The 57,181-nt window shown below is 72.5% G+C and carries 45 protein-coding genes (2 of these 45 cut by a window edge); 14 read left to right on the forward strand and 31 right to left on the reverse strand.

Features of this window, described 5'->3' with window-relative positions; translation table 11 throughout:
- Positions 1–437, reverse strand: partial view of an alpha/beta hydrolase gene (locus ACOWU6_RS00725; RefSeq protein WP_421074372.1) — the 5' portion only. Its footprint begins 292 nt before the window's first position; 437 of the gene's 729 nt are visible here — the first part of the coding sequence; its start codon is at positions 435–437; the stop codon falls past the left edge of the window.
- Between the two features lie 56 nt (positions 438–493).
- On the opposite strand from ACOWU6_RS00725, the gene ACOWU6_RS00730 reads away from it, so the two are divergent.
- The 5 genes from ACOWU6_RS00730 to ACOWU6_RS00750 all read left to right on the forward strand — a co-directional run bounded on the left by ACOWU6_RS00730 (position 494) and on the right by ACOWU6_RS00750 (position 11,666).
- The gene (locus ACOWU6_RS00730; RefSeq protein ID WP_421074373.1) at positions 494–2,827 is read left to right on the forward strand and encodes a glycosyl hydrolase family 95 catalytic domain-containing protein; all 2,334 of its coding nucleotides are present in this window, start codon (positions 494–496) and stop codon (positions 2,825–2,827) included.
- A gap of 221 nt (positions 2,828–3,048) precedes the next feature.
- On the forward strand, positions 3,049–5,094 hold the full coding sequence (locus ACOWU6_RS00735) for a beta-galactosidase (RefSeq protein ID WP_421074374.1): 2,046 nt from the start codon (positions 3,049–3,051) through the stop codon (positions 5,092–5,094).
- 75 nt (positions 5,095–5,169) lie between these two features.
- A complete protein-coding gene (locus tag ACOWU6_RS00740; RefSeq protein WP_421074375.1) occupies positions 5,170–6,177 on the forward strand; it encodes a LacI family DNA-binding transcriptional regulator in 1,008 nt (335 codons plus the stop codon).
- A 105-nt stretch (positions 6,178–6,282) separates the two neighbouring features.
- Positions 6,283–8,610, forward strand: a complete 2,328-nt coding sequence (gene yicI, locus ACOWU6_RS00745) for an alpha-xylosidase (RefSeq protein ID WP_421074376.1) — start codon at positions 6,283–6,285, stop codon at positions 8,608–8,610.
- Positions 8,611–8,786: 176 nt separating this feature from the next.
- Positions 8,787–11,666 carry an endo-1,4-beta-xylanase gene (locus ACOWU6_RS00750; protein WP_421074377.1) on the forward strand — a complete coding sequence of 960 codons (2,880 nt, stop codon included), beginning with the start codon at positions 8,787–8,789 and terminating at the stop codon, positions 11,664–11,666.
- Between the two features lie 422 nt (positions 11,667–12,088).
- Here the strand turns inward: ACOWU6_RS00750 and ACOWU6_RS00755 are convergent, their stop codons facing one another.
- Entirely contained in the window at positions 12,089–13,132 is a 1,044-nt protein-coding gene (locus ACOWU6_RS00755; RefSeq protein WP_324014318.1) for a LacI family DNA-binding transcriptional regulator, read from the reverse strand.
- A 188-nt stretch (positions 13,133–13,320) separates the two neighbouring features.
- On the opposite strand from ACOWU6_RS00755, the gene ACOWU6_RS00760 reads away from it, so the two are divergent.
- From ACOWU6_RS00760 to ACOWU6_RS00780, 5 genes are all read left to right on the forward strand, one after another.
- Entirely contained in the window at positions 13,321–14,598 is a 1,278-nt protein-coding gene (locus tag ACOWU6_RS00760) for an ABC transporter substrate-binding protein (protein WP_271172765.1), read from the forward strand.
- An 8-nt stretch (positions 14,599–14,606) separates the two neighbouring features.
- On the forward strand, positions 14,607–15,599 hold the full coding sequence (locus tag ACOWU6_RS00765; RefSeq protein WP_421074378.1) for a carbohydrate ABC transporter permease: 993 nt from the start codon (positions 14,607–14,609) through the stop codon (positions 15,597–15,599).
- Positions 15,596–16,489 carry a carbohydrate ABC transporter permease gene (locus ACOWU6_RS00770; protein ID WP_374727737.1) on the forward strand — a complete coding sequence of 298 codons (894 nt, stop codon included), beginning with the start codon at positions 15,596–15,598 and terminating at the stop codon, positions 16,487–16,489. Before ACOWU6_RS00765 ends, ACOWU6_RS00770 begins: the two co-directional genes overlap by 4 nt.
- A 26-nt stretch (positions 16,490–16,515) precedes the next feature.
- Positions 16,516–18,921, forward strand: coding sequence for a glycoside hydrolase family 3 N-terminal domain-containing protein (locus ACOWU6_RS00775; protein WP_421074379.1), 2,406 nt, complete (start codon positions 16,516–16,518; stop codon positions 18,919–18,921).
- 160 nt (positions 18,922–19,081) lie between these two features.
- Positions 19,082–20,245 (forward strand): ROK family protein, encoded by a 1,164-nt coding sequence (locus ACOWU6_RS00780; RefSeq protein WP_421074380.1) that lies wholly within the window; start codon positions 19,082–19,084, stop codon positions 20,243–20,245.
- Positions 20,246–20,310: 65 nt separating this feature from the next.
- On the opposite strand, the gene ACOWU6_RS00785 is transcribed toward ACOWU6_RS00780, so the two are convergent.
- The 12 genes from ACOWU6_RS00785 to ACOWU6_RS00840 all read right to left on the reverse strand — a co-directional run bounded on the left by ACOWU6_RS00785 (position 20,311) and on the right by ACOWU6_RS00840 (position 33,551).
- Positions 20,311–21,756 (reverse strand): aldehyde dehydrogenase (NADP(+)), encoded by a 1,446-nt coding sequence (locus ACOWU6_RS00785; protein WP_421074381.1) that lies wholly within the window; start codon positions 21,754–21,756, stop codon positions 20,311–20,313.
- On the reverse strand, positions 21,753–22,841 hold the full coding sequence (locus tag ACOWU6_RS00790; RefSeq protein WP_421074382.1) for a mandelate racemase/muconate lactonizing enzyme family protein: 1,089 nt from the start codon (positions 22,839–22,841) through the stop codon (positions 21,753–21,755). The genes ACOWU6_RS00785 and ACOWU6_RS00790 overlap by 4 nt, the downstream gene beginning before the upstream one ends.
- A complete protein-coding gene (locus tag ACOWU6_RS00795) occupies positions 22,838–23,749 on the reverse strand; it encodes a 5-dehydro-4-deoxyglucarate dehydratase (protein ID WP_421074383.1) in 912 nt (303 codons plus the stop codon). Before ACOWU6_RS00795 ends, ACOWU6_RS00790 begins: the two co-directional genes overlap by 4 nt.
- Positions 23,742–24,683, reverse strand: coding sequence for an NAD-dependent epimerase/dehydratase family protein (locus ACOWU6_RS00800; protein ID WP_282978600.1), 942 nt, complete (start codon positions 24,681–24,683; stop codon positions 23,742–23,744). Before ACOWU6_RS00800 ends, ACOWU6_RS00795 begins: the two co-directional genes overlap by 8 nt.
- Positions 24,680–26,017 (reverse strand): Gfo/Idh/MocA family protein, encoded by a 1,338-nt coding sequence (locus ACOWU6_RS00805; protein ID WP_421074384.1) that lies wholly within the window; start codon positions 26,015–26,017, stop codon positions 24,680–24,682. The genes ACOWU6_RS00800 and ACOWU6_RS00805 overlap by 4 nt, the downstream gene beginning before the upstream one ends.
- Before the next feature lie 71 nt (positions 26,018–26,088).
- Positions 26,089–27,081 carry a LacI family DNA-binding transcriptional regulator gene (locus ACOWU6_RS00810; RefSeq protein WP_421074385.1) on the reverse strand — a complete coding sequence of 331 codons (993 nt, stop codon included), beginning with the start codon at positions 27,079–27,081 and terminating at the stop codon, positions 26,089–26,091.
- 36 nt (positions 27,082–27,117) lie between these two features.
- Entirely contained in the window at positions 27,118–27,867 is a 750-nt protein-coding gene (locus ACOWU6_RS00815) for a class I SAM-dependent methyltransferase (RefSeq protein WP_421074386.1), read from the reverse strand.
- A gap of 40 nt (positions 27,868–27,907) precedes the next feature.
- Entirely contained in the window at positions 27,908–28,969 is a 1,062-nt protein-coding gene (locus ACOWU6_RS00820) for a M24 family metallopeptidase (RefSeq protein WP_421074387.1), read from the reverse strand.
- Between the two features lie 213 nt (positions 28,970–29,182).
- On the reverse strand, positions 29,183–30,490 hold the full coding sequence (locus ACOWU6_RS00825; protein WP_421074388.1) for an O-acetylhomoserine aminocarboxypropyltransferase/cysteine synthase family protein: 1,308 nt from the start codon (positions 30,488–30,490) through the stop codon (positions 29,183–29,185).
- Between the two features lie 79 nt (positions 30,491–30,569).
- The gene (locus ACOWU6_RS00830; protein WP_421074389.1) at positions 30,570–31,511 is read right to left on the reverse strand and encodes a quinone oxidoreductase family protein; all 942 of its coding nucleotides are present in this window, start codon (positions 31,509–31,511) and stop codon (positions 30,570–30,572) included.
- A 62-nt stretch (positions 31,512–31,573) separates the two neighbouring features.
- Entirely contained in the window at positions 31,574–32,848 is a 1,275-nt protein-coding gene (locus ACOWU6_RS00835) for an alpha-hydroxy acid oxidase (RefSeq protein WP_282978589.1), read from the reverse strand.
- Entirely contained in the window at positions 32,817–33,551 is a 735-nt protein-coding gene (locus ACOWU6_RS00840; RefSeq protein ID WP_421074390.1) for a FadR/GntR family transcriptional regulator, read from the reverse strand. Before ACOWU6_RS00840 ends, ACOWU6_RS00835 begins: the two co-directional genes overlap by 32 nt.
- A 69-nt stretch (positions 33,552–33,620) precedes the next feature.
- Here ACOWU6_RS00840 and ACOWU6_RS00845 point away from each other — a divergent pair, with 69 nt between their 5' ends.
- Both ACOWU6_RS00845 and ACOWU6_RS00850 read left to right on the forward strand, forming a co-directional pair.
- Complete coding sequence (locus ACOWU6_RS00845) at positions 33,621–34,535, forward strand: pseudouridine synthase (RefSeq protein ID WP_421074391.1); 915 nt, start codon at positions 33,621–33,623, stop codon at positions 34,533–34,535.
- 200 nt (positions 34,536–34,735) lie between these two features.
- Positions 34,736–36,184 carry a DUF222 domain-containing protein gene (locus ACOWU6_RS00850; protein ID WP_421074392.1) on the forward strand — a complete coding sequence of 483 codons (1,449 nt, stop codon included), beginning with the start codon at positions 34,736–34,738 and terminating at the stop codon, positions 36,182–36,184.
- 56 nt (positions 36,185–36,240) lie between these two features.
- Here the strand turns inward: ACOWU6_RS00850 and ACOWU6_RS00855 are convergent, their stop codons facing one another.
- The 5 genes from ACOWU6_RS00855 to rhaI form a co-directional block, all read right to left on the reverse strand.
- Entirely contained in the window at positions 36,241–37,200 is a 960-nt protein-coding gene (locus tag ACOWU6_RS00855) for a serine hydrolase domain-containing protein (RefSeq protein WP_421074393.1), read from the reverse strand.
- On the reverse strand, positions 37,197–38,609 hold the full coding sequence (locus ACOWU6_RS00860; protein ID WP_421074394.1) for a rhamnulokinase: 1,413 nt from the start codon (positions 38,607–38,609) through the stop codon (positions 37,197–37,199). Before ACOWU6_RS00860 ends, ACOWU6_RS00855 begins: the two co-directional genes overlap by 4 nt.
- An 88-nt stretch (positions 38,610–38,697) precedes the next feature.
- Positions 38,698–40,734, reverse strand: a complete 2,037-nt coding sequence (locus ACOWU6_RS00865) for a bifunctional aldolase/short-chain dehydrogenase (RefSeq protein ID WP_421074395.1) — start codon at positions 40,732–40,734, stop codon at positions 38,698–38,700.
- Between the two features lie 120 nt (positions 40,735–40,854).
- Positions 40,855–41,622, reverse strand: a complete 768-nt coding sequence (locus ACOWU6_RS00870) for a DeoR/GlpR family DNA-binding transcription regulator (protein ID WP_421074396.1) — start codon at positions 41,620–41,622, stop codon at positions 40,855–40,857.
- Positions 41,623–41,655: 33 nt separating this feature from the next.
- Positions 41,656–42,834: an L-rhamnose isomerase gene (rhaI, locus tag ACOWU6_RS00875; protein ID WP_421074397.1), complete on the reverse strand. Its 1,179-nt coding sequence runs from the start codon at positions 42,832–42,834 to the stop codon at positions 41,656–41,658.
- A gap of 172 nt (positions 42,835–43,006) precedes the next feature.
- On the opposite strand from rhaI, the gene ACOWU6_RS00880 reads away from it, so the two are divergent.
- Complete coding sequence (locus ACOWU6_RS00880) at positions 43,007–43,984, forward strand: LacI family DNA-binding transcriptional regulator (RefSeq protein WP_324014339.1); 978 nt, start codon at positions 43,007–43,009, stop codon at positions 43,982–43,984.
- Positions 43,985–43,993: 9 nt separating this feature from the next.
- Here ACOWU6_RS00880 and ACOWU6_RS00885 read toward each other — a convergent pair whose 3' ends face one another.
- Both ACOWU6_RS00885 and ACOWU6_RS00890 read right to left on the reverse strand, forming a co-directional pair.
- Positions 43,994–44,344, reverse strand: coding sequence for a DoxX family protein (locus ACOWU6_RS00885; RefSeq protein ID WP_421074398.1), 351 nt, complete (start codon positions 44,342–44,344; stop codon positions 43,994–43,996).
- A gap of 6 nt (positions 44,345–44,350) precedes the next feature.
- A complete protein-coding gene (locus ACOWU6_RS00890; protein WP_421074399.1) occupies positions 44,351–44,653 on the reverse strand; it encodes an antibiotic biosynthesis monooxygenase in 303 nt (100 codons plus the stop codon).
- Between the two features lie 141 nt (positions 44,654–44,794).
- On the opposite strand from ACOWU6_RS00890, the gene sigJ reads away from it, so the two are divergent.
- Positions 44,795–45,733 carry an RNA polymerase sigma factor SigJ gene (gene sigJ, locus ACOWU6_RS00895; RefSeq protein WP_421074400.1) on the forward strand — a complete coding sequence of 313 codons (939 nt, stop codon included), beginning with the start codon at positions 44,795–44,797 and terminating at the stop codon, positions 45,731–45,733.
- A gap of 281 nt (positions 45,734–46,014) precedes the next feature.
- On the opposite strand, the gene ACOWU6_RS00900 is transcribed toward sigJ, so the two are convergent.
- The 10 genes from ACOWU6_RS00900 to ACOWU6_RS00945 all read right to left on the reverse strand — a co-directional run.
- Positions 46,015–47,046, reverse strand: coding sequence for a LacI family DNA-binding transcriptional regulator (locus tag ACOWU6_RS00900; protein WP_421074401.1), 1,032 nt, complete (start codon positions 47,044–47,046; stop codon positions 46,015–46,017).
- Between the two features lie 57 nt (positions 47,047–47,103).
- Positions 47,104–47,970, reverse strand: coding sequence for a sugar phosphate isomerase/epimerase family protein (locus tag ACOWU6_RS00905; protein ID WP_421074402.1), 867 nt, complete (start codon positions 47,968–47,970; stop codon positions 47,104–47,106).
- A complete protein-coding gene (locus tag ACOWU6_RS00910) occupies positions 47,967–49,172 on the reverse strand; it encodes a dihydrodipicolinate synthase family protein (RefSeq protein ID WP_421074403.1) in 1,206 nt (401 codons plus the stop codon). Before ACOWU6_RS00910 ends, ACOWU6_RS00905 begins: the two co-directional genes overlap by 4 nt.
- Before the next feature lie 5 nt (positions 49,173–49,177).
- The gene (locus ACOWU6_RS00915; protein WP_271172862.1) at positions 49,178–50,305 is read right to left on the reverse strand and encodes a Gfo/Idh/MocA family protein; all 1,128 of its coding nucleotides are present in this window, start codon (positions 50,303–50,305) and stop codon (positions 49,178–49,180) included.
- 164 nt (positions 50,306–50,469) lie between these two features.
- Entirely contained in the window at positions 50,470–52,536 is a 2,067-nt protein-coding gene (locus tag ACOWU6_RS00920; protein ID WP_421074404.1) for a beta-galactosidase, read from the reverse strand.
- Positions 52,537–52,563: 27 nt separating this feature from the next.
- Positions 52,564–53,205 carry a DUF624 domain-containing protein gene (locus ACOWU6_RS00925; RefSeq protein ID WP_271172735.1) on the reverse strand — a complete coding sequence of 214 codons (642 nt, stop codon included), beginning with the start codon at positions 53,203–53,205 and terminating at the stop codon, positions 52,564–52,566.
- Positions 53,206–53,207: 2 nt separating this feature from the next.
- Positions 53,208–54,107, reverse strand: coding sequence for a carbohydrate ABC transporter permease (locus ACOWU6_RS00930; RefSeq protein WP_271172734.1), 900 nt, complete (start codon positions 54,105–54,107; stop codon positions 53,208–53,210).
- Positions 54,104–55,087 carry a carbohydrate ABC transporter permease gene (locus tag ACOWU6_RS00935; RefSeq protein WP_421074405.1) on the reverse strand — a complete coding sequence of 328 codons (984 nt, stop codon included), beginning with the start codon at positions 55,085–55,087 and terminating at the stop codon, positions 54,104–54,106. Before ACOWU6_RS00935 ends, ACOWU6_RS00930 begins: the two co-directional genes overlap by 4 nt.
- A gap of 54 nt (positions 55,088–55,141) precedes the next feature.
- On the reverse strand, positions 55,142–56,446 hold the full coding sequence (locus ACOWU6_RS00940) for an ABC transporter substrate-binding protein (protein ID WP_421074406.1): 1,305 nt from the start codon (positions 56,444–56,446) through the stop codon (positions 55,142–55,144).
- A 170-nt stretch (positions 56,447–56,616) separates the two neighbouring features.
- A protein-coding gene (locus tag ACOWU6_RS00945) for an ABC transporter substrate-binding protein (protein WP_421074407.1) crosses the window boundary here: on the reverse strand, positions 56,617–57,181 show its end. It continues 713 nt past the right edge of the window; 565 of the gene's 1,278 nt are visible here — the last part of the coding sequence; its start codon lies off the right edge, out of view; the stop codon is at positions 56,617–56,619.

The following is a 57,181-nucleotide window of genomic DNA, read 5'->3' on the forward strand; positions in this document are numbered from 1 at the left end:
ACGGAGCCCCGGTGCACGAGATCGGTCATCGAGATGACCGGGTAGCAGAGGATGGCCAGGTCGGGCCGCGCGTCGATGTCGTGCGCCGCGCGCTCCGCCGCCGTGGGCGCGCTGCTGAGCGTGGCCGCGAGGTGACCGCCCGCCGAGAAGCCGAGCACGCCGATCCGCGACACATCGAAGGCCCCGTGCTCGCCGCGGCGGAGGGCGGCCAGGAGCGACCGGGTCGCGACGATGGGCTCGGGATGGCGCTGCGGCGCGACCGGGTAGCGGAAGACCACGGCGTTCAGTCCCGCGTCGTTCAGCCACGCCGCGACGGGCTCGGCCTCGTGCGGGGCGTGATGCGCGTAGCCGCCTCCCGGCAGCACGAGCATGAGCGGGCGGCTCTCGGGAGCCTCGGCGCGGGCGGGCAGGAAGACGATCTCGTCGGCGTGGGTCATGCTCGTTTCCTACCATCCGCGCGCACCGTATCGTGGTCCGCGTGTGCCCTGATGCGATGACGCCCGACCGCACGACCGACCCCGACGAGACCTCCCGACGCGCGCGCCGGCGCGGTGGCCGGCGGCTCGTCTTCGAGGGGGAGGCGCGCGAGTGGCTCGAGGCCCTTCCTCTCGGCAACGGCCGCATCGGCGCGATGTGCGGAGGCGGCGTGCGGGCCGTGCTGCACCTCAACGAGGAGAGCGTCTGGTCGGGAGCGCCGTGGCGAGACGAGCGGCAGCGTCCGCTCGCGCCGGAGGAATCGCAGCGCCTGCTCGCCGAGGCGCGGCGCGCCGTGCTCGAGGGTCGGCCGCGCGCGGCGGAGGAGCTGCTCCAGCGCCGTCAGTCGGGCTACAGCCAGGCGTTCCTGCCGGTCGGGTCGTTCGTCGTCGGCCCGCGCGCGGGGGAGGATCGGACTCCCGTCGTCCGCGCCCTCGACCTCGGCGCGGCCGTCCACGAGCTGCGCGCGGGCGACCAGACCGCGGAGACCTTCGTGTCGGCGGCCGACGACGTGCTCGTCCACGCGGTGTCCGGCGCCGCCGCGCCGATCGAGCTGTCGTTCTCGACGCCCCTGCGCGAGACGGCGCGCGAGGAGCTCGCCGACGGCTTCGCGGTCCTCCTCGCGGCGCCCCTCGACGTCGCGCCCGGACACGAGCCCGACCTCCCCGCCGCGACGTGGCCCGACGACGGCGAGCGCACGGTGAAGGTCGCCGTCGTCGTCCGCCGCCGGGAGGAGGGGGAGCGGACCGTGTTCGCTCTCGCGATCGAGACCACGTATGCGGGGCCCACGGCCGAGCTCTCGTCGCCCGATGACGCGCTCCGCCGGGCGCACGAGCGCGCCGAGGCCGCCCTCGCGAGCGGATACGAGCGCCTGCGGGCAGCGCACGTCCGCGCGCACGCCGAGCTCTTCGACCGCGTGCGGATCGACCTCGGGCGCGCTCCCGACGCGTCCACCTCCGAGCGTCTCGAGCGCGCGCGCAGCGCAGGCGACGTCGCCGCGGCGGATCCCGATCTCGTCGCGACGCTGTTCGACTACGGCCGGTACCTGCTGATCTCGTCCTCGCGGCCGGGTCGGCTCCCCGCGAACCTGCAGGGTCTGTGGAACGCCGAGATGCGTCCGCCGTGGAGCTCGAACTACACGCTCAACATCAACACCGAGATGAACTGCTGGGCCGCCGAGGTGACCGCTCTTCCGGAGACCGCACAGCCGCTCATCCGCTTCGTCGGCGCCCTCGCCGAGCGCGGCGCGCGGACGGCGGCGATCGACTACGGCGCGCCCGGCTGGGTGGCGCACCACAACAGCGACGCGTGGGCCTTCACCGCCACGGTGGGCGCGGGGCACGGCTCTCCCTGCTGGGCGTTCTGGCCGTTCGCAGGACCGTGGCTCATCCGTCATCTGTCCGAGCACGTCGCGTTCGGCTCCGCGCCGGACGGCTTCGTCGACGGCACGCTCCGCCCGCTCGCCCGCGGCGCGGCGGAGTTCCTCCTCGCCTGGCTCGTCCGCCTGCCCGACGGCTCCCTCGGGACCGCGCCCTCGACATCCCCCGAGAACACCTTCCGGGTGGGCGGCCACGAGGTCGGCGTCGGCGTCACGAGCACGATGGACCTCGCGCTCGCGCGCGAGCTGCTCGGCACCGTCGTGACGCTCGGTCCCGACGACGACCCGCTCGTGGGCGCCGCCCGCGACGCGCTCGACGCGCTGCCCGAGGTCTCGTCGCGTGCGACCGACGAGGGCGTCCTCGAATGGGACGCCGTCGTCGATGAGGTCGACCCGCAGCATCGCCACGTCAGCCATCTCTACCCGCTCTATCCCGGCGATGCGGCCGACGAGGCCTTCGAGCGCGCGGCGGCCGTGACGCTCGACCGCCGCGGGCTCGACTCGACCGGCTGGTCGCTCGCGTGGAAGACGGCGCTCTGGGCGCGCCTCGGGCGCGCGGACCGCGTCGCGGATCTCCTGCGGCTCTTCTTCCGGGACGCGCGCGGGAGCGGCTTCGGCGAGTCGGGCGGACTCTACGCGAACCTCTTCGCGGCGCACCCGCCCTTCCAGATCGACGGGAACCTCGGGTTCGCGGGCGGGTTCGCGGAGTGTCTCCTGCAGAGCCACCGCGGGCGGATCGACCTCCTGCCCGCCGTGCCGACGGCGCTCGCGTCCGGCCGGGTCGCGGGGCTCATCGCGCGGCCGGGGGTCGTCGTCGACATCGCCTGGGCGGATGGCCGTCTCGTGTCCGCGCGCCTGCGCGCGCGAGCCGGGCGGGATGGCGGGATGCGGCTGCGCTGGGGCGGCCGCGAGATCGAGGTCGAGGTGTCGTCGGCGGCCGACACGGTCGTGTCGGCCGCCGACTTCGACGCCTGAGCGCGGGAGTCGGCGCCCGAGCGGTCGGCCCGGGGTTGAAAGGGCGGAAGGGGCGCGCTAGGGTCAAGCGAAGCGCTTCGACAATGGGGTGCGAGAACGTCCGCCGCGACGAGGCCGCGTCTGCGCGCCATCGGCCGAAGGGACCCGTGCCGCAGAGGACCGGGACGCATCGCCTCGTCGCGGCGGCTCGGCCCGCCGACGACGGCGAGGAGGGATCGAGGATGACCGACGGCACGCGCAGCGCGTATGCGCCCGGCATGCTCCTGTTCGGCGGCGACTACAACCCCGAGCAGTGGCCGCGCGAGATCTGGCGGGAGGACATCGCCCTCATGCGGCGCGCGCGGGTGAACACCGTGACGCTCGGCGTGTTCTCCTGGGCGCTGCTCGAGCCGCGCGAGGGCCGGTTCGAGACCGGCTGGCTCGACGAGGTCATCTCCCTGCTCGACGAGGCCGGCATCGGGTTCTTCCTCGCCACGCCGACCGCGTCGCCGCCACCGTGGTTCACGCTCGCGCACCCTGACGCGATGCCCGTCGGGCCCGACGGGGTCGTGCTCTCGCACGGCTCCCGCGACACGTACGCGGTGAGCGCGCCCGCGTACCGCGAGGCGTCCCGGCGGATCGCGCGGATGCTCGGCGAGCGATACGGACGCCATCGCGGCCTGCGGGGATGGCACATCCACAACGAGTACGGGACGCTCGACTACGGGCCGCATGCGGCGCGCGCCTTCCGCGCCTGGCTGCGGAGGCGCTACGGCGATCTCGACGCGCTGAACGCCGCGTGGGGCACCGCGTTCTGGTCGCAGCGCTACGGGACGTGGGAGGAGATCCTCCCTCCGCGAGCCACGCAGTACCTGCACAGCCCCGCGCTCCTCATCGACTTCCGGCGGTTCTCCTCCGACGAGATGCTCGCGGCGTTCGAGGAGCAGAAGGCGGAGATCCGCGCGGCCGGCTCGTCCGCTCCCGTCACGACGAACTTCATGCTGCCCACCTGGAACCACCTCGAGCAGTGGTCGTGGTCCGCCGCGCAGGACATCGTGTCGATCGACCACTACCTGGACACGACCGGCCCGGACGGCGAGGCGCACGTGGCCTACGGCGCGGACCTCACCCGGTCATGGGCGGGCGGGCCCTGGGTGCTCATGGAGCAGAACGCGCGCGGCATCCGCGTGGGCGATCGCACGCACGCCAAGACGGCCGATCGGATGATCCGCAACTCCCTCGGCTACATCGCGCGCGGCTCGCAGAGCTCGCTCTTCTTCCAGTGGCGGCAGAGCGCGGCGGGAGCCGAGCAGTGGCACGGCGCGCTCGTGCCGCACGGGGGCGGCGACTCGCCGCTGTTCGAGCCCGTGGTCGAGCTCGGCCGGATCCTCGAGGCCATCGGCGAGGTCGCGGAGCCCCCGGCCGATGGCCTGGTCGTCCCGGCCGAGGTGGGGATCGTGTGGCACGCCGACGGCTGGTGGGCGCTCGAGACGCCGCACCTGCCCAACGACGCCCTGTCGTACTCCGACGAGGTGCGGGCGACGCACCGCGCGCTCTGGCGGAAGGGCATCGCGACGGAGTTCGTGCGGCCGGGCGGGGAGGTCTCGCACCTGCGCCTGCTCGTGGTGCCCGCGCTGTACGCCATGGCGCGGGAGACCGTCGGATGGCTCGAGGGGTTCGTGCGCGCGGGCGGGCGCCTCGTCGTCACGACGCCGTCCGGGTTCGCGGACGAGAGCCTCCGGATCGGCGCTGGCCGCTACCCTGCCCTGCTGAGCGACCTCCTGGGCGCGGGCGCGGACGAGATCGTGCCGCTCGAGCCGGGCGCGGGGGTCGCGATCGAGGGCGGCCTGCGTGCGGAGGAGTGGACGGAGCGCCTGCATGCGTCGGATGCGCGCGTCCTCGCGCGCTACGTCGACGGCCCGCTCGCGGGGCACGCCGCCATCACCGAGGCCGAGCGGGGCGCGGGGACGGCGGTCTACGTGTCGGCCCGGCTCGCTCAGGAATCCCGCGACATCCTGCTCGCGGAGCTCGCGCAGCGCGCGGGCGCGCGCGAGACGGTCGCGGGCGCCGCAGCGCTCGGCGTCGAAGCCGTGAGGCGGCGCGGGGCGCGGGCGGACTTCCTCTTCCTCCTGCACCACGGCGCCGAGCCGGTGCGGGTGCGCGGCGAGGCGCGCGAGCTCATCCGCGCGAGCGACCTCTCGCGCGGGCTCACGCTCGATCCGGGAGCGAGCGCCGTCCTGCGCGTCGCGCGCGGAGCGGAGGTGGAGATCGAGCGGATGGTCGGGTGATGATGGGAGTTGCAGGGCCCTGTCCTCGCGGATAGGATCGCGGGACAGTCGAAGCGCTTAGACAACGGAGTGAAGATGGCGACGATCAACGAGGTGGCGAAGCTCGCCGGCGTGTCGATCAGCACGGTCTCGTACGCCCTCTCCGGCAAGCGCACGATCTCGCGCTCGACGCGCGAGCGGATCGACCAGGCCATCGCCGAGCTCGACTACCAGCCGCACGCCGCCGCGCGCATCCTCGCCGGGGCCCGGACGCAGATCCTCGCCCTCAGCGCACCGCTGCGCGCCGACGGACACCTGCCGACGCACATGCGGTTCACCTCCGCGGTCGTCGAGGCCGCGCGCGGGCGCGACTACGACGTGCTGCTGCTCGCTCGCGACGACGAGGTGAACGGCATCCGGAGGGTGAGCGCGAGCTCCCTCGTCGACGGCGTCGTGATGATGGGCGTCGCCGAGGATGACGAGCGGCTTCCGATCGTCCGCGCGGGGCGCATCCCCGCTGCGCTCATCGGCATCTCCGAGCACGCGCAGGGGGTCGCCTGCGTCGACTTCGACTTCGAGACGGCGGCGCGCGACGCCATCGCGCGGCTCGCGGATGCGGGGCATCGCGTCGTGGGCATGATCGGCCACCCGCACAGCTTCGTGGATCGGCGCGCGGGGTTCATCGGGCGCTTCGATCACGCTCTCGAGCAGGCCGCTCAGGAGCGGGGCGTCCGTCTCGTTCGTCAATGGGCGGGCATCGAGCGGGGGACGGGTGCGGAGGCGGTCAACCTCATCCTCGGGGCGGCCCCCGACGTCACGGCGATCGTGTTCCACTGCAACGAGCCGGTCGTGGAGGAGGCGCTGCGGCGCCTGGACGAGCGCGGGCTGCGCGTCCCGCACGACATCTCCCTCCTCGCAGCCGCGGCGAGCTACGACCCCGGGCGGCTCGAGCACCGGCTGAGCGGAACGACGCTTCCCATCGAGGAGATGGGGAGGATCGCCGTCGAGGGCATGCTCGCGGCGGTCGAGGGCGTCGTGCCGGGCCCGCCGCTCCTGCTCCCGCCCGCGTTCATCGACCGCAGCTCGATCGCGCCGCCCGCCTGAGGCGCGCCGCACCGTTGCGCGCCCGCGCGCCCGCCATCGAAGCGCTTCGAGAATTTCTCATCCACTCCGCCCGCCGACGGGCGTCACGACAGGAGCATCCCGGCTATGAAGTTCACCGACGGGTTCTGGCAGCTGCGTCAGGGCGTCGACGCCCTCTACGGGCGCGAGGCGTACGACGTCTGGTCCGACGGGCGCACGCTGAACGCGACCGTGCCGACGAAGGTCATCGAGCGCCGCGGCGACACCCTGAACCGCGCGACGCTCACGGTCTCGCTGCACTCGCCGCTGCCCGGGGTGATCGGCGTGCGCATCGAGCACCACCAGGGCGGCCGAGGCGAGGTCTCGTTCGACCTCGTCGGCGCCGAGGACGGGCACGGCGACGTCGTCGTGGACGACGCGGCCGGCAGCATCACGAGCGGCCGCATCCGCGCGACCATCACCCGTGGAGCTCCGTGGAGCCTCGTCTTCCACGATGTCGAGACCGGGCGGGTGCTCACGTCGAGCGGCGAGAAGTCGCTCGGCTACATCCGCCTCGCCCCGGACGCCGCGGTCGAACGGGGGCCGCTCGGCGCGACGGGAGCCGGCGCCTACGTCCATGAGCAGCTGGCCCTCGACGTCGGCGAGCTCATCTACGGGCTGGGCGAGCGATTCGGGCCCCTCGTGAAGAACGGCCAGACGGTCGACATCTGGAACGCCGACGGCGGCACCTCGAGCGAGCAGGCGTACAAGAACGTCCCGTTCCATCTCTCGAGCCGGGGATACGGCGTGCTCGTGGATCACCCGGGCCACGTCTCCTACGAGGTCGGGTCGGAGGCCGTCGAGCGCGTGCAGTTCTCGGTCGCGGGCGAGTCCCTCAGCTACTACGTCTTCGCGGGCGGCGACCCCGCCGGCGTGATCGAGCGCTACACGGCGCTGACCGGGCGCCCGGCTCGCCTGCCCGCGTGGTCGTACGGCCTGTGGCTCACGACGAGCTTCACGACCGACTACGACGAGGCGACCGTGACGCGCTTCATCGAGGGGATGGCCGAGCGCGACATCCCGCTCGGCACGTTCCACTTCGACTGCTTCTGGATGCGCGAGTTCAACTGGTGCGACTTCGAGTGGGACCCGCGCGTGTTCCCGGATCCCGAAGGGCTGCTCGGCCGTCTGCACGAGCGCGGGCTGCGCGTGTGCGTCTGGATCAATCCGTACATCGCCCAGCGCTCGCCGCTCTTCGCGGAGGGCAAGGAGAAGGGCTACTTCGTCACGCGGCGCGACGGCTCGGTCTGGCAGTGGGATCTGTGGCAGGCGGGCATGGCGCTCGTCGACTTCACGAACCCCGAGGCGACGGCGTGGTACCAGGACCATCTGCGGCGGCTCATCCGCCAGGGCGTCGACTGCTTCAAGACCGACTTCGGCGAGCGCATCCCGCTCGAGATCGACTACTTCGACGGCTCGAGCCCCGAGCGGATGCACAACCTCTACACCCAGCGCTACAACGAGGCCGTGTTCGAGGTGCTCGAGGCCGAGCGCGGCGAGGGCGAGGCCGTGCTGTTCGCGCGGTCGGCGACCGCCGGCGGCCAGCGGATGCCCGTGCACTGGGGCGGCGACAACACGTCGTCGTTCGCGTCGATGGCCGAGAGCCTCCGCGGCGGCCTCTCGCTCTCGCTCAGCGGCTTCGGCTTCTGGAGCCACGACATCGGCGGATTCGAGGGCATGCCCGACCCCGCGGTCTTCAAGCGCTGGCTCGCGTTCGGGCTCCTCTCGAGCCACAGCCGCCTGCACGGATCCACGAGCTACCGGGTGCCGTGGCTGTTCGACGAGGCGGAGGGGCGCGATGAGGCCGATGCCGAGAGCGCGGTCTCGGTCGCCCGCCGGTTCACGCGCCTCAAGCTCGCGCTCATGCCGTACCTGCACGCGGCCGGACTCGAGGCGCATCGCACCGGCACGCCGGTCATGCGGCCCATGCCGCTCGCGTTCCCCGGCGATCCCGCGACCGCGTACCTCGACCGGCAGTACATGCTCGGGCCGGACCTGCTCGTCGCGCCCGTGTTCTCGGCGGACGGCGCCGTGGATCTCTACCTGCCCGCGGGGGAGTGGACGAGCCTTCTCACGGGTGAGACGGTGAGCGGCGGATGGCGCCGCGAGACCCACGCGTTCGACAGCGTGCCGCTGTACGTCCGCCCCGGCGCCGTCGTGCCGGTCGGCGCGCGCGACGACACGACCGACTACGACTACCTCGACGACCTCACGCTGCGGGTCGCGCCGGGCGGAGCGGACGGCGAGAGCGCCCTCACGGTGACCGCGGCGGATGGCCGGACGGCGCGCTTCCGCGTCGAGCGCGCGCAGGGATCCGTCCGCATCTCCTCCGAGGAGGTCGTCGCCTTCTCGATCGGCGCGATCGGCGGCGAGACCGTCCGCGCGTCCGACGGGGTCGCCGAGCTCGCCCTCTGACCTGGCGGCCGCGCGGTCCCGTCGCACGAGGAGCGGTCCTCCGCAGACGCATGAGGGCATCGATATCGATAACGATTTCGCAACGCTAAGTTTGGGATCGCAACTTTTCCTTGCGCGGATCGCACGGCGTCCACCAGCCTGGGTGCCGACCATCCGTCCCGCGCAAAGGAGCGTGCATGATGCCCTCACCCCTTCGCAGACGCCGACGCGGCGTGCTCGCCGCGCTTGCCGCGTCGCTGCTCGCCACCTCGGTCCTTGCGGCTGTCCCCGCCGCCGCCGAGGAGGCGCCCCCCGCGATCGCGACCGACTTCGAGAGCGGTCTCGACGGCTGGGCGCCGCGCGACAGCGGATCCGGCGCGCCGACCGTCACCGTGACCGACGCCGATGCCCACGCGGGGGTCGGTGCCGCGCTCATCGCGGACCGCACCTCGCAGGGCAGCGGGATCATCCGCGATGTGACGGGCGTGCTCATCCCCGGCGAGACGTACGACCTCACGGCCTGGGTGCGCTTCGCGCCCGGACAGCCCGCCGACGCCGTGTGGGCGAGCATGGCGCGGACGACCGCGGGCGCGACGAGCTACGACACGATCGCGCAGCACGCCGCAGCGACCGACACGGGCTGGACGCAGCTCAGTGCGCGGTTCACGATGGGCGCCGCCGAGAGCGCGCAGCTGTACTTCGAGACGGCGTACGGCGGCACGAACACCTCCGACCTCCTCGTCGACGACATCGTCGTCACGCCGGTCGGCGACCCGCAGGTCGAGGATGCGGTCCCGCTGAAGGACACGGTCGACTTCCCCGTCGGCGTCGCGATCGACAGCCGAGAGACGACGGGCGCGGCAGCGGAGCTCCTCACGCGGCACTTCGACCAGATCACGCCCGAGAACCACATGAAGCCCGAGGCCTGGTACGACGCGGACCGCGTGTTCACGCCGCATCCTGAGGCGATCGCTCTCATGGACTTCGCGCGAGATGAGGGCCTGCGGCTCTACGGCCACGTGCTCGTCTGGCACGGCCAGACCCCGGCCTGGTTCTTCGAGCACGACGACGGCACGCCGCTCACGAACTCGGAAGCCGATCAGGCCATCCTCGCCGAGCGCATGCGCACGCACATCTTCGCGGTCGCCGAGTACCTCTCGTCCGGATGGGGCGCGTTCGGAGCGGAGAACCCGCTTGTCGCGCTCGACGTCGTCAACGAGGTCATCGACGACGGCGCGCAGTACGCCGACGGCATGCGCCGCAGCCGCTGGTACGACGTGCTCGGCGAGGAGTTCGTCGACCTCGCGTTCCAGTACGCCGACGAGGCGTTCAACCACGTGTACGCCGCGGACGGCGCCGACCGCCCGGTCACGCTCTTCATCAACGACTACAACACCGAGCAGGCGGGCAAGCAGGACCGATACGCGGCGCTCGTCGACCGCCTTCTCGCGCGCGGCGTGCCGGTGGACGGCGTGGGGCATCAGTTCCACGTGTCGCTGTCGACGCCCGTCTCCGCGCTCGCCGGCGCGCTCGACCGGTTCGCCGACGTGGGGGTGACGCAGGCCGTCACCGAGCTCGACGTGACGACCGGCACGCCGGTCACGGACGCGCTGCTCGTCGACCAGGGCTACTACTACCGCGCCGTCTTCGACGCGTTCCGCGAGCGTGCGGGCGAGCTGTTCTCCGTGTCGGTCTGGGGTCTCACCGACGGACGCTCGTGGCGCGTGGACTCGGGGGCGCCCCTCCTGTTCGACGACGCCCTGCAGGCGAAGCCCGCGTTCCACGGGGCCGCCGGGGGAGAGCTGCCGCCGCCGGCGCGCAGCGCGTCGGTCTTCCAGGGTGCGGTGCCGCTCGACGCGGATGCCGCCTCGGATGTCGCCTGGCGCCAGCTCCCTCTGTACGAGGCGGGTGATGCCGCGCGCTTCCAGCTGCGCTGGGACGCCGACCGGCTGACCGTGTATGTCGAGGTCGACGACACCACGCCGGGCGACGATCGCGTGGTGCTCTCCTGGAACGACGAGACAGCGGATGTCCCGCGCGGGGGAGGCGCCGAGGTCGAAGCGGTGGTCTCGGAGACGGCGACGGGGTACGCCGTGGTCGCGGCGCTGCCGCTCGCGGCCGCCGAGGGCGACAGTGTCCTGTTCGACGTGCGCGTCGTGGATGACGGATCGCCGCGCGGCGGCTGGAGCGCCGAGGGCACGCAGGGCTCGCTCGCGCTCGTCGGCCCTCTCGCGTACGCCGAGGTCCCTGAGGCCGCGTCGGCGCCCGTGATCGACGGTGCGCCGGACGACGTCTGGGCGGACGCCGCGACGGTCGCGACGGACATCCAGGTCGACGGCGAGGCGGGTGCGACCGCCCAGGCGCGGCTCCTCTGGCGGGACGACGTGCTGTACGTCCGCGCCGAGGTCGCCGACCCGGTGGTCGACGTCAGCGGCGTGGACCCCTGGATCCAGGACTCGGTCGAGATCTACGTCGACGCCGGCAACGCCAAGAACGGCGCCTACCGTGCGCAGGACATGCAGCTGCGCGTGAACGCCGACGGCGTCGTCTCCTTCGGCACCGGCGACGAGGCCGCGCAGGATGCGCGCACGGACACCGCAGCCGCGCGGACCGAGACGGGCTACGTCGTCGAGGCGGCGATCCGCCTCGATGGCGCGGGTGGGCCGGGCACCTTCCAGGGCCTCGACGTCCAGGTGAACGACGCGGCCGCCGGTGCCCGCACGGCCATCCGCAACTGGGCCGACCCGACGGGGCTGGGCTACCAGTCGACCGCGCGCTGGGGTGTCGTCCAGCTCGTCGCCGCGCCGCAGGAGCCGTCGATCACGGTGCCCGCCGGTGCCCAGGCGGGGGCGGAGACTGTCGTCACGGTCACCGGCGCCGCGCCGGGTGAGATGGTCGAGGTCAGTGCCGCGCGCGGCGAGGGACGCACGGGCGAGGTGATCGGCACGGCGGCGGCCGACGCGCGCGGCGTCGCGGAGGTGACGGTCGCCCTCCCGGACCGCCCCGGCGTGTGGCAGCTGACTGCGAGCGCGGACGGCGACATCCTCGCCCAGACGCGGGTGAAGCTCAGTCGCTGAGCGGCGGCGGCTGACTCGCGGAGAGCGGGTGGCCGACCCGTTGAGTGGCGGCGAGAGCGGGCGGGGCGTCGACGGCGTCCCGCCCGCTTCCGTGTCTCACACGCGGTCGGAATCCGCGCGGGTTTCCCGCCCGGCGTGAGACACGCTGAGGGAGTGATCCCGGCGACGGTGTTCGCATGTCTCACGCGCGGTGGGTATGGGCGCCTCTTTCCCACGCCGAGCGAGACATGCAACCGGGGTGGCGCCCGCGTGTCTCATGTTCCGCGGGATACGGCGCCCGGTTCCCACGCCAAGTGAGACATGCAACCGGGGTGGCGCCCGCGTGTCTCAGGCGTGGCGGGAAACGGCCCCCGGTTCCCACGACGAGTGAGACATGCAACCGGGGTGCCGGTGACTGCCACGCGGGCAGGGGCGGGCGGGAGCTAGCGGGCGGGCGCGGTGGATGCCCGGATGACGAGCTGGGCGGGCATCCGGACATGAGCGTCGCTCGCGTCATCGCCGCCGTCGAGCTTGCCGAGCAGGATCCGCACGGCGGCGGCGCCCATCTCACGCAGAGGCTGCCGGATGGTCGTCAGCGGCGGCTCATGCGAGGCGGCGGCGGGGATGTCGTCGAAGCCGACGACCGACAGATCGTCGGGGACGGAGATCCCGTGCGCGCGTGCGATCTCGATCGTGCGGATGGCCGAGAGATCGTTCGCCGCGAACACGGCCGTCGGCGGGTCGGCGAGCGACAGGAGCTGCTCGGCGGCAGGTGTCGACTCCTCGGATCGATACCCGCCGTCGACCACGAGCGCGGGGTCGAATGCGATGCCGGCCTCCGCGAGGGCCGTCCGGTAACCCTCCTCGCGCAGGCGGGCGGACTCCAGGTCGCGGCGACCGCGGACGTGCGCGATCCGCCTGTGACCGAGCTCGATGAGATGACGGGTCGCGGCGATCGCCCCTTCGAGGTTGTCGCTGTCGACGGTCGTCGCGCCCGCGGGGCCGGTGTGCGGGTCGATCGCGACGACCGGCACGCTGGCGGATGGTGCCTCGACGGTCGGCGTCACGATGATGGCGCCGTCGATGAGCGTGCCGCCCAGGCGGGAGAGGGAGCGGCGCTCCCAGCCCTCATGCTGCCCCTCGGTCGGCCCCGAGAGGCTTCCCGCGTACGAGAGCAGGTCGTAGCCCGTGCCCTGCAGGGCCTCGGAGATCCCCTCGAGAAGAGAGAGCGCGAAGGGCTCGAACTCCGCGACGAGCACGCCGATGACGTGCGTGCGGCCGCGCCGGAGCGAGGCGGCGATGAGCGACGACTCGTAGCCGAGCTCCGTGACCACGCGCAGCACGTGCGCCGAGGTCTTGGCCGAGACGCCGTACCGCCCGTTGATCACCTTCGAGACGGTCGACACCGACACGCCGGCCACACGCGCGACATCATGGATGGTCGCGCGGCCGCTCGGCGCGGCCTCCGGGGTCGGCGGGAACGTCACGCGTCAACGCTACTGCCGGACGGCCCCGGATGGCGGTCGGACACGGCCGTGTTTCAATCGTTATCGAAAACGATGTCGATAACGATTGACAATTTGTCGTGAGCGATGACATTCTCGTCTTCGCGGGGCGACCGTCGATGTCCGACGGATGCCCGGGATGTTCCCACTCGAGGACGAGGAGAGACGCGATGAGAGCACACAGGATCCTGACGATCGCAGCCGTCGCCGGCGCGGTGGCCCTGACGGGCTGCGCGGGCGGCAGCGGCGGCGGGGACGACGGGGACGTCACGATGACGCTCTGGCACAACTCGACCACCGGACCCGGCAAGCAGTACTGGGAGGACGCGGCCGCCGCGTTCGAGGCCGAGAACGAAGGGGTCACGATCGACGTCCAGTCGATCCAGAACGAGGACATGGATGGCCGCCTGCAGACTGCCGTGAACTCGGGCGACATGCCCGACCTCTTCATGGCGCGCGGCGGCGGCAAGCTCGCGGATGTCGTCGAGGCCGGAGCGGTCAAGGACCTCTCCGACCTCATCTCGGACGAGGTCCGCGCCGACTACGGCGACGGCGTGTTCGATGCCTTCACGATCGACGGCGCGACCTATGGCGTCCCCACGGCGGTGCTGCCCGGCGGCATCTTCTACAGCCAGGACCTCTTCGCCGACGCGGGCGTCGAGCCGGCCGGCACGATGGACGAGCTCGTCGACGCGACCGAGAAGCTCAAGGAGACGGGCGTCGCCCCGATCGCGCTCGGCGCGATGGACGCCTGGCCGGCAGCGCACTGGTACTACTTCTTCGCGCTGCGCGAGTGCAGCCAGGAGGTCATGTCGGAGATCGCGACGACGCTCGACTTCTCGGACGACTGCTGGCTCGCCGCAGGCGAGGACCTCGCCGACTTCGCCGAGACCCAGCCGTTCAACGAGGGCTACCTGACGACCTCGGCGCAGCAGGGCGCCGGCTCGTCGGCGGGCCTGCTCGCCAACCACCAGGCGGCCATGGAGCTCATGGGCGGGTGGGACGTGGGCGTCATCGCCTCGCTCACCCCCGACCAGAAGCCCCTCGCCGACCTGAGCTGGTTCCCGTTCCCGGCGGTCGACGGCGGTGACGGCGACCCGACGGCCATGATGGGCGGCGTCGACGGGTACTCGTGCTCGGTCGACTCGCCGTCGGCCTGCGAGGACTTTCTCAACTTCATCGCATCGCAGGAGTGGCAGGAGAAGTACGCCGAGGCGTACCAGACGATCCCCGCCTCGAAGGCCGCTCAGGGCGCGGTCACCGACCCGGCCCTGCAGCCGCTCATGGAGGCATACAACGAGGCCGCGTACGTCACGGTGTGGCTCGACACGCTGCTCGGCCAGAGCGTCGGCAACGCGCTCAACACGGCGGTCGTCGAGCTGCTCTCCGGCAACGGCTCGCCCGAGGGCATCGTCGAGGCCGTCGAGGGCGCGGCGGCGCGCGGCTGAGGAACGTCATGAGCTCCTCCCTCATCGAGGTGCCCCCGGCGGCCGACGCTCCCGCGTCGGCCGCCGGGCGGCCCGCCCGAGCGCGTCGCGGCGCCGCGGACTGGCGCAAGCGCGGCGAGATCGCGCTCCTCGCCGGTCCGGCGGTCGTCGTCTTCCTCGCGTTCGTCATCTTCCCCGTGCTGATGGCGGCCTACTACGGCTTCTTCAGCTGGAAGGGGTTCGGCCCGCCCACGAACTTCATCGGGCTGCAGAACTACATCACGATCCTGCAGGACCCGACGTTCCGCGACGCCGTGATCCACAACGGCGTCATCGTGATCGCGTCGCTCGTGCTGCAGGGGCCCCTGGCCATCCTGTTCGCCCTTCTGCTCAACCAGCGGATCCGCGGGCGGTCGATCATCCGCGTCCTCATCTTCGTCCCGTACGTCATCGCCGAGGTGGTGGTCGGAACCGGATGGAGCCTCATGCTCCAGGACGCGGGCGCGGTCAACAGCCTGCTCGGGAAGCTCGGCATCGAGGGTGCGTCGTGGATCGCCGATCCGGCGCTCGCGATGTGGACGCTCATCCTCATCATCACGTGGAAGTACATCGGCTTCGCGGTCATCCTCATGCTCGCCGGCCTGCAGGGCATCCCCGAGGAGCTGTACGAGGCCGCCGCGATCGACGGCGCGTCGTTCTGGCAGATCCAGCTGCGGATCACCCTGCCGCTGCTCGGGCCGACCATCCGCATCTGGGCGTTCCTGTCGATCATCGGATCGCTGCAGCTGTTCGACCTCGTCAACATCATCTGGGGCCAGTACGTCTCCGCGACGGCCGGCACCTCGACCATGGCGACGTACATGTACCTCAACGGCCACATGGCGGGCAACTACGGCTTCGGCAACGCGGTCGCCGTCGTGCTGTTCGTCATCTCGCTCGTGGTCGCGCTCGTCTACCAGCGCTTCGTGCTGCGACGCGACACGGAAGGCGCCCTCACGGGCGGGAAGGAGCGGAGGAAGTGAGCTCGACCACCCTCCTCGTCGTGCCGTCGGCACGCCGGCGGCGCCGCGTCGACAGCGGCATCGCACGCCGCCCCGGCGACGGCAGCCGCGCGATCACCTACCTCTGCGCGGTGGTTCTCATCGCCATCTGCATGGGGCCGGTCCTCTACATCGTGCTCGGCGGCTTCCGCACGAACTCGCAGATCACCGCCGACCCATCGGGCTTCCCCGCCCCGTGGGTCGTGACGAACTACACCGAGGTGCTCGCGAGCGGCACCTTCTGGCAGGCCATGGCGAGCTCGACCATCACGGCCCTCGCCACGACCGCGGGTGTGGTCGCCCTCGGGCTCATGGCGAGCTACGTCATCGCGCGCTACGACTTCATGGGGAAGGGCGCGCTGTACGCGCTCTTCGCCGCGGGACTCATGTTCCCCGTCACGGTCGCGATCACGCCGCTCTACCTGCTCGTGCGCAGCCTCGGCCTGACGAACAGCCTGCTCGGCGTCATCCTGCCGCAGATCGCCTTCGCCCTGCCGACGACGATCATCATCCTCGTGCCGTTCCTGCGGGCCATCCCCGCGGAGATCGAGGAGGCGGCCTCCATCGACGGGGCGAGCCGACTCGGCTTCTTCTTCCGGATGGTGCTGCCGCTGAGCCTCCCCGGCGTCATCACGACGGGCATCCTCGCCTTCATCGGGTCGTGGAACGGGTACATGCTGCCGCTGTTCATCCTGAGCGACCCGAACCTCTTCACGCTGCCCCTCGGCGTGCAGAACTTCGCGTCGCAGTACTCCGTCGACACGGCGCGCGTGCTCGCGTTCACGTCGCTGTCGATGCTGCCCGCGCTCATCTTCTTCAGCCTCTTCGAACGCCGCATCGTCGGCGGCCTCAGCGGGGCGGTCAAGGGATGACCGCCCCCGGATCCGCAGGGAACGCCATGACCGAACTGCCCCCTCTGCCCGTCGTGTCCGAGCGCGTGAGCGCTCTCCTCGAGCGCATGACGCTCGAGGAGAAGCTCGCCCAGCTCGTCGGCTACTGGCTCGACCGCGGAGGCGAGGTCGTGGCGCCGATGCAGGGCGAGATGGCCGGCGACGATGCGGGAGCGACTCTCGCCGAGATCACGCGCGACGGCATCGGCCACTACACGCGCGTGTACGGCACGCGGCCCGTCGACCCGGCCCAGCGCGCCGCGTGGCTGTGGGCGGAGCAGCGGCGGCTGAAGGCCGAGACCCGCCTCGGGATCCCCGCGATCGTCCACGAGGAGTGCCTCACCGGGCTCGCCGCGTGGAAGGCCGCGACCTTCCCGACGCCGCTCGCGTGGGGCGCGTCGTTCGATCCCGACCTCGTCGCCGAGATGGGCGCCGCGATCGGCGACACGATGCGCGAGCTCGGGATCCACCAGGGGCTCGCGCCCGTGCTCGACGTCATCGCCGACCCGCGCTGGGGGCGCGTCGACGAGTGCATCGCCGAGGACCCGTACCTCGTCGGCACGGTCGGCACCGCCTACGTGCGCGGGCTGCAGAGCGCGGGCGTGCATGCGACGCTCAAGCACTTCCTCGGCTACTCGGCGTCGAAGGCGGGGCGCAATCACGCGCCCGTCTCGGCGGGGCCGCGAGAGCTCGCCGACGTCTACCTGCCCCCGTTCGAGATGGCGCTCCGCGACGGCGGCGCCCGATCGGTGATGAACAGCTACACCGACATCGACGGCGAGCCCGTCGCGGCGCATCTCGGACTGCTCACGACCGTCCTGCGGGACGAGCTCGGCTTCGACGGCGTCGTCGTCTCGGACTACTTCTCGGTCGCGTTCCTCGAGGTCATGCACGGCGTCGCGGCTGACCGCGGCGAAGCCGCCGTCCAGGCGCTCCGGGCCGGCATCGACGTCGAGCTGCCCGCGGGCGACGCCTATCTCGCGCCGCTGGCCGAGCAGGTGCGGTCGGGCGGGATCGACATCCGCTTCGTCGACCGCGCCGTGCTGCGGGTGCTCGCGCAGAAGGAGGAGCTGGGCCTCCTCGACGAGGACGCCTTCTCTGACGAGCCGCCCGTCGAGATCGACGTGGACTCGCCGCGACACCGCGCGATCGCCCGGCGTCTCGCCGCGGAGTCGATCGTCCTCCTCCGCGACGAGGGAGCGGTGCCGCTTCCCGCCGCCGCGCGCCGCGTCGCCGTGATCGGCCCCAACGCCGACCGCGCCGAGGCGCTGCAGGGCTGCTACTCGTTCGCGAACCACGTCCTCGCGCATCACCCGGACCATCCGCTCGGATTCGAGATCCCGACCGTGCGCGAGGCTCTCGCCGCGGCGCTCCCGCAGGCGGAGATCGTGCACGCGCGCGGCTGCGAGGTCGAGGGCGATGACCGCTCGGGCTTCGCGGAGGCCGTCGAGCTCGTGCGCTCGGCGGATGTCGCGGTCGTCGTCACGGGCGATCAGGCCGGACTGTTCGGGCGCGGCACGGTCGGCGAGGGCAACGACGTCGAGTCGCTCGACCTGCCTGGCCCCCAGCGCGCGCTCGTCGAGGCCGCGGTCGCGACCGGCACGCCCGTCGTGCTCGTGCTCCTCACCGGCCGCCCGTATGCGATCGAGTGGGCGCTCGACGCGGAGACCGCGCCCGCCGCTGTCCTGCAGGCGTTCTTCCCCGGAGAGGGCGGCGGGCTCGCGATCGCCGACGTCCTCACGGGGGCGTCCGCCCCGTCGGGACGTCTGCCGGTGTCGCTTCCGCGCTCGACCGGCGCGCAGCCGTACCGCTACCTGCACCCGCGTCTGGGCGGCCCGTCCGACGTGACGTCGACCGACTCGACGCCGCTGCGTCCGTTCGGCTTCGGCCTGACCGGGACCACGTTCGCCTACGCCGACCTCGAGGTCGACGCCGCGGCGCCGACCGACGGCCTGATCCGCGCGGCCGTGACCGTCACGAACACGGGCGAGCGCGCAGGGGTGGACGTCGTCCAGCTCTACGGGCGCGACGTCGTCGGATCGATCGCGCGCCCCGTGGCGCAGCTGCTCGGCTACGCGCGCGTCGCGCTCGAGCCCGGCGCGTCCGCGCGCGTCGTGTTCGACGTGCCCGCTCAGCGCTTCGCGTTCAGCGACCGCCGTCTCGTCCGCGTCGTCGAGCCCGGCGACGTCGAGCTGTGGGTCGCGGCTCACGCCGAGGCGTCGTCTGTCCGCGCCGACGGCGACGGCTCGATCAGCAGCACGCGGGCGCGGGTCGAGCGGACGCTCCCGGGCGACGCGACCGCGCGCGCGACCGTCGTGCTCACGGGCGACGTGCACGAGGTCACGGCCGCGGACCCCCGGCTCGTCGAGGTGCGTGTCGACGCCCTCGAGCCGGCCGAGGCACCCGTCAGCTGAGCGCTCCCGCGGTGCCGGGCGGTGGCCATCCAGAGCGGATGGCCACAGCCCGGCACCGCCGATCCGCGCGAGGGCAGAGCGCGCCGCCCGGCACGCCGCACCGCGCGCGCCGCGGGACCCGGATATCGTGATCGGAACGACAAATGGCGAGGGGATCGCGATGGCGGAACGGGCGATGAGCGTCGAGGGTGTGCGGCGCCGCAACCTCGGCGAGGTGCTGCGGCTCGTGCACGAGGAGGGCGCTCAGTCGCGCGCCCGCATCACGGCCGCGACGGGCCTCAACCGCTCGACGGTCGCCGACCTCGTGGGCGCGCTCGTCGACGCCGGCCTCGTCGTCGAACGCGAGCCGGACCCCACGCGGCGCGTGGGCCGTCCGTCGCCGATCGTCGCACCCAGCGCCGATGTCGTCGCGATCGCCGCGAACCCCGAGGTCGACGCGCTCGAGATCGGCGCGATCGCCCTCGACGGCACCGTGCGCGCCCGCGCCCGCGAGGAGGTCGACCACCTGCTGACCCCTGAGGAGACGGCCGATGCCATCGCGCGGATCGTGAGCGGATGGCGAGAGGGCTCCCTGCGCGACGTGCGGATGGTCGGGGTCGGGGTGGCCGTGCCGGGTCTCGTCCGCGCGGACGACGGCGTCGTGCGTCTCGCTCCGCACCTCGGCTGGCGCGATGCGGCCGTCGGGGCCCTCATCGCCGATCGCGTGGGGCTGCCGGTCGTCGTCGGCAACGACGCGACCCTCGGCGCGCGGGCCGAGCACCTGTTCGGGGCGGCAGAGGGGCACCGCGACGTCGTCTACCTCAACGGCGGTGCGAGCGGCATCGGCGGCGGGCTCATCCTCGATGGGCGGGTGATCGCCGGCGCAGGCGGCTACGCGGGGGAGTGGGGGCAGAACACGCCGGGCATCCTCGACGGAGCCGACCGCGCGACGCCCGGCGGCGTGCTCGAGGACGAGGTGAGCAGGGCGCGGCTCCTCGCGGCCCTCGGCCTGTCCTCGGCCGACGACCCGACCCTCGCCGCCGCGCTCGCCGAGTCGTCCGCTCCCGGAGTCGTCGACGAGGTCGCCCGCCAGCGGCGGATCCTCGCGACCGCGCTCGCGAATGCGGTCAACGTGCTGAACCCGTCGGCCATCGTCCTCGGCGGCTTCCTCGGCATGATCGTCGCCGCCGACCCCGAGGGGTTCGACGAGGCCGTCCGGCGTCATGCTCTCGCGGCGCCTGCCGAGGCGCTCGACATCCGTCCTGCGGCGCTCGCCGAGGACCGTCTCCTCATCGGCGCCGCCGAGGCCGCGTTCGCTCCGCTGCTCGCCGATCCGCTCGCCTGAGGGCCGACGGTCGCCGCGGGACGCGAAACGGGTTCCCGACCCGTCCCGCCCCGGCCCCGCGGCCCTCAGCCGCGCGGGACGACGAGCCCGCCGTTGCGGCGATGCGGCAGTCGCGCGAGCGCCTCGTCGCGCAGGGGCGCGGGCAGAAGGCGCTGCGGCGCATCCTGGTACGCCACGGGGCGCAGGAATCGCCGGATGGCGGTGGCTCCGACGGAGGTGTGCAGCGAGGTCGTCGCGGGCCACGGTCCGCCGTGGTGCTGCGACCACGTGACCGCGACGCCCGTCGGCCAGCCTGCGAACAGCACGCGCCCGGCGACCGCCGTGAGCGCGTCGACGAGGGCGTCGACCTCCTCGTCCTCCTCCGCATGCAGGGTCGCCGTGAGGCTGCCGGGGACGGCCGCGATCGCCCGGAGCAGCTGCTCCTCGTCGTCGTACGCGACGAGGAGGGTCGCGGGGCCGAAGACCTCCTCGAGGAGCACGTCGGGGCGCTCGGCGATCGCGGCGGCGTCCGTCGCGATGACGACCGGGCGCGCGCCATCCGATGCGGCGCCGTGCGCGATCACCGTCGCGGACGGGTCGGCGGCAAGCCGGTCGACGCCCTCGGGGAAGGCCTCGGTGATGCGGTCGGTGAGGAGAGGCCCGCCGTGCGCGTCGGCGACCTGCGCCGCGACGGCGTCCTCGAAGCCCGCTCCGCGCGGCACGAACACGACGCCGGGCTTGGTGCAGAACTGACCGGAGCCCAGCGTGAACGAGCCGACGAGCCCTGCGGCGAGCTCCTCGCGGCGGGCGGCTGCCGCGCCTCGCGTGACGACGACGGGATTGAGGCTGCCGAGCTCTCCGTAGAAGGGGATCGGGTCGGGTCGTCCGGAGGCGAGGTCGAACAGCGCGCGCCCTCCGGTGACCGAGCCCGTGAAGCCGGCGGCGCGCACCGCAGGATGCTCCACGAGCGCGTTCCCCGCCGCCCGGCCCTCGACAAGCGCGAGGGAGCCGCTCGGCGCACCCGCGGCCTCGAGCGCGGCGGCGGCGATCTGCGCGGTGCGCCGCGAGAGCTCGGGATGCCCGGAGTGCGCCTTCACGACGACGGGATTCCCGGCGGCGAGGGCCGATGCCGTGTCGCCGCCGCAGACCGAGAACGCGAACGGGAAGTTCGACGCCGAGAACACCGCGACCACGCCGAGCGGCACGAGCAGACGGCGCAGCTCGGGCCGAGGGGGCGTGGCCGAGGGGTCGGCGTCATCGACGGTGAGCTCGAGGTAGGAGCCCTCCTCGACGACGCCCGCGAAGAGGCGCAGCTGCCCGGTCGTGCGGGCGACCTCGCCGCGCAGGCGCGTGCTGCCGAGCCGCGTCTCGCGGTCGGCGATGTCGACGAGCTCGTCCGCGGCCGCGTCGAGCGCGTCGGCGAGCGCGCGCAGCCAGCGCGCGCGGGTGGCCGCGTCGGCGTCCCGCCATGCGGGGAACGCGGTGCGCGCGCGGGCGACGATCTCGTCGAGCTGGTCGGGTGTCGTGGTCATGAGGCGGCCTCCAGATCGGGATGGTAGCGGAAGCGCAGGCCGAGGCCGAGGTGCGGCGCCTCCGTGAGACGCCCGTCTTCGATGCGCACCGGGCTGGGATCGGCGAGGGCCCCGAGATCGCCGAAGCCGGCGTCCTCGACGTCCTCCGCGAGCGGGTCGCCCGGGAGCGTGAGCGCGAGCTGCCCCGACAGCTCGGGCAGCAGGTGCGGATGCACCCGCACGCCGTGCGCGTGCGCGCGCTCGACGATCCGGAGGAAGGGCGTGATGCCGCCCACGCGCACGACATTGGGCTGCGCGAAGCGGATGGCCCCGCTCGCGAGGAACTCCTCGAATCGATGCACGGTGTGCAGGTTCTCGCCCACCGCGATCGGCGTCGGGATGCGCCGCGACAGCTCGACATGACCCGCGAGGTCGTCGGCGCGCAGCGGCTCCTCGATCCACGCGGGCGCGAACGGGGCGAGCAGCTCCATCGCGGCGGTCGCGCGGTCGAGATCCCACCGCTGGTTCGCGTCGATCATGAGGCCGCGGTCGGGTCCGAGCACCTCGCGCACGGCGGCGACGCGGTCGGCGTCCTCGGCGGGGTCGGGCCGGCCGACCTTGATCTTCACGGCGTCGAAGCCGGCATCGACCCAGCGGCGCACCTGCGCGACGAGCTCGTCCTGCGTGTAGTGCAGGTTGACACCGCTGCCGTACGCCGTCACGCTGTCGCGACGGCGGCCGATGAGCGTCGAGAGCGGGGCACCGTGAGCGCGGCCCTCGGCGTCCCACAGGGCGAGGTCGAGCCCTGCGAGCGCGATCGTCGTGATGCCGCCGCCTCCGGCCTCGTGCAGGTGCCGCCACAGCTCATCCCACGTCCTCGTCGGGTCTGCGGGGCGGCCGATCGCGGCCGGAGCGATGTCGTGCTCGAGCATCGCGAGCACCGCCTCGGCGCCGATCTGCGGCGTCCAGGAGAAGCCCCATCCGCGGGCGCCGTCCGAGCGGACGACGGTCGTGGCGATGACGCCGACGCTCGTGACGTCGGCCGCCCACGGGCGCACGAGCGGCACGCGCTCGAGGCGCGCCGTGAGCGAGCGGATGGTCGTCACGCGGCGAGCTCCCGCCCGCGTTCGAGGAGGGCCGCGAGGCGCGCGAGCTGATCCGGGTTCGGGTCGATGAGCGGCGCGCGCACGGAGCCGACGTCGAGGCCGGAGAGCCGCACGCCGGCCTTGATGAGCGCGACGGCGAAGCCGGGCGTCTCGTCTCGGAGCGCGACGAGAGGCGCGTAGAAGCCCTCGAGGAGCGCGCGCTGTCGCGCGGTGTCGCCCGAGCGGTGCGCGGAGAAGAACGCGACGGCCACCTCCGGCAGCATCGCGAAGACGGCGGAGGAGTACATCGGCACGCCGATCGCGGTGTACGCCGCCTGCGACAGCTCGGCCGTGAGCAGCCCGTTGAAGAAGAGCACGTCGCGCTCGGCGCGGGCCGCCTCGAGCACGAACTGCTGCGCGAGCGCGATGTCGCCCGTGCCGTCCTTGATGCCGACGACGCGCGGGTTCTGCAGGAGGCGCGCGACCGACCCGGGGGAGAACTGCGCGTTCGCGCGGTGGTAGACGATCACGGGGAGGTCGCTCGCCGCGGCGATCTGCTCGACGTACGCGATGAGGCCCTCCTGCGGTGCGCCGACGAGGTACGGGGGCATGACGAGCAGGCCGTCGGCGCCGGCCTCCGCCGCGATGCGCGCGCAGGCGACCGCGTGGCCGAGCGGGCCGCCGGCTCCCGCGATGACGGGCACGCGTCCTGCCGTCGCGCGCACGGCGGCCGCGACGGCCGCGCGCACGTCCTCGAGCGACAGGGTGTGGAACTCGCCCGTGCCGCACGCGGCGAACACGGCGCCCGGCTCGTGGGCGAGAGCGCCCGCGACGTGCTGCTCGACGAGGTCGGCGTCGACCCTGTCGTGCGCATCGAAGGCGGTCACCGGGAAGAACAGGACGCGGTCGGGGATGGCGAGGTCAGTCAAGGCGGTTCTCCTGTCGAGGGGATGCGGACACCGCGACGCGCTCGCCGAGCTCGTCGCGCCACGCGTGCTGGGGGCGCCAGCCGAGCAGGCGCCGCGCCTTGGCGTTCGAGAACGCCGGAGCGGTGCCCGTGAGCTCGGCGGCCGCGCGGGCCGTGCCCGGGTGGAAGCGCGGGAGGAGCTCGCAGAGCGGCTCGCGCGCGAGGGCGTCGTCGGCGCCGACGAAGAACACCTCGCCGTTCGGGATGTCGCCCATGGCCGCGAGCAGCGTGTCGGCGAAGCGGGACACATCGCGCGCATCGACGTAGTTGAACAGCGCGGGGGCCGACAGCGCCGGGTCGTCGAGCCGTTCGCGGACGGTGTGGCCCTGCTGGGTGGGCGCGCCCGCCCACTCCTCGGGGGCGATGACGTAGCAGGGGCGGAAGGCCGCATAGCGGATGGCGTCGCCGGTCTGACGACGCAGCATGCCGATGGACTGCTCGATGATGAGCTTCGACAGCGCGTACGCGTTCCAGGGGAGCGGGGGCGTGTCCTCGTCGAGCGGAAGCCGCTCGGGAGTCCAGCCCGTCGGAGCGCCGTAGCCGAGCACGGTCGGGCTCGACGCCGCGACGATCCGGCCGACGCCGGCCGCCGCCGCGGCTCCCATCACCGACACCGCGAGGCCCGCGTTCGCGCGCATGATGACGTCCTCGGGGGCGCTGAACGGGACGGCGATCGCCGCGAGGTGGATGAGGGCGTCGGGGCGCGCCTGCGCGATCGCGTCGGCCGCCGCGCCGGGGGCGCCGAGGTCGGCGGCGACCTGCTCGACGCCCGCGAGCTCGGGGGCGTCGGAGACCTGCCGGTCGACCGACACGAGGTCGTGACCAGCGGCCGCGAGGCCCGCGACGAGGGTGCGGCCGAGGCGCCCCGCGCCGCCCGTCACGAGGATGCGGCTCACGGCTGGTCCTCGGCGAGCAGCGCGATGCCCAGGTCGGACACGCGCACGGGGAGTCCCGTCTCGAGCGAGCGGTTCCCGGCGATCCCGACGGCGATCGAGCGGATGCCGTCGCTCCAGTCGGCAGGGCGCCCGAGCGGGTCGTCGCCGGGGCCGACGAAGACGTCGGAGAGGAGCAGCGCGTCGCCGCCCCCGTGGCCCCCCTCGCCCGACCGGCGGATCTCGATCTCGACGGGCTCCTCCCAGTGCCGCTGCACGATGAGGCGCTCGCCGCTCGGGCGCAGGACCGACGTCTCCGCGTCGACCGCGCTCGGGTCGAGCACGGGATGGAGCCCCTCGTCGGGCACGAGGGATCCGCGCTCGACGACCTCGAGCTCGGCCCGCCCCTCGGTGCCGTTGATCGCGACGCGATAGCCCTCCCACGGCGCATGGGCGTTGAGGGAGTAGCCGAGCGTGGCTCCCGACGCGTAGTCCACGACGAGAGCGAGGTTGTCCTCGATCGTGATGCCGTCGCTGAAGACGTCGCGGTCGCGCACGTAGCCGTCGTGCTGCTCGGCCTCGAGGTACAGGGTCTTCAGGCGCGGGTCCTCGCGCAGGTCGAGCTCGAACGGGTCGTGCGCGCCCTCGTGCGTGCCGCGCTCGGGTCGCTCGCCGAGCCCGCGCGCGGCCGCGTTCTCCGCACCGTAGAAGCGCAGGCCGCCCGAGGCGAACACACGCCGCGGCTCGCTCGCGATCCACCAGTTGACGAGATCGAAGTGGTGGCTCGACTTGTGCACGAGGAGCCCGCCCGAATGCGCCTTCTCGCGGTGCCAGCGGCGGAAGTAGTCTGCGCCGTGCTTCGTGTCGAGCATCCAGGAGAAGTCGATCGACGTGACCCGCCCGATCCGACCCGACCGCACGACCTCGCGCAGCGCGCTGTTGCGCGGGGAGTAGCGGTAGTTGAAGGTGATGACGACCTGACGGCCCGTGCGCGCGACCGCCTCCTCGATGCGCGCGGCGCTCGGGGCGTCGATCGTGAGCGGCTTCTCCACGACGACGTCGACGCCCGCCTCGAGCGAGCGCACGATCATCTCGGCGTGCGTGTCGTCGCGAGAGCAGATGACGACCCGCTCGATGCGCTCGTCGCGGATCATGTCCTCGAGGCGGTCGGGCGTCCAGACGCTCGGCGTCGGCAGTCCCTTGCCTGCGACCCGCTGCGCGTACACGCCGGCACGGACCGGGTTGGGCTCGCACAGCGCGACGAGCGCCGCCCGGTCGGCGTAGGTGTCCGTGATCGCGTCGACGTACATCTGGGCGCGGTGGCCGGTTCCGACGACGGCGTACCGGAGTTGGCTCATCGGTGAGTCCCTTCCTGAGAAAGCGGTTTCTCACGATACCACGAGGTCGCCCGCGGAGGCCAGCGTGCGGCTCAGGAAGCGGGCGGAGGGGCGGTGCTGCCGCGCACGGCGAGGGTCGGCGCGAGCACGACGGGCGGCGCGGCCGCGTCGTCCTCGAGAAGCGCTCGCATCGCGCTCCACGCGAGCTCGCCCATCCGATCGGTCGGAACGCTCGCGGTCGTGAGAGGCGGTGTCGTGTAGCGCGCGAACGGGATGTCGTCGAAGCCCGTCACGGACACCTCGTGCGGGACCGCGACCCCCTCTTCGTGGAGTGCGCTGAGGAGGCCCATCGCGACGAGGTCGTTGTAGGCGAGAACCGCCGTGGCCTCGTGGGCGCGCACGGTCGCGACCGCCGCGGAGCCGTCGGCGAAGCCCGTCCCGCAGGGGGCCTCGGCGATGTCGAGATCCGGATGGGCGGCCCTCGCCTCGGCGATCGCCGCGACGCGCCGTGCGTTCGACGCGCTGCCCGGGACGCCCGCGAGGTAGAGCAGCCGACGGTGGCCGAGCATCCGCAGGTGCTCGATGAGCTCGCGGAGTCCGCGGCCGTAGTCGGCCGCGACGACGGGGGCGCCGTCCCCTCCGCGGTTCACGAGCACGGCGGGAGCGAGACGCGGCAGCGCCGCGGCGAGCTCATCGTCGGGCATGCGCGGCGCGACGAGCACGATGCCGTCGGTGCGCCGGCGGGCCTGCAGCGCAAGCGCCGCCTCGTCGGCCGCGACCTCGGCGGAGTCGGCGACGAGCACGTGGTAGCCGTCGCCCGCCGCGGCCCGGCTCAGCGTGCGCAGGATGGCCTGGAAGGTCGGGTTCCCGAGATCGGGCACGAGCACCGCGACGGTCTGGGTCTTCCCGAGCGCGAGGCTTCGCGCGAGGGGGCTCGCGCTGTACCCGAGCTCGGCCGCCGCGTCCTGCACGCGCTGGACGAGGGCCGGGTCGACCTTCGGGTTGCCGTTCATGACCCGCGACACGGTGGCCGGCGACACCCCCGCGTGCTTCGCGACATCCGAGATGCGCAGCTTGGCCGTCATGGATTCGAGCGTATCGGCCGTCGGGCGATCGTCCCGTCAGCGGTCGTCCGGGGTCGGCAGGCGGTAGACCGAGACGTGCGACGGCGAGTCGGCCGTGAACGGGCGTCCTGTCCAGTCCGCGTGGCGGGACTCGAGGGCGAAGCCGGCGAGGCGGGCCATGAGGTCGAGCTCCGACGGCCAGATGTACCGGTGATTGCTGCGGTCGAGGCGCGCCCGCCCCGACTCGTCGAAGCGGAAGTGGTGCGACGTGACGCGCTGATGCAGAGGGTCGTAGGTGTCGAGCAGGATGTAGCCGGGCTCGACGGCGCCCGCGGTCGCGGCTTTGCCGGGCGGGAGCGCGCGCAGCTCGGGCACCCACAGCTCGACGACGAAACGCCCGCCCGGCGTCAGGTGCCGAGCCGCGTTGCGGAAGCAGGCCACCTGCTCCTCCTGCGTGAGGAGGTTCGAGATGGTGTTGAAGACGAGATAGACGAGCGAGAACGCGCCGGGAGCCGTCGCCGTCGCCATGTCGCCCTGGACGACGGGGATCGCGTGCTCGTCGACCTTCGTGCGCAGCTGGGCGATCATCGCGGGGGAGAGCTCGATGCCGCTCACGGCGACGCCGCGCTCCGCGAGCGGAACGGCGACCCGGCCCGTGCCGATCGCGAACTCGAGCGCGGGGCCATCCTCGGCGAGCTCGACGAGGCGATCGACCGTGGGGCCGAGCACCTCGGGCGCGAACATGCCCTCGCCCGGTGTGTCATAGCGCCGGGCGGCGTCCTCTGTCCACAGGTCGCTCGTCGTCATGGGTCCAGCGTGCCGTGCGCGGCCGCCGTCGTCCAGCCGGTCATCCGACCTCGAGTGTCGCGGGACGCGCGACACCGCGCACGTCGATGCGGGGCCAGGCCGGGTCGGCGCTCAGGACCTCGACGCCGCCCGCGCCATCGAGCACGACGGTGTCCTCGACCTTCACCCCGGGGGCCCAGGGGTTCCAGGCGAAGGCCTGGTTCTCCACCACGCGGTCGCGGAGCGCGGGCACGGCCTTGGGGTCGCGTCCCGCGTATCCCGTCGGCCCGCCCTGGTGGTGGCGCACCCAGCCGTCCTCGCCGAAGCCATGGCGCCGGTAGCTCGCGGCGATGTCGTCGAGCACGTCGCCGAGCGCGCGGCCCGCGCGCGTCGCCGCCCAGGCATCGGCCTCGACCTCGAGGACCCGCGGTGCGCCATCCGGCTCGGATCCGCGGAAGCGCACCCAGCGCGTGAGGCTCACGTGGAGGCCGTCGCGCTTCGCGGTCGCGACCGCCATCGCGCGGTCGCCGAGCGGGGCCGCCGTCGGCAGCGGGTGCTGCACCCCGCCCCGGGCGGCTCCCGCGGCGAGCACGACCGCCGGCTCAGCGCCGCGGGCGAGGATGGCGTGCGCGAGTCGCCCGGCGAGCTCGAACTCCGACATCTCGGGAGTCGCCTCGGCGAGCACCTCGGTCATCGCGCGCGCGGCGTCGGCGCCGAGACGCCGGTAGCGCTCGTGCTCGACCGGGAGAAGGCTCGCGCGTGCCGCGCGCAGCTCGGCCTCGAGCTCGGCCTCGTCGACGACGCCGTCGACCGGCGGCGCGAGGGGCGCGAACCAGTCGACGGGGCGGATCTCGGCGCCGCCGATCTCCTCCTCCGCGAGACGCTCGGCCTCGTTGCGCGGGGCGGTCACGACGATCTCGCCGTCGACGCGGACCACCGCCGAGAAGACGGGCGGACCGCCGAGCGGGACCGAGGTGCGCGCCCCGTCGAGCAGCCAGGACAGGCTCGCGCCGGATGTCAGCCGCACGGCGGTCGCGCCGCGCCGGTCGAGGAGGTCCGCGATGCGCGCGAGCTTGTGCGGACGGTCGGTCGAGACGGCGGCTCTGCCGGTCAGCGTGGTCATGGGTGCTCCCTTGCTCGGCACACACTCTACGGGAGGAACCGGTTTCTCGGTGCGACGGCACGGCCGGTGCCATCGCCACGGCAGGAGAATCGCGCGGCTGCAGGACGCGAACGCGCGGATGGTCCTGCTCCGGACGGAAAGTCCTGCCCTCGACCGGGCTGCGCGACGGGCTACGCGCGGCGGGCTGCGACCGGGCTGCGCTCGGGCGAGGGGCTAGGCGCGGGCGAGAGCCTGCTCGAGGTCGGCGATGATGTCGGCGGCCTCCTCGAGGCCGACCGAGATGCGGATGGTGCCCTGCGAGATGCCGGCGGCCGCGAGCTGGTCGGGCGTCATGTGGTTGTGCGTCATCGAGGCGGGGTGCGCGACGATCGTGCGCGCGTCGCCGATGTTCGCCACGAGGCGGATGGTCCGCAGGGCGTCGATCACCCGCTCCACGCGGTCGAACGTGTCCTCGTCGCTCGGCGCGAGCTCGAACGCGAACACGCTCGGCGAGCCCTTCGGGAGGTACGTCTCGGCGCGCGCCCGCCACGGATTCGTCTCGATCGACGGGTGGAAGACGACGCCGACCGACGGATGGGCGTCGAGGAAGGCCGCGACGGCCTTCGCGTTCTCGACGTGGCGGCTCACGCGCAGGTCGAGGGTCTCGAGCCCCTGGATGAGCTGGAACGCGTTGAAGGGGGAGAGCGCGGGGCCCAGATCGCCGACGAACTTCGACTTCACGAGGGTTGTGAAGGCGCGCTCGCGCCCGAAGGCCTCCCAGAGCGAGACGTCGCCGTAGCGCCAGTGCGGCACGAAGAGGCCGGGCCACTTCTCGGGCTCGGCGGAGAAGTCGAACGTGCCGAGGTCGACCACGACGCCGCCGAGCGACGAGCCGTGTCCGCCGATGAACTTCGTCGCGGAGTGCACGACGATGTCGGCGCCGAAGTCGCGGGGGCGGAGGAGGAACGGCGTCGCGACCGTGTTGTCGATCACGAGGGGCACGCCGGCCTCGTGGGCGATGTGGGCGACCGCCGAGATGTCGAGCACCTGCGCGATCGGGTTCGCGACCGACTCGGCGAAGAACGCGCGCGTGCTCGGACGGACCGCGCGGCGCCATCCGTCGAGGTCGTCCTGGTCGACGAACGTGACGTCGAGGCCGAAGTCGCGGAAGGTGTCGTCGAAGAGGTCGACCGTGCCCCCGTACAGCTGACTCGCCGCGACGATGTGGCCGCCGCGCCCCAGCAGGGCGAGCGTCGCGAGCGCGACCGCGGCCTGGCCCGAGGCGACGGCCGCGGCGGCCACGCCGCCCTCGAGACGCGCGAGGCGCTGCTCGAGCACGGCCTGCGTCGGGTTGTTGTTGCGGCTGTAGATGTAGCCCTTCTCGCGCAGCGCGAACTTCTCGCGCGCCTCGGTGAGCGACGAGAAGGCGTAGGCCGAGGACTGGTACACGGGAGGGAGCACCGTGAACTCGGGCGTGCCCGGCACGTAGCCCGCGTGGAGCTGGGTCGTGGCGAATCCCGCCGTCGGCTCGGCCTGTGTCATGCGGCCATTCTGTCGACCCGCAGGGGGTCGCCCGGAATCCGTATGACGCCGTGTTTCGGCGCGGGAATGCCGCGCCGGGTCAGGGGATGAGCAGCACCTTGCCGTTCGCGCCCTCCTCGACGAGCCGATGCGCCTGCGGCGCCTCGGCGAGCGGGAGCGCTTCGCCGATCTCGACGCTGAACCGCCCGGCGGCCAGGAGCGCGAGCGCGACGGGCACCGCTTCCAGACGCCAGGCCTCCTGCTGCGGCGTGAGCGGCCGAGGCGAGCCTCCGCTGAAGGCGCGGATGCCGAGCGCGTCGGCCTTCGCGCCCTGCACGAGCGTGGCGATCCGCGTGCGGTCGTCGAGGAGCTCGAGCGACGCGTGCAGCGCCTCGTCGGTGCCGACGGCGTCGAGGATCACGGTCGGACCGTGCGGGGCGAGCGCGCGCACACGGTCGACGAGGCCCGGCCCGTACGCGACCGGCTCGCCGCCGAGCCCGCGCACGCGGTCGGCCCGCGCGTCGCTCGTCGTGGCGATGACGCGTGCGCCGGCGAGCACGGCGAACTGGATGACCGCCTGTCCGACGGCGCCGGAGCCGCCGTGCACGAGGAGCGTGTCGTCGGCGCGCACGCCGAGCGAGCGCAGGGCCTGGTACGCCGTCCCGATCGGGATGCCGAGCGCTGCGCCCTGTGCGGCCGTGACGCCCGCGGGGCGGGCGAACACGTGATCGGCCGGTGCGACGACATCCGTCGCGTAGGCGCCCTGCGCGCCCGTGAACGCGACCGGGTCGCCGACGCGGAAGCCGTCGACGTCCGCGCCGACCGCGGTGATGTGGCCGGCGCCGTCGCTGCCGACGCGGCGGGGCTCGGTGATCGGCGGAGTGGGGCGCAGCCCGGTCCTGAGCTTCCACTCGACGGGGTTCACGCCGGCCGCCTCGACCCGGATGGCGACCTCGCCGGGTCCGGGAACGGGATCGGGGACGTCTGCGAGCGTCAGGACCTCGGGGCCGCCGAGCTCGGTGTGCTGGATCGCCTTCGCCATGCCTTCACGGTAGCGCGCGGAAGGGGCGCCGGGACCGATCCCGACGCCCCTTCCGCTCGAGGTCAGGCGCGCGCGGCTGCGGCCTCGGCTGCCGCGACGTGCGCGGGGGCGACCGGCACGAGGCGGCTGAGCTGCGTCACGTGGCGCGGCTCGAGCTCCTCGAGGGTGGAGACGCCGAGGAGTGCCATGGTGCGCTCGATCTCGGTCCGCAGGATCGCGATCATGCGGTCGACGCCCGCACGGCCGCCGGCCATGAGCCCGTAGAGGTACGCGCGGCCGACGAGCGTGAACTTCGCCCCGAGCGCGACCGAGGCGACGATGTCGGCGCCGTTCATGATGCCCGTGTCGATCATCACGGTCGCGTCGGAGCCGACCTCGCGCACGACGTTCGGCAGGAGGTGGAACGGCACGGGGGCGCGGTCGAGCTGACGGCCGCCGTGGTTGGACAGCACGATGCCGTCGACGCCGAGGTCGACGAGGCGCTTGGCGTCCGGCACGTTCTGCACGCCCTTCACGACGAGCTTGCCGGGCCACATCGAGCGGATGATGTCGAGGTCGTCGTACGAGATGGTCGGGTCCATCGCGGCGTTGAGCAGATCGCCGACCGTGCCGCCCGTCGACGAGAGCGACGCGAACTCGAGCTTGGGCATCGTGAGGAAGTCGAACCACCACCACGGGCGCGGGATGGCGTTCACGATCGTGCCGAGGGACAGCTGCGGGGGGATCGAGAAGCCGTTGCGCTTGTCGCGCAGGCGGGCGCCCGCGACCGGGGTGTCGACCGTGAACATGAGGGTGTCGAACCCGGCCTTGGCGGCGCGCTCGACGAGGCCGTACGAGATCTCGCGCTGGCGCATGACGTAGAGCTGGAACCAGTTGCGGCCGTTCGGGTTCGTCGCCTTGACGTCCTCGATCGAGGTCGTGCCGAGCGTCGACAGCGTGAACGGGATGCCCGCGGCGGCGGCCGCGCCCGCGCCCGCGTACTCGCCCTCGGTCTGCATGAGGCGCGTGAACCCGGTGGGCGCGATGCCGAACGGGAGCGCGCTCGGCCCGCCGAGGATGGTCGTCGACGTGTCGACATGCTCGGCCGGCCGGAGGATGTCGGGGTGGAACTCGATGTCCTCGAAGGCCTGGCGGGCGCGCGCGATCGAGAGCTCTCCCTCGGCGGCGCCGTCGGTGTAGTCGAACGCGGCCGCCGGTGTGCGGCGCTTGGCGATCGCGCGCAGGTCGTACGTCGTGAGCGCCGCCTCGAGACGGCGTCGCTTGCCGTTGAGGTCGGGCTTCTTGAACTGCATGAGCTCGAGGAGCTCAGCGGGGTTGGGCAGCTGGCGCTTGAGCATTCTGCTCCCTCTCCATGGTGATCTGGTCGTAGTAGGTCGTGATGTGGTCGTGGATGGCCGTGGCCGCGGTGTCCTCGTCGGAGTCGGCGATCGCCGCGAGGATGCCGCGATGCTCATCGCGGAGCCGCGCGCAGGTCGCGGTCCAGTCGCCGACCGCGTGCGCTCCCGCGGTCACATAGGACTCGATCGCCGATCGGAGGCCCGCCATCGTCGCCGTGATGACCTGGTTGCCCGAGGCCTCGGCGAGCGAGAGGTGGAACTGCTGATCGAGCGCGAGGAACTCGGCCTCCGAGAGCGAGGGCTCGTCCATCGCGTCGAGGAGCGAGGTCGCGGCCGAGAGGTCGGGGGAGATGCGCGCGAGGTGGCGCGCGACGTGCGTCTCCAGCACGAGGCGGGTGTCGACGATGTCGGACACGGGGAACCCGGTGGCCGCGAGCTGCAGCCGCATGAGGGCCGACATCCCGCCGCCGGGGACCGCGACGATGATCGCGCCCGACGAGGGTCCCGAGCCGGTCGCCGTGCGGACGAGGCCGAGCACCTCGAGCACGCGGATGGCCTCGCGCACGCTCGAGCGCCCGACGCCGAGCTCGGCCGCGAGCGCCCGCTCGCCGGGGAGGCGGTCGCCGGGGGCGAGCGATCCGTCGAGCAGGGCGCGCTCGAGGTGGGAGAGGACGCTCTCCCACGCGCGCTGATCGTCTGCCATGACGTCTCCTGTGGTCTGACCACTGTGGTCAGACCACACGTTATCACGTCTGCGGGGTACCGTCGAGAGATGCCCCGCTCCCCGCTTCCGCAGCGCCACGGCCTCGATGCGGCGTGGGTGCGGACGCCGCGCACGAGCCCGCACGCGTCGCTGCGCGATCACCTCGCCGCGCACATGCCGCGCCTGCGGCCCGAGCGTCTCGACGAGATGCTCGACGAGGGCGCCTTCGTCGACGACGAGGGCCGCCCGTTCGCCCCGGATGCGCCGTTCCGGCCCCATATGTTCATCTGGTTCCATCGCGATCTGCGAGAGGAGGCGGAGGTGCCGTTCCCCCTCGAGGTGCTGCACCAGGACGAGCGGATCGTCGTGGTCGACAAGCCGCACTTCCTCGCGACAATCCCGCGCGGCCGGCACGTCCAGCAGAGCGTCGTCGTGCGCGCTCGCCGCATGCTCGGCCTCCCCGAGCTCTCGCCGGCGCACCGTCTCGACCGCGTGACCGCGGGGGTCCTCCTCCTCACGACCGAGCGGCGGTGGCGGCGCGCCTACCAGTCGATGTTCGAGGAGCGCGTGCCGCAGAAGGAGTACGAGGCGGTGGCCGCGGCGCCCGGCGACCTCGAGCTGCCCGCGCACGTGCGCAGCTGCATCACCAAGGAGCACGGCGTCATGCAGGCGTTCGAGCACGACGACCGCCCGCCGAACGCGCACACGCTCATCGAGCTCATCGAGGAGCGCGGCGGCCTCGCGCGCTATCGCGCGACGCCCTTCACGGGGAAGACCCACCAGATCCGCCTGCACATGAACCGGATCGGGCGGCCCATCGTCGGCGACCCCATCTACCCGCGCGTGCAGGAGGTCGACATCGACGACTTCTCATCTCCTCTGCAGCTGCTCGCGCGCACGCTGCGGTTCGTCGACCCCGTCGACGGCACGGAGCGGGAGTTCGAGAGCCGGCGTGTGCTGGAGGCGTTCCCGGCACAGATGTGACGGCACGGTGCGCTGGTCTGTGCCCCGCGGGCGGGATGTCCGAGGCCTCTTTCGTTACCGTTCTGTGACCTTTTCGTCGCTTCTTGGCTTGGTAGGGGTCTTCGAATGTCCGTGGTGGGCGGGACACTGGTTTCATGAGCGATGGGGCTGTGTGGGGTGAAGGGGATGGTCCGTGCCCGACACCTGGGGAGCGTGCGGCGGTGGAGTCGGCGATTGAGGCGATCCGGGCGGCGGACAGGGTGATCGCTCATGCGCAGGCGGCGCGTCAGATGGCGTTGGCGTCGGCGTCGCAGGTGGCGTGGGCGCAGCATGAGCGGCAGGTCGCGGCCGGGGGTTCGTCGCGGGCGTGGGCGCATCGGGCGGTCGCGGAGGAGATCGCCGCGGCCACGCATGTGCCGGGCCGGTCGGTGGAGCGGCAGATGAACGACGCGACGGTCCTCGTCTCCCGGTTCCCGGTGGTGCGGGACCGGCTCGCGGCGGGGACGGTGTCGCTGCCGCACGCGCGCACGATCGTGCTGTGCGGGGACCGGATCGATGACCCTGCCCTGCGGGCGACGTATGAGGTGCGGGTGCTGGAGCGGCTGGATCGGGTGCCGATGACCGCGGCGGCGTTGGCGGAGGTGGCGCGGAAGGTCGCGCAGGAGCTGGACCCGGTCTCGATCAGCGACCGCCACAAGGCCGCGAGGCGGAGGCGGCGGGTGGGGTTCCGGCCCGGGGAGGACGCGATGGGCGCGTTCGACGCGGAGGTGGCGAACGTGCTCGGGGTGGGGATGATGGACCGCATCGACCAGATGGCGAAGACCGTCCTCGCCGCCCGCGCCGCCGCCCGCCGCGCTGGCGACCCGGCCGCGCTCGCGGATGACCGCTCGCTGGATGAGATCCGGGCGGACATCTTCACCGACCTCACCCTCACCGGCACCCCCACCGGCCACGACCACCTCTACGGCGCCACCTTCCCCCAGACGCCCGAGGGCGACCGTGCGGGCGGGGCGGACGCGAAGACCGGCGACGTCGGACTCGGCGCGGTGAGCGCCGAAGCGGGCACCGGCGCGCCCGCAGGTGCGGGTTCGGCGTTCGGCCCCGCCGCAGGACCCGCACGGAAGCCGGCCATGAAGCCCGTCGGGCTCGGGGCGATCCGCGGGAGCGTGCACATCACCATCCCCGCCGAAGCTCTCGCCGACCCCACGAACCGGACCGAGGGCGCCACCCTCGCCGGGGCGGGTCCGATCCCGATCATCGACGCCAAGGAGATCGCCGCGGACGCCACTATCTGGAACCGGGCCTTCACCGACGCGAGCACCGGCGTCCTCCTCACCGTGGATCAGAGGTTCCCCACCACCAAACAGCGGCGGTTCCTGAAGGCGCGAGACGAGCGATGCCGATTCCCCGGGTGCCGGCAGGCCATCCGGAAGCACTACGTCGACATCGACCACACCCACCCCCACTCCCGCGGCGGCCCCACGAACGTGGCGAACCTCGAGTACCTCTGCGAGACGCACCACATGCTCGAGCAGATGACCGAATGGACCGTCACCCAGGGGCCCGGGGGTGTTCTCGAATGGACGTCCCCGAACGGACGCGTCTATACCGACACCCCGCCACCGGTCGCCCGCTTCACCCCCGACGACGACGAACCACCACCCTTCTGACACGACACCGCGTCTCAGGGGCGAACTCTGCCCTCGGTCATGCGCGCTCTGAGCGCTCAGACCCTCGAGATGATCGCGTTGTCGAGCTGATCGGCGTCGAGGCCGTGGCCGTTCGCGCGGTTCGTCAGCAGCGTCCACGCGATGCCCGCGGTCGGATGGATCCAGAACTCGGTTCCCGACCATCCCGCGTGCCCGTAGACGTCGCGGTCGATGAGGGCGGGCGCGCGCGTGCGGAGGTTCCACGAGAAGCCCCAGTCCTGTCCGCGCTCCGCGGGGTACGGCTCGAGGCGAGGCACGCCGGTCGTGAGTGGGCGGAGCATCATCTCGAGGGTTCCGGGGCGCACGATGTCCGCGCCGCCGCGGAGCAGGGCCGAGCCGAGCGCCAGGAGCGCTCCCGCCGTGCCGATGGCGCCCGCGCCCGGGTGCCGCGAGGCAGCGAAGCGGTCGAGGTCGAGACTCGCCTCGATGTCGGGGATGCGGTGCGGGTCCGCGTCCTCGTCCAGGACGAGTCCGGGTGCGAAGGCGCGCACCTCGTCCTCCCACGACCGTCCTGTCGCGTGGCGGATGAGCTCGGCCGCGCCCTGGAACGCGATCGACGAGTAGCGCGATGCGGTGCCGACGGCGAAGTCGCGGCCAGGGCGGCGCAGGGCCGCGGCGAGCCCCTCGACCGGGTCGAGCGCCGGCTCGATGAGCCCCGACGTGTGCGCCATGAGGTGCTCGAGGCGCACGACGTCGTCGCGGGCGGCGGCTGCCTCGGGCACGGCGTCGGCGAGCGGGGTCTGCGACGTGAGCAGGCCGCGCTCGATCGCGCGCGCGGCGGCGAGCCCCGTGAGCACCTTCGTGATCGAGAACAGACGGTACGGATCGTCGATCCGCGCGGTGCGGCCATCCGTCGCGCCGAAGGCATCGAGCGCGACGACGCCGTCGGCCGTCGCGATGCCGAGGACCGCGGTCAGGATGCGGCCCGCGTCGACGTGGCGGCGCGCCCAGTCGAACGCCGCGCCCCAGTCGGTCATGCGCGGGGCGCGAAGCGTCGCGGCGCGGTCGTGCGCGCCACGAGCTCGCGCAGATCCTCGAGGGAGCCGGAGAGCTCGCCGAGCGCGCGGGCCTGGACGAGCACGTTGCCGAGGGCGGTCGCCTCGACGGGCCCGGCGAGCACGGGGAGACCGGCGCGATCGGCGGTGAGCTGGCAGAGGAGCTCGTTGAGCGAGCCGCCGCCCACGAGGTGGATGGCGTTCACGCGCTTGCCGGAGAGCTCGGCGGCGGCGTGGACGGCGTCCGCGAACGCCGACGCGAGGCTCTCGACGATGCAGCGCGCGAACGCGGCACGGGACTGCGGCACGGCGAGCCCGCGTTCGGACAGCCAGCTCGCGATCCGGTCGGGCATCCCGCCTGGCGCCGTGAAGACGGGGTCGTTCGCATCGAAGACGGGCTGTGGCGTCTCGACGGCCGCGGCCTCGGCGAGCAGGGCGGGCAGGTCGATGGTCTCGCCCGACTCGCGCTCCCAGGCGCGCACCGACTCCGAGAGGAGCCACAGGCCCATGACGTTGTGCAGGAAGCGCACGCGGCCGTCGACGCCGCCCTCGTTCGTGAAGTTCGCGGCGCGGCTCGCCTCGGTGAGGACAGGCGCGTCGAGCTCGACGCCGACGAGGCCCCACGTGCCGCAGCTGATGTACGCCGCATCGGGGTCGGTCATCGGGATCGCCGCGACGGCCGAGGCCGTGTCGTGCGACCCGACCGCGATGACGGGCGCGTCGAGCCCCGTGGCCGTGCGCACGGCGTCGCGCAGCGTGCCGATGCGGTGGCCGGGCTGCACGAGGGTCGGCAGGAGGCGCGAGGGGATGCCGAGGCTCTCGGCGAGGGGGCGGTTCCAGTCCCCGCCGCCCACGCGCAGGAGTCCCGTGGTCGACGCGTTCGTGCTCTCGGCGACCTTCTCGCCGGTCAGCCAGTAGGCGATGAGGTCGGGGATGAGCAGGGCCTCATCGGCGAGGTCGAGCGTGCCGGCGATGCGGTCGGCGGCGAACTGGTAGAGCGTGTTGAACGCGAGGAACTGCAGACCGTTCTCGCCGTACAGCTCCTCGAACGGAGCGACCGCGTGGACGGCGTCGACGCCGGCCGCGGTGCGGGCATCGCGATAGTGATAGGGCGTGCCGAGCATGCGGCCGCCGCGGAGGAGAGCGTAGTCCACGGCCCACGAGTCGATCCCGATGGCGGCGACGTCGCCGGTCTGCGCGGCGGCGCGGAGGCCCTCGACGATCGAGCGGTAAAGCTCGAGGATGTTCCAGTGCAGCCCGTCGATCGTCTCGACCGGGGTGTTGGGGAAGCGCGCGACGGCTTCCAGGCGCAGCTCGTCGGGGCCGACGTGGCCGAGCATGACCCGGCCGCTCGTGGCTCCGAGGTCGACGGCGGCGACGGTGACGGTCATGGGCGGGACGCTCCTCAGGGGAAGGGGATGGCGGGGGAGGAGCCCGGCGCGCGCGTGTGCGGTCGCGCGCGCCGGGCTCCGGGACGGGTCAGCGCAGGAAGGCGGCTGCGACGCCCGAGTCGACGGGGATGTGGAGACCCGTGGTGCGGCTGAGCTCGGGGCCCGTGAGCACGTAGACCGCGTCGGCCACGTTCTCGGGGACGACCTCGCGCTTGAGGATGGTCCGGTTCGCGTAGAACTGGCCGAGGTCCTCTTCCTTCACGCCGTAGGTGGCGGCGCGGTTGGCGCCCCAGCCGGCGGCGAAGATGCCCGAGCCGCGCACGACGCCGTCGGGGTTGATGCCGTTCACGCGGACGCCGTGCTCGCCGAGCTCCACCGCCAGCAGACGCACCTGGTGCGCCTGGTCGGCCTTGGTCGCCGAGTAGGCGATGTTGTTCGGGCCCGCGAAGACCGAGTTCTTCGACGAGATGTAGATCACGTCGCCGCCCATGCCCTGCTCGATGAGCGCCTTGGCTGCCGCCTTCGAGACGAGGAACGAGCCCTTCGCCATGACGTCGTGCTGGAGGTCCCAGTCCTTCTCGGTGGTCTCGAGCAGCGGCTTCGACAGCGACAGGCCGGCGTTGTTGACGACGAGGTCGATGCCGCCGAACGCGAGCAGCGTGGCGTCGATCGCGGCCTGGACGCCCTCCGCGTCGGCGACGTTCGCCGCGACGCCGATCGCGACGTCCGAGTTGCCGAGCTCGGCGGCCGCCGCCTGCGCCTTCTCGAGGTCGAGGTCGGCGACGACGACGCACGCGCCCTCGGCGGCGAGGCGCTTCGCGATGGCCTTGCCGATGCCCGATGCGGCGCCCGTGACGAACGCGATGCGACCCTGGTGGGTCTTGGGCTTCGGCATGCGCTGGAGCTTGGCCTCCTCGAGCGCCCAGTACTCGATGCGGAACTTCTCCGCGTCGGAGATCGGCGTGTACGTCGAGAGGGCCTCTGCGCCGCGCATGACGTTGATCGCGTTGACGTAGAACTCGCCCGCGACGCGCGCGGTCTGCTTGTTCGCGCCGTACGAGAACATGCCGACGCCGGGGACGAGCACGATGAGCGGGTCGGCGCCGCGGATGGCCGGGCTGTCGGCGGTCGCGTGCGCCTCGTAGTACGCCGTGTAGTCGGCGCGGTACTGCTCGTGCAGCTCCTTGAGGCGCGCGATCGACTCCTCGACCGACGCGGTCGCGGGCAGGTCGAGCAGCAGCGGCTTGACCTTGGTGCGGAGGAAGTGGTCGGGGCAGCTCGTGCCGAGCTCGGCGAGCGCGGGCGCCTTCTCCGAGGCGAGGAAGTCGAGCACCGTGTCCGAGTCGGTGAAGTGGCCGACCATCGGCTTGTCTGTCGACGCGAGGCCGCGGATCGTCGCGGCGAGCGCGGCGGCCTTCGCGCGGCGCTCGGCCTCGGGGAGGGCCTCGAAGCCCGGGCGGACGCCGCCGAACGGGTCGGCCTTGCCGTTCTCGTCGATGTACTTCTGCGCGGTCTCGATGATCCAGAGCGAGTTGCGCTCGCTCTCCTCGCTCGTGTCGCCCCACGCCGTGATGCCGTGACCGCCGAGGATCGTCCCGACCGCCTGCGGGTTGGCCTTCTTGATCTCCGCGATGTCGAGGCCGAGCTGGAAGCCGGGGCGGCGCCACGGGACCCAGACCACCTTGTCGCCGAAGATCCGCGCGGTCAGCTCCTCGCCATCCGCCGCGGTCGCGATCGCGATGCCGCTGTCGGGGTGCAGGTGGTCGACGTGCGCGGCGTCGACGAGGCCGTGCATCGCCGTGTCGATCGACGGCGCCGCACCCCCCTTGCCGTGCAGGCAGTAGTCGAACGCCGCGACCATCTCGTCCTCGCGCTCGATGCCGGGGTAGACGTCGACGAGCGCGCGCATGCGGTCGAGGCGGAGCGCGGCGAGGCCCTTCTCGGTGAGCGTGCCCAGGTCGCCGCCCGAGCCCTTCACCCAGAGCAGCTCGACGGGCTCTCCGGTCACCGGGTCGGTGTCCGTGCCCTTGGCCGACGTGTTGCCGCCGGCGTAGTTCGTGTTCTTCGGGTCGGCGCCCAGCCGGTTCGACCGGGCGATGAGGTCAGCGACAGTGGGGTTCGTCATGAGGATCCTTCGAGGGATGTCGGACGCGTCGGAGGCACCGCGTCGTGTGCTCTGTTGTGAATTATCTCACGAAGTAACACGCGAGGCAATGGTCGTCCGCGGAATCGGCCGTGCGGCCGGTCAGAGGATGGCGACCAGCTCGCGATAGGGGGCGAGTGCGGGGTCGCGGGGGTCGAGCTCGGTCACGAGGAGCGAGATGCGCTGCCACGGGAGGCCGAGCGCCAGGGCGGTCTGCCCCAGCTTCGCGCTGTCGGCGAGGAGGATGGTCTCGTCCGCCGACTCCGCGAAGGCGGCCTTCACCTGGGCCTCGGCCATCGTCACCTCGAACGCTCCGCGCTCGGGCTCGACCGCCGACGCCGACGTGAAGAAGCGCCGGTAGTGCAGGCTCTGGGCGGCGGCGCACGCGATCGGGCCGACGAAGCTGTCCGTGCGCGGCTCGGCCTCGCCGCCCACGAGGATGGCGGTGGCGCCCGGTGCGCGCCGGGCGACCTGGAAGTTCTCGTGCGAGTTGGTCGCGACGAGGAGCTCGCGCGCGGTGTCGTCGGGGAGCTGCGAGAGGAGCACCCCGACCGTCGACGACGCGTCGGCCGCGATCGCGCCGTCGAGGGGGAGGAGGTGCTGCACCTTGCGTGCGATGGCGAGCTTCGCCTCCGCGCCCGTGGCCATCCGCTCGGTGAACGAGCGCGGCCGCGCGGATGCGACGGCGCCGCCGCGGACGCGCCGCAGCATCCCCTCCGCCTCGAGATCGGCGAGGTCGCGGCGCACGGTCATCGCCGAGACGTCGAGCGCCGAGGCTGCCTCGTCGATCCGGACCCGGCCGCTCTTCGAGAGGAGGTCCAGGATGCGCGCGCGGCGCGCCTCGGCGTCGACGGTCCCGGTGGTGGCCATATCGCCGATGCTATCTCCGGAGGACGAGGCCGCTTACGCGCCCCAGCCCGCCTGGACGCCGCCGACGCGCTCGGCCTCGATGCGCTCCTGGTAGCCGGAGGCGAGGTAGGCGGCCATGGGGTCGGCCGGCAGGCCGCGCGACTCGCGCCACTGCACGAGGGCCGGGCGCACGTCGGTGTAGAACGCGTCCATGAACACTGCGTTCGCGGCGAGCACGTCGCCCGAGACCTGCGCGGCACGGAGCGCGTCCTGGTCGACGAGCAGCGCGCGGGCCGTCATCTCCTGGACGTTCAGCACCGAGCGGATCTGGCCGAGGATCTTGTTCTCGACGTTGTGGCACTGATCGAGCATGAACGCGACGTCGGGGTTCGCGTAGCCGCCGCCGCGGATGACCTCGAAGAGGATGCGGAAGAGCTGGAACGGGTCGGCGGCGCCCACGATGAGGTCGTCGTCGGCGTAGAACCGGGAGTTGAAGTCGAACGAGCCGAGCTTGCCGAGGCGAAGCAGCTGCATGACGATGAACTCGATGTTCGTGCCCGGCGCGTGGTGTCCCGTGTCGAGGCACACCATCGCGCGCTCGCCGAGCGTGGCCACCTGCGCGTACGACGTGCCCCAGTCGGGCACATCGGTGTGGTAGAACGCGGGCTCGAAGAACTTGTACTCGAGCACGAGGCGCTGCTCGCCCGAGAGGCGCTCGTAGATCTTCTGGAGCGAGTCGTTCAGGCGGTCCTGTCGGCCGCGCATGTCGGCCTGGCCGGGGTAGTTCGATCCCTCGGCGAGCCAGATCTTGAGGTCGCGCGAGCCGGTCGCGTTCATGACGTCGATGCACGCGAAGTGGTGGTCGATCGCCTTCTGGCGGATCGCCGCGTCCTCGTGCGTGAGTGCGCCGAACTTGTAGTCGTCGTCCTGGAAGGTGTTCGAGTTGATCGTGCCGAGCGCGACGCCGTTGTCCTCGGCGTGCTTGCGCAGGTCGTCGAAGCTGTCGACGAGGTCCCACGGGATGTGCAGGGCGACGGATGGCGCGAGCGCGGTGAGCCTGTTCACCTGCGCGGCGTCGGAGATCTTCTCGAACGGGTCGCGCGGCGTGCCGGCGGTCGCGAAGACCTTGAAGCGGGTGCCGGAGTTGCCGAACGCCCAGGACGGGAGCTCGATCGCCTGCTTCTCGAGCTGGCCGAGGATCTCGTCGCTCAGGACGGAGGAGGGGGTCGTCATCGACAGTGCCTTTCGCTTTAAAACGATTCAATCGATCGTCGTGTTCATGGTGGCACAGCGCCGGCGCGAGGTCAACCGGCGCGGCCGTCACGGCAGTCATCCGACGCGGACGACGTCCGTCGCGACCGGGCCATCCGACGCCTCCCCGATACGATGATCGGGGAGGTGGCGGATGACCGTCAGCGTGAAGGATGTCGCCGCGGCAGCCGGCGTCTCGGCCGGCACGGTGTCCAACGCCCTCAACCATCCCGAGCGGGTCGCGCCGGAGACCGTCGAGCGCGTGCGCCGCGCCATCCGCGATCTCGGATACGTGCGGAACGACGCCGCGCGGCAGCTGCGCGCGGGCCGCAGCCGCAGCGTCGGGCTCATCGTGCTCGACATGCGCAACCCCTTCTACGCCGATGTCGCCCGCGGTGCCGACGCGCGTGCGGAGCAGGACGGCCTGTCGGTGCTCGTGTCCGACAGCGCGCGGGACGGCGAGCGCGAGCGCCGGCTCGTCGCCCTGTTCGCCGAGCAGCGCGCGAGCGGGGTCATCGCGACGCCGCTGACCGGCGACCTCGAGCACTTCGAGCGCCTCGCGGAGCGCGGCGTGCCGGTCGTTCTCGTCGATCACGAGGGCGACTCGGATGGTCTGTCGACCGTCTCCGTGGACGACCGGAAGGGCGGGCGGCTCGCGACAGAGCACCTGCTGGCGCGCGGATGCACGCGGATCGCGTTCGTCGGCGGCCCGAGCGGGCTCCGTCAGGTGCGCGACCGCTTCGAGGGGGCGCGCGCCGCGGCATCCGCTGCGGGTGCCGCGCTCGAGCGCGTCGAGATCGACGACCTCACGGTGCGGCACGGCCGCGCAGCGGGGGAGGCGCTGCTGCGCCGCCCGACCGGCAGGCGACCGGACGGGATCTTCGCCGCGAACGACCTCGTCGCGGTCGGGCTGCTGCAGGCGCTCACGATGACGGGCGGCGTGCGGGTGCCCGACGACATCGCGCTCGTGGGCTACGACGACATCGACTTCGCCGCGTCGACGGTCGTGCCGCTCACGTCGGTGCGCCAGCCCGCCGAGCTGCTCGGCGCGACGGCGATCGAGCTGCTCGCGCAGGAGCCCGGGGAGCACGTGCGCTTCGAGCCGCAGGTCGTCGTCCGCGCGACGGCGTAGCCCGGGCGGTCACGCCGCGAGGATCAGCCACAGCGACGCGACCGCGAGCGCGAGGTACGCGCCCGGGAAAGCGAGGTTGTGGAGCACCCCGGTGCGCACATGCACGGCGATCGCCGTGAGGTAGAAGGCGACGAGGCCGACACCCGCGAGAACCGGGATGGCGGGCACGTGGGCGAACCAGAGGAGGATCCCGCCCGCGCCCGCGGCCTTGAGCGCGGCGAGCGCGGGCAGCCACCGCTGCGGAACGCCCACCTCCGCCGAGTTCGCCAGCACGAACTCCGCGCGCAGGAGATCCGCGATCGCGATGGCGGCATTCGCGGCCGCTGTGACGCAGAGGACGATCGAGGTCGCGACGAGCATGGCGGCTCAGCGGATCTCGGCGGCGAGGGTGTAGAGACCCGGAGCAGGCGTCCCCACGGCCGCGGCGCGCGCGGCGTAGGCGGCGGCATCCGGGTCGGCCTGGGTGGCGGCCGCGTCCTCCGCGCGCGCCCATCCGGCGACGCCCACGACGCTCCGCCCGTCTCGCGACGCGTAGATCGAGAGGCTCGTGAAGCCCGGGCGGTGCCGGATGACCTGCTCTCCTCCCTCGGTCAGAAGGGCGACGAGCTCGCCCTGGCGGTCGGGCTCGACGGCGAACACGTTGATGAAGACAGCCTGCTGCGGTTCCATGGTCTCTCCTCGGTCGGGGCGGCGCGCTCGCCGCCTTCGGAAGGACTGACGAGGCGGGCGCGGGATGTGTCAGCCTGGACCCACCCGGACCACCGCTCCTGACATCCGTGCGGCGAGATTCGTCGGATGAGAGTGGGCGAGATGAGCGCGAGACCCGACCCGGCCGTCGACGCGGAGGTGCGCCGTCACCTCGTGGGCGTCGCATACCGGCTCCTGGGCTCGGTGTCCGAAGCCGAGGACGCCGTGCAGGAGGGGCTCGCGCGCTGGTACGCCCTGTCGGCGGAGGGACGCGCGGCGATCGGCAATCCCGCTGCGTGGCTCACGACGGCCGTCAGCCGCGTCTGCCTCGACGTCCTGAAGTCGGCGCGTGTGAAGCGCGAGAGCTACGTGGGCCCGTGGTTGCCCGAGCCCGTGCCCGACGCGGCCGTGCTCGGCCTCTCGCCCGACCCGCTCGACGCGGTCGCGGCCGAGGAGACGCTCAGCATGGCGGTGCTCGTGCTGCTCGAACGCTTGACCGCGCCGCAGCGCGTCGCGTTCGTGCTGCACGACGTCTTCGGGTTCAGCTTCGCGGAGGTCTCGGAGGTCATGGGCCGCAGCACCGGCGCCTGCAGGGAACTCGCCTCTCAGGCCCGGCGCCGGGTGCGGACGGAGGGCCGGGCTCGCGTGACCCGCGGCGAGCTCGCCCGATCGGTCGCGGCGTTCAAGGTCGCGTGGGAGACCGGCGACGTCGCGGGTCTCGTGGAACAGCTGGAGGCCACGGCCGTCGCGACGGTCGACGGGGGCGGGCGCGTGAGCGCGGCTCGCGAGCCGATCGTCGGAGCAGAGGCGATCGCGCGGTTCTTCGCGGGCGTCCGGGAACGGCAGCCCGACCTGGTCGTCCGGGAGATGCTCGTGAATGGGACGCCGGGGCTCGTCGCGCTCGATGCGGCGGGCGCCGTGCTCGCGACAGTGAGCGTCGAGGTCGCCGAGCACGGCATCCGCGCGCTGTGGGTCGTGCGCAATCCCGACAAGCTCGGCGCGTGGCGCGACGTGTCCGTGTCTCGGGTGCGTGGGTTATCCGGGGGCGGTTTCGGCGTGTAGTGAGACATCGACGGTCGGCGTGGGTGGCCGTGTCTCACGCGCGGCGGTTATGCGGGGGCGTTTCCGGCGTGTGGTGAGACATGGGAGGTCGGGGCGGCGCCCTTGTCTCACGCGCGGCGGTTATCCGGGGGTGTTTCCGGCGTGTGGTGAGACACGGGTGGCCGGGGTGGGTGTCCGTGTCTCACCTGACGTGGGTATCCGGCGGCCATTCCGGCGAGAACTGAGACACGGCGTCCCAGGATGGCCCGGAGGCGCGTCGTCTGCCCCGCGAGGCCGCCGGGTCACTGGCGCGGAGGCGTGCTGTCGCGGACGAGCACCTCGAGCGACACTGGCGCGGGCGGCGTCCAGTCGTCCTCGACGGCGGCGCGGAGCGCCTGGGCGCCGAGCTCCTCCAGGGGAAGGTGCACCGTCGTGAGACCGGGGGTCACGTCGCGTCCCGTGGCGATGTCGTCGAAACCCGCGACGGCGATATCCGAGCCGGGCGCGCGCCCGGCATCGCGGATGGCCGAGATCGCGCCGATCGCGACGACGTCGCTGATCCCGAAGAGCAGCGTCCCGGGCTCGAGGCCCTCCTCGAGGAGGCGCGTGGTCGCCTCGTAGCCGGCATCGCGCGAGATCTGGCCGCGGACGATCCGCGGCGTCGCGCCGCCGCCATCCGCGAAGCCGGCGGTGAAGCCGGCGAGACGGTCGTCCGAGGTGCGCAGGCCCTCAGGGCCGGCGAGCACGACGGCGTCGCGATATCCGAGGGCGGTGAGCTTCCCCGCGAGCGCGCGGGCGCCGGCCTCGTTCTCGTACGCGACGACGCGCGTTCCGGGAAGGGCGGCGCCGAGCGTGACGACGCGTCCGCCGGTCGACTGGACGGAGGCGATCTCGGCGGTGAGCGCGTCGGCGTCGCTCGCCGTGTCGCGTGACGCCGCGAGCACGATGCCGCGGGGCCGCTGGCCGCGCAGCGCCCGCACGAGGGCGACCTCGCGCTGCGGGTCGCGCTCGGTCATCGCGATCGTGACGATGAGGCCGGCCTCGTCGGCCGCATGCGCGACGCCCGAGGCGATCTGGCCGAAGTAGGGGTCCGCGATGTCGGCGACGAGCAGGGCCACCGTCGCCGACGTCCCGCGGGCGATCGCCTGCGCGGAGAGGTTCGCGGTGTAGCCGAGGCGGTCCGCCGCGGCCTGCACGCGCTCGCGATAGGCCTCGGCCACCTTGCGGGTGGAGCCGTTGAGCACGCGCGACGCCGTGGCGAGGGAGACGCCGGCCTCGCGCGCGACGTCATGGAGCGTGGGCGCTCCGCCGGTGCGCACCGTGGTGTCGGTCATCCGCTGAGCCTATCGCCGGAGGGACGGGAGGGTGCGCGCGGCGCACCCTCCCGCGGGTCACACGAGGTGAGGGGCGACCGCGGACTCGAAGCCCGCGATCGTGCGGCGCACGGCCTCGGCCGGCGCGGTGTCCCAGATGGACTGGTTGAGCAGCTCGACCTCGATGTCGCCGTCGTACCCGGTCGCCTCGACGGCACGGGTCATCGGGCCGAAGTCGATCATGCCGTCGCCCGGGTAGTGGCGCGACAGGAGGTTGTCGGCCTCGAGCGGCGTCTTCCAGTCGCACACCTGGTAGGTCGCGATGCGGCCCTCGCGACCCGCGCGCTCGATGTGCGCGAGCACATCCGGGTCCCACCAGATGTGGAACGTGTCCACCGTGACGCCGACGACGGACGGGTCGAAGTCCGCGGCGATGTCGAGCGCCTGGGGGAGCGTCGAGAGCACCGAGCGGTCCGACGCGTACATCGGATGCAGCGGCTCGAGGGCGAGCGTCACGCCCGCGGCACGCGCATCGGGCGCGAGCTCGGCGACCGCGTCGCGGACCCGCTCGCGGGCGCCGACGAGGTCGCGCGACCCCTCCGGCAGCCCGCCGACGACGAGGACGAGCACGGCGCGCGAGCCCTCGGCGCCTGCGGCGGCGAGCGTCGCGGTCTCCTCGATCGCGCGCCGGTTGTCGTCGATCGCCGCGCGGCGTGCGGGGCCCTCCTCGACGGTGAACCATCCGCCGCGGCAGTGCGTGGAGTAGCGCAGGCCGGAGTCGGCGATGATGCGCGCCGACTCGTCGAGACCCGCCTCCTGCACCTGCTCGCGCCACAGGCCGATCGCGCCGATGCCGGCATCCTGCACGACCCGGACGGCCTCGGCGACCGTCGTGTACTTGATCGTCGCCTGGTTGATCGACAGGCGCGGGTGCGGGACGCTCATGCTCCGACTCCGTTCAGACGCAGGTAGTCGCTCCACCGGGCGGCCGCGAGCGAGGGGTCCTCGAGGGCGTTCGCGGCGTTCGCGAGCTCGACGATGCGGGAGAGATGGGGGATGCTGCGGGCCGAGTGGAGGCCTCCGACCATCTGGAACGCGGACTGATGGCCGTTCAGCCACGACAGGAACGCGACGCCCGTCTTGTAGAAGTACGTCGGCGCGGCGAAGACCTGACGGCTGAGCTCCTCGGTGGGGCCGAGGATGCGCAGGTACTCGTCGGGGTCGCCCGCGTCGAGCGCCTGGATGGCCGCGGAGGCGACCGGGGTGATCGCCGCGAATGCGCCGAGCAGGGCATCGGAGTGGGTCCGCGTCGCTCCCGGGGTCGCCGCCGGCTGGGTCGCCGCGGGGACGTCCGCGCCGCCGATGAGCCCGACGTAGTTGAAGTCGTCGCCCGTGTACATGCGCACGCCCTCGGGCAGGCGCTCGCGCACGGCCACCTCGGACTCGGCGTTCAGGAGGCTCATCTTGACGCCCGACACCTTGCCGGGGTTCTCCTCGATGATGCGCACGAGCGTGTTCGACGCGGTCTCCCAGTCGTCGGCGCCGAAGTAGCCGGCCAGCTCGGGGTCGAACGCCGTTCCGAGCCAGTGCAGGACGACCGGGGTCGTCGCGGCCTGCAGGACGGCGCCGTAGACGCGCAGGTAGTCGGTCGCGCTTGTCGCGACGCGCGCGAGGTGGCGCGACGCCATGAGCACGGGGCCGGCGCCCTGCTCCTCCGTGAAGTGCAACTGCTCCTTGTAGGCGTCGATCACGGCGTCGAGCGAGATCGTGTGCTCCTCGACGTTATCCGTGTTGACGCCGACGACGACCGAGCCGCCCTCCTCGCGCGCCACCTCGGCGCTGCGGCTGATCAGCTCGCGCACGGCCGTCGCGTCGAGACCCATGTTGCGCTGGGCGGTGTCCATGGCGTCGGCGACCCCGAGACCCCACGAGTACACGGCGCGGCGGAAGCCGAGCGTCGCGTCCCAGTCGATCTGGGCGGGCTGACCGGGGGTGTTGTCGCCCCAGACGACCGGCACGACGTGCGCGGCCGCGTAGGCGACGCGGCTGCGCAGCGCCTTCTGCGGCTTCGTGTAGACGCCCGCGTCGTTGAGCGCGACGCGGCTCAGGCCGCCGTCGGCGGCGACGAGGGTGAAGTGCTCCGTCATCCGACTCACTCCAGGGTCAGCTCGGGCAGGACGACCTTGGCGCCCGTGCGGCTCGACTCGAGACCGGCCTCGGCCAGCTGCACGCCGCGCGCGCCCGCGAGCAGGTCGAACGCGTAGTCGGTGCCGAGCGCGTACGACGTGAGGTACTCCTCCCACTGCTGACGGAAGCCGTTGAGGAAGACGTCGTTCGTCGGGACCTTCTGCCAATCGGCGTCGTAGTCGTGCGTGTCCTCGAGGTCGGGGTTCCACACGGGCTTCGGCGTGGCGTTGCGGGGCTGGATCTTCGCGCCGAAGAGGCCGACGACCGCCGAGCCGTGCGTGCCGTCGACGTGGAACTCGACGAGCTCGTCGCGGTTGACGCGCGTGGTCCAGCTGGAGTTGATCTGCGCGATCACGCCGCCGTCGAGCTCGAAGATGCCGTACGCGGCGTCCTCGGCGGTCGCATCGTAGTGCTCGCCCTTCTCGTCCCAGCGGTCGGCGATGTGGATCGACGCGTGCGAGTAGACGCTCTTCACCTCGCCGAAGAGGTTCTCGAGCACGTAGTTCCAGTGCGGGAACATGTCGACGATGATGCCGCCGCCGTCCTCGGCGCGGTAGTTCCAGCTGGGGCGCTGGGCCGGCTGCCAGTCGCCCTCGAAGACCCAGTAGCCGAACTCGCCGCGGACCGAGAGGATGCGGCCGAAGAAGCCCGAGTCGATGAGGCGCTTGAGCTTCTGGAGGCCGGGGAGGTAGAGCTTGTCGTGCACGACGCCGGTCTTGACGCCGGCCTCCTTCGCGAGGCGGGCGAGCTCGACGGCCTCCTCGACCGACTCCGCGGTGGGCTTCTCGGTGTAGATGGCCTTGCCGGCCGCGATCGCCTTGCGCAGCGCCGTCGCGCGGGCCTTCGTCACGAGGAAGTCGGCGTAGATCTCCCAGGTCGGGTCGGCGAGCGCCGCGTCGAGGTCGGTCGTGTAGTCCTCGATGCCGTGCTGGGCGGCGATCTCGGCGAGCTTCGCCTCGCTGCGGCCGACGAGGAGCGGGCGGACCGTCACCTTCGAGCCGTCGGGCAGCTCGACGCCGCCCGCGTCGCGGATCGCGAGGATCGAGCGCACGAGGTGCTGACGGTAGCCCATGCGCCCGGAGACGCCGTTCATGATGATGCCGATCTCGCGGACGGCGGGGGTGGCGGTGGTCACGATGTGCTTCCTTGCTCTCATCGAGGGCTGCCCCTCGTTGGGTAAACGCTTTCCAAAAGTGTGGCACACCCGATCTCCTGAGTGCAACCCCTTCGGGATGGCGTTTTCCCACCCGGTGGGAATCAGGGGGCAGCCGTCGTGAGCACGCGCGCGGGAGCGAGGAGGAACGCCGACTCCTGCGGACCGAGAGCCACGGATGAGATCGCCGCGCCCGAGCGGATGTCGGTGCCAGCGACATCCACGACGACGTCGGTGTCGCCGTGATTGATGAGCGTGACGAGGTCGCCGCGGCGCGCGACTTCGACTCCGGCGGGCGGGGCGTCGCCGAGGACCGGCTCGACCGCTGCCTCCTCGATGACGAGCCCCAGGACGAGGTCGAGCCCGGCGTCGTCGGGCATGGTCGCGAGATACCAGGCCGATCCCTCGCCGCGTGCGCGGCGGGTCAGCGCAGGACGCCCGCGCGACGGACCCGTCGTGAATGAGGCGACGACCGCGGCGTCGTCGGCGAAGAGCGCCTCCGCGAAGAACGTCCCGACCGCCTCGCGACCGTCGCCGAGCGCGAAGCGCGCCTCGCGGACATCCTCGGCGACCCAGGTCTCCGCCCCCGAGCCGTGCGAGCCCTCCTCACCGGCGCGCTCGGCGATGTGATCGAGTGCGGGCGGCACGAGCGGGCGGAAGTCCTCGAGCGCGACGCCGAGCACGGGGCCGAGCTGCGTGAGGAACCCGCCGTCGCGGAAGCGGTCGTTGGCGTCGACGATGTCGCTGAACGGCCCGGTCAGGAGCACCCCGCCTGCAGCGGCGAAGCCCTCGAGCGCCGCGGCGCCCTCGTCGCGCAGCAGGTAGAGGAACGGCGCGATCGCGAGGCGATACCGCCCGTCGACGTGCTCGGGCTTCACGATGTCGACCATGATGCCGCGGCGGTGGAGCGCGCCGTACCACTCGCGCAGCAGCGCGAGGTAGTCGATGCGGTTCGGGTGGTCGGCCGCCTCGACCGCCCACCAGTTCTCCCAGTCGAAGACGAGGGCGACCGGGGCATCGTCACCCGGGGCGGGCAGCTCGGGGAGGGCCGCGAGGGTCGCCCCGAGCGCGGTGACCTCCCGCCAGGTGCGCGTGCGCGTGCCCGCGTGCGGGAGCATCGCCGAGTGGAACTTCTCGGAGCCCGCCCGCGACTGCCGCCACTGGAAGAAGAAGATGCCGTCGGCCCCGCGGCCGACCGACTGCGCGGTCTCGGCGGCGAGCTGCCCGTCGCGCTTGGACGGGTTCGCCGGGCGCCAGTTCACCGCGTCGGCCGCCTGCTCCATGAGCAGCCACGGACGGCCCCGCTTGAGCGAGCGGACGAGGTCGCGCTGGAAGGCCGTGTTGCGCACGCGATGCGGATCGAGCGGGTCCGGGTAGCAGTCGTCGGTGATGATGTCGATGTGCGGCGCCCACGTCGTGTAGTCGGCGGGCTTGAACGGGCCCATCATGTTCGTCGAGATCGGCTGCGTCGCGCCGGCCGCGCGGATGATGTCGCGTTCGGCGAGGTAGCACTCCAGCCACATGTCCGACATGAAGCGGTGGTAGTCGAGCACCTGCGCAGGGTTCCGGCTGTACGGGGCCCTGCGTGGCGGGAACACCTCCTCCCACGCGCCGTATCGCTGGGCCCAGAAGTCGGTGCCCCACGCGGCGTTGAGGGCGGCGATCGTCTCGTAGCGCGCGCGCAGCCAGCCGCGGAACGCGTCGCGCGCGGCATCCGAGTACTCCACCGGAAGGTGGCAGCCCGATTCGTTGCCCACGTGCCACATGACGACGGCGGGGTGCTGTGCGTAGCGCTCGGCGAGGCGGCGGACGAGCTCGGCGGCGAGCCGCCGGTAGGTCGGCGAGGCGGGGGAGTGGTGCTGCCGCGAGCCGTGCCAGTACGGCGCGCCGTTCTCGTCTGCGGCGAGGATGTCGGGGTGCGCCACCGTGGCCCACGGCGGCGGCGAGGCGGTCGCGGTGGCGAGGTTCACCCCGATCCCGCCCGCGTGCAGCTTGCCGATCACGGTGTCGAGCCACGCGAAGTCCCACACGTCGGGCGCGGGCTGGATGCGCGACCACGCGAAGATCCCGAGGCTCACGGTGGTCACCCCGGCCTCCTGCATGCGCAGCACGTCGTCGTCCCAGACGTGCTCCGGCCACTGGTCGGGGTTGTAGTCGGCGCCGTAGAGCATGGTCCTCGAATCCGGGGTACGTCGGCGTCAGCGCCGACGGCGGGGGCGCTCGGGGACGGCGACGGCCGCGAGGGCCGCGCACCCGAGCGCGGGGATGAGCAGGGGAGGGAGCATCCAGGTCGCGAGGCCCACGAATGCGGCCGCGACGACGAGGTACAGGAATCCGGGGATGTCCCGGCCGATCGCGGACGGCAGCGAGCGGATGGCGCGGAGCCATCCGCTCTCGGGCGACCACGCCGCCGACGCGGTGAGCAGGACCCCCGCGACGGCGGCTGCGAGCAGCCAGCCGAATCCGGCGATCAGCTCGCCGCCGGGCAGCAGCCCGGACGAGGCGAGCAGGATGTCGATCGCGAGCACGCCCGCGATCAGCGCGCACGCGAGGCCGACGACGATCCCGCCGGGCAGCGCCGCGCGGACGTCGCCCCAGAACGCGCGCATCGAGGATCCCTCGGCGCGCGCGTACCGGCGCAGGTGGCGGATGCCCGCCGCGAGCGCGGCGGGCAGGGTGACGACGAGGAGCCCGCAGACGGTCACGAGCACGCCCGTGAGGAGCACCTCGCCGAACAGGGCGAGCGCGCCTGCCGCGCCCGGATTGCGCCCGGGCTCGTCGTGCGTCGGGCCCGAGCCCGATGCCGCCGCGCGGCGGGCGGCGCGCTCGCCTCTGCTCATGGTCAGCCCTTCAGGCCCTGGGTCGCGACGCCGTCGATGAGGAAGCGCTGGAACACGATGAAGAAGAGCATCACCGGCACGAGCGCGACGAGGCTGGCCGTGACGGTCGCGCCGTAGTCCGACGCGGACGTCTGGTCGTTGTAGAGGCGCAGGGCGATCGGGAGCGGATAGTTCTCGGGGCTGTTGAGGTAGAGCAGCGGCCCCATGAAGTCGTTCCACGTCCAGATGAAGGTGAAGATCGCGCAGGTGACGAGAGCGGGCTTGATGAGCGGCAGGATGACCGACCAGAAGATGCGCCCGTGTCCTGCGCCGTCGATGCGCGCCGCCTCGTCCATGTCGCGCGGGATCTGCCGGATGAACTGCACGATGAGGAACACGAAGAACGCCTCGGTCGCGAGGAACTTCGGCAGGATGAGCGGCACGAAGGTGTCGACGAGCTCGAGCTTCTGGAACCAGATGTACTGCGGGATGATCACGACGTGGAACGGCAGCAGGAGCGTGCCGATCATGGCCGAGAAGAGGATCCCGAGGCCCTTGAACTTCACGCGCGCGAACGCGTAGGCCGCGAGGGCGGAGGACAGGACCGTGCCGATCACCGCCGACACCGCGAGGATGAGCGAGTTCGCGAAGAACCGCCACAGCGGGATGCCGGCGATGCCCTCGCCGACCTTGACGTAGTTGTCGAGCGTGGGCGCCCACGGGATGAGGCCGGGGTTCTGGCCGAACTCGCTGTTGGGCTTGAAGGTCGACGCGACCAGCCAGATGAGCGGGTAGATGACGACGAGGGTGATCGCCAGCAGCACGACGAACCAGATGATCGTCTGCCAGCCGCGGCGCGTGACGCGCTTGCGGGGCGCTGGGCGCCCGGTGGTCACCAGGTGCGTGGAGACGGTGGAGGTCATCGGTCTTCTCCGGCGTAGTGGACCCAGGACTTCTGGGTGCGGAACAGGATCACGGCGATGACGGCGACGACGAGCATGACGATCCACGCGATGGCCGAGGCGTACCCGAACTGGCCGTCGGTGAAGCCGCGCTTGTAGAGGTAGATCGTGATGTAGTTCGTCATCCCGGCGGGGCCGCCGGTGCCGTTGGAGATGATGTACGCCGATGCGAACACCTGGAACGCTCCGATGAGCTCGAGCAGCAGGTTGAAGAAGATGACGGGCGAGAGCATCGGGACGGTGACGGCCCTGAAGCGGCGCAGCGCCCCCGCGCCGTCCATCTCGGCGGCCTCGTAGAGCTCCTTCGGAACCTGCTTGAGGCCCGCGAGGAAGATCACCATGGTGCCGCCGAACTGCCACACGGCGAGGAGGATCATCATCGGCACGACGAGGTCGACGTTGCCGACCCAGCCGCCCAGGTCGATCCCGAAGATCGAGAGGGTCGAGTCGACGGGGCCGTCGGTGTTGAACATCGCGCGCCACACGATCGCGACCGAGACGGAGGCGCCGATGAGCGAGGGGGCGTAGAACGACGAGCGGAAGAACGCCGCGCCGCGGTCGCGGTAGTTCAGCAGCAGGGCGATGCCGAGCGCCGCGGCGAGCTTGATCGGCGTGCCGACCAGCACGTACACGAGCGTGATCGTCGCGGACTGCACGAACTGCGGGTCGTCCGTGAACATGCGCACGTAGTTCTCGAGGCCGATCCACTTCGGGTCGGTGAAGAGGTTGTACGACGTGAACGACAGGTACAGCGAGTAGACCATCGGGCCCAGGGTGAGCCCGAGGAAGCCCACGAGCCAGGGCGCCAGGAAGGCGTAGCCGGCCAGCGTCTCGCGCAGGCCCTTCTTCTTGAGGCCCGGCCGCAGCGGCGGAGCCCCCGCACGCGATCGCCGCCCGCCGCTGTCGGCGGTGACGACCGTTCTCGTCAGGGTGGTGGTCATGATCTCCCGATCGGGTGGGGCGGCCCGGACGCGTGCGTCCGGGCCGCCACGGGGTTACTGGTTGAGGACGACGTCCATCTCGGAGAAGAACTGGTCCACGGCCTCGTCGACCGTGACGGTGCCGAAGTTCAGCTCCGTGCCGAGCTGGCGGAACTTCTCCTCGAGGGTGCCGTAGCCGACGATCGGCACGGGCGGGGCGTCGCCGAGGCGGTCGGCGATCGACGCCTCGTAGTCGGCGACCTTCTGGCTGAACTCGTCGAGCTCGGCGGCCTCGAGGGCCGTCTGCGAGGCGGGCAGGCCGCGGTTCGTGCCGAAGATCTCACCCGACTCCGGGCTGTTCACGAGGAAGTCGACGAGCGTCGCGGCGGCCTCGGGGTGGTCCGTGTTCGCCGAGATCGCGTGCAGCATCGACGGCTTGAGGTAGAGGTCCTTCGCGCCCTCCTCGGTCACCGGCGGGGCGACGAGGTCGAGCGTCGAGTACCCGTCGCCGAGGTTGGCGAGGTAGCCCGCGCCGAAGTTGTCCCAGACGAGCTCGCTCGTTGTGAGCGCGGAATCGAAGCCGCCGAGCGGGGTCAGCTCCTCGACGCGCTGCTGCTCGATGGTCGTGCCGTCCTCGCGGATCTCCGAGCCCTGCTCCCAGAACGCGCGCAGGTCGTCCTCGGTGAAGTTCGCCTCGCCATCCTCCGTGAAGAGGTCCTCGCCCTGTGCGCGCATCTGCAGCTCGAAGTTCTGGATGCGGCCGGTCCAGTCGCCGCCGCCCCACGCCTCGATGCCCTTGGCCTCCGCGGCGTCGGTGACCTCGGCCATCCACGCGTTGTAGTCCTCCCAGGTGCCGCCGGCGAAGCCCTCGACGCCGATCTCCTCGAGGAGGGTCGGGTTGAGGAACATCGCCCACGCGTTCGTCGAGGTCGTGATGCCGTAGTTGCCGTCGCCGACCTGGCCGATCGCGAGGATCTCCTCCGAGAGCGCGGAGTCGTCGATGATGTCGCCGACGTACGGCGTGAGGTCGAGCAGCAGGCCGTTCTCGGAGTACTGGCGCAGGTACGAGTAGTCGAACTGCATGACGTCGGGCAGGCCGCCGCCGGCCGCCTCGGTCTGCCGCTTCTCCCAGAAGGCGGGGAAGTCGAGGAACGAGCTCTGGATGGTGATGTTGGGGTATTCCTCGTTGAAGGCGGCGAATGCCTCCTCGTAGAGCGCCGCGCGGACGTCGTTGCCCCAGAACGCGAAGGTCAGGGTGACCTCCTCGTTGGGGTCGACGGTCTCGACGGCCTCGGGGGAGCCGCCGGAGCAGCCGGCGAGTGTCAGGCCGCCGATCGCGACGAGGGCCGCCGTCGCGGCCAGCCTCTTGGTGGGGAACATCTTTGTCCTCTCAGAACGACATCGTCCATGCCCGGAGCGGGCGGGCGCCATGGGGTGGAAAGCGCTTGCCCGAGACTCTAGCGCGCGTAAAAACGTTTCACAAGAGGGAGGCCCCTTCCCGCCCCGTGTCGTGGCCGTACCGTGACAAAGGGCGGGAAGGGGCGGGCGGATCAGCCGAGGATGACCTTCGCCTCGGAGAAGAACTGCGACACGGCGTCGTCCACCGAGACGGTGCCGAGGCCGAGCTCCTTGCCGAGATCCCAGAACTTCTGCTCGAGCGAGCCGTAGCCCACGACGGGCGCGGGCGGAGCGTCGCCGATGCGCTCCTCGACCGACGCGAGGAAGTCCGCCACCTGCTTGTCGGGGCCCTCGAGGGTCGCGCCCTCGAGCTTCGTCTCCGACGCGGGGAAGCCGAGCGACGTGCCGAAGATCTCGCCGGCCTCGGGGCTGTTCACGACGAAGTCGAGGAAGATCGCGGCGGCCTCGGGGTGCTCGCTCTTCGCCGACACGGCCATCTGCAGCCCGGCCTGCCGATAGAGGTCCTGTGCGCCCTCCTCGGCGGTGGGCGGCGCGACCATCGAGATGCTCGATGCGCCGGAGTCCGCGAGATAGGCCGCGACGAAGTTGCTCCAGCTCGCCTCGCTCGCCGTGAGGTTCGCCCCGAAGCCCGAGACCGGGCTCAGCTCCTCGAGCTTCTGCTGGGGCACGACGACGCCGTCGCGGTCGGCGGCGCCG

This window comes from Microbacterium sp. SA156, assembly GCF_049065455.1.
Lineage (GTDB): Bacteria > Actinomycetota > Actinomycetes > Actinomycetales > Microbacteriaceae > Microbacterium > Microbacterium barkeri.

What these genes read in the sequence shown, in the direction of transcription:
- ACOWU6_RS00890 (WP_421074399.1), bottom strand. Translation starts at nt 44,653, where the DNA reads ATGGAACCGCAGCAGGCTGTCTTCATCAACGTGTTCGCCGTCGAGCCC.
- ACOWU6_RS00835 (WP_282978589.1), bottom strand. Translation starts at nt 32,848, where the DNA reads ATGCTCAAGCGCCAGCTGCCCAACCCCGCTGAGCTCCTCGAGCTCATG.
- ACOWU6_RS00920 (WP_421074404.1), bottom strand. Translation starts at nt 52,536, where the DNA reads ATGCTCTACGGCGCCGACTACAACCCCGACCAGTGGCCGGAGCACGTC.
- ACOWU6_RS00880 (WP_324014339.1), top strand. Translation starts at nt 43,007, where the DNA reads ATGACCGTCAGCGTGAAGGATGTCGCCGCGGCAGCCGGCGTCTCGGCC.
- ACOWU6_RS00775 (WP_421074379.1), top strand. Translation starts at nt 16,516, where the DNA reads ATGACCGAACTGCCCCCTCTGCCCGTCGTGTCCGAGCGCGTGAGCGCT.
- ACOWU6_RS00870 (WP_421074396.1), bottom strand. Translation starts at nt 41,622, where the DNA reads ATGGCCACCACCGGGACCGTCGACGCCGAGGCGCGCCGCGCGCGCATC.
- ACOWU6_RS00855 (WP_421074393.1), bottom strand. Translation starts at nt 37,200, where the DNA reads ATGACCGACTGGGGCGCGGCGTTCGACTGGGCGCGCCGCCACGTCGAC.
- ACOWU6_RS00930 (WP_271172734.1), bottom strand. Translation starts at nt 54,107, where the DNA reads ATGACCTCCACCGTCTCCACGCACCTGGTGACCACCGGGCGCCCAGCG.
- ACOWU6_RS00915 (WP_271172862.1), bottom strand. Translation starts at nt 50,305, where the DNA reads ATGAACGGCGTCTCCGGGCGCATGGGCTACCGTCAGCACCTCGTGCGC.
- ACOWU6_RS00735 (WP_421074374.1), top strand. Translation starts at nt 3,049, where the DNA reads ATGACCGACGGCACGCGCAGCGCGTATGCGCCCGGCATGCTCCTGTTC.
- ACOWU6_RS00750 (WP_421074377.1), top strand. Translation starts at nt 8,787, where the DNA reads ATGATGCCCTCACCCCTTCGCAGACGCCGACGCGGCGTGCTCGCCGCG.
- sigJ (WP_421074400.1), top strand. Translation starts at nt 44,795, where the DNA reads ATGAGCGCGAGACCCGACCCGGCCGTCGACGCGGAGGTGCGCCGTCAC.
- ACOWU6_RS00805 (WP_421074384.1), bottom strand. Translation starts at nt 26,017, where the DNA reads ATGAGCCAACTCCGGTACGCCGTCGTCGGAACCGGCCACCGCGCCCAG.
- ACOWU6_RS00840 (WP_421074390.1), bottom strand. Translation starts at nt 33,551, where the DNA reads ATGGCAGACGATCAGCGCGCGTGGGAGAGCGTCCTCTCCCACCTCGAG.
- ACOWU6_RS00820 (WP_421074387.1), bottom strand. Translation starts at nt 28,969, where the DNA reads ATGACCACGCTGACCGGCAGAGCCGCCGTCTCGACCGACCGTCCGCAC.
- ACOWU6_RS00940 (WP_421074406.1), bottom strand. Translation starts at nt 56,446, where the DNA reads ATGTTCCCCACCAAGAGGCTGGCCGCGACGGCGGCCCTCGTCGCGATC.
- ACOWU6_RS00760 (WP_271172765.1), top strand. Translation starts at nt 13,321, where the DNA reads ATGAGAGCACACAGGATCCTGACGATCGCAGCCGTCGCCGGCGCGGTG.
- ACOWU6_RS00845 (WP_421074391.1), top strand. Translation starts at nt 33,621, where the DNA reads ATGCCCCGCTCCCCGCTTCCGCAGCGCCACGGCCTCGATGCGGCGTGG.
- ACOWU6_RS00905 (WP_421074402.1), bottom strand. Translation starts at nt 47,970, where the DNA reads ATGAGCGTCCCGCACCCGCGCCTGTCGATCAACCAGGCGACGATCAAG.
- ACOWU6_RS00900 (WP_421074401.1), bottom strand. Translation starts at nt 47,046, where the DNA reads ATGACCGACACCACGGTGCGCACCGGCGGAGCGCCCACGCTCCATGAC.
- yicI (WP_421074376.1), top strand. Translation starts at nt 6,283, where the DNA reads ATGAAGTTCACCGACGGGTTCTGGCAGCTGCGTCAGGGCGTCGACGCC.
- rhaI (WP_421074397.1), bottom strand. Translation starts at nt 42,834, where the DNA reads ATGACGACCCCCTCCTCCGTCCTGAGCGACGAGATCCTCGGCCAGCTC.
- ACOWU6_RS00830 (WP_421074389.1), bottom strand. Translation starts at nt 31,511, where the DNA reads ATGGCGAAGGCGATCCAGCACACCGAGCTCGGCGGCCCCGAGGTCCTG.
- ACOWU6_RS00865 (WP_421074395.1), bottom strand. Translation starts at nt 40,734, where the DNA reads ATGACGAACCCCACTGTCGCTGACCTCATCGCCCGGTCGAACCGGCTG.
- ACOWU6_RS00825 (WP_421074388.1), bottom strand. Translation starts at nt 30,490, where the DNA reads ATGACACAGGCCGAGCCGACGGCGGGATTCGCCACGACCCAGCTCCAC.
- ACOWU6_RS00765 (WP_421074378.1), top strand. Translation starts at nt 14,607, where the DNA reads ATGAGCTCCTCCCTCATCGAGGTGCCCCCGGCGGCCGACGCTCCCGCG.
- ACOWU6_RS00780 (WP_421074380.1), top strand. Translation starts at nt 19,082, where the DNA reads ATGGCGGAACGGGCGATGAGCGTCGAGGGTGTGCGGCGCCGCAACCTC.
- ACOWU6_RS00740 (WP_421074375.1), top strand. Translation starts at nt 5,170, where the DNA reads ATGGCGACGATCAACGAGGTGGCGAAGCTCGCCGGCGTGTCGATCAGC.
- ACOWU6_RS00730 (WP_421074373.1), top strand. Translation starts at nt 494, where the DNA reads ATGACGCCCGACCGCACGACCGACCCCGACGAGACCTCCCGACGCGCG.
- ACOWU6_RS00885 (WP_421074398.1), bottom strand. Translation starts at nt 44,344, where the DNA reads ATGCTCGTCGCGACCTCGATCGTCCTCTGCGTCACAGCGGCCGCGAAT.
- ACOWU6_RS00925 (WP_271172735.1), bottom strand. Translation starts at nt 53,205, where the DNA reads ATGAGCAGAGGCGAGCGCGCCGCCCGCCGCGCGGCGGCATCGGGCTCG.
- ACOWU6_RS00785 (WP_421074381.1), bottom strand. Translation starts at nt 21,756, where the DNA reads ATGACCACGACACCCGACCAGCTCGACGAGATCGTCGCCCGCGCGCGC.
- ACOWU6_RS00810 (WP_421074385.1), bottom strand. Translation starts at nt 27,081, where the DNA reads ATGACGGCCAAGCTGCGCATCTCGGATGTCGCGAAGCACGCGGGGGTG.
- ACOWU6_RS00910 (WP_421074403.1), bottom strand. Translation starts at nt 49,172, where the DNA reads ATGACGGAGCACTTCACCCTCGTCGCCGCCGACGGCGGCCTGAGCCGC.
- ACOWU6_RS00935 (WP_421074405.1), bottom strand. Translation starts at nt 55,087, where the DNA reads ATGACCACCACCCTGACGAGAACGGTCGTCACCGCCGACAGCGGCGGG.
- ACOWU6_RS00815 (WP_421074386.1), bottom strand. Translation starts at nt 27,867, where the DNA reads ATGACGACGAGCGACCTGTGGACAGAGGACGCCGCCCGGCGCTATGAC.
- ACOWU6_RS00860 (WP_421074394.1), bottom strand. Translation starts at nt 38,609, where the DNA reads ATGACCGTCACCGTCGCCGCCGTCGACCTCGGAGCCACGAGCGGCCGG.